Genomic DNA, 57,207 nt, shown 5'->3' with positions numbered 1-57,207 from the left:
GACATAACTGCCTATCGAGATTTCCCGGGTCACGACGTGTTCTCTCAGTCGCTCGTCAATGCCCTTGTAATGCCCGCAGAGGATGATAATGTTTTTCTTTAGGGATAAACCGTTGACGGTTTTTTGCGTCAGTAATTCGCCGTCAGGTGTCATGTAGATGATTTCATCATACGTTCTTTCCTGTTGAAGCGCAGAAATGCAGCCTAAAATAGGCTCAATCATCATCACCATGCCTGCCCCTCCACCAAACTGGTAGTCGTCAATCTGCTTGTGCTTATTGGTGGCATAATCCCGGATATGGTGCAGGTGTATATTGAGCAACCCTTTGTCTTTTGCGCGTTGCAGGATGGAATGCTCAAAGAAGCTTTGCATCAGATTGGGTACGGCGGATAAGAGGTCGATTCGCATGGCTATAACAATGCCAAAGTTAGGTAAATTCTAATAATTGAACAGAATTCGCTGTTCAATATCTCCGAGGTCCGGATTAAGCAGACTTTTCAGATAATATTGAATGGTGGCTGATGTGACCCTGTTCTGATCATCGAATTCGTATGTAAATTCAGCACATTTCAAGTTTACGGGATTGCCCATGTATTCACTAGCATAGACAACACGGGCCAGTTGATTGTTTAACTTCGGAAGCGGTAATGCGGAGACAAACCCAAATAAATTGCTGGTATTGGACGGATAAGAATAGGGTATGGCATAACCGGACAGGCTCATTAAGCCTGTAGTATTACGCTGCTCGTCTTCAAATATGACTTTGTACTTTAAAATCGCATCTAAAGATGGCATATCATGATTGTTTCCCTGATGAATGATCATGGAATCCTGATTCGCACTGACTACCTGAAATTGAAGTGAATTGGAATTAATTGAACCAAAAGCATCCAAAAGCCTGAAGCCGGAAAGGATACTGTCCATACCTGAAAACGATTGGTAGAAAAATCCATTGTTTGACCAGTCACCTGCACTTGCAGTTTCATTCGTGAAAAGATTATAGTAATCATGCAATTCGATAATACGGCCTGAATTATCCAGTTTAATTACAGGTGCACGGGAGGTATCCAAATCAGAACTGGAATTAACAATCAGACATTTTAAACTACTGTAAAAAGAAAAATCTATTGGTTGAGTTACACGGGCACCATTTGGATTAATGTAGGTAATGCTGTCATAATAAACAGGATCAGTATCAGAATGAAATTGAAGAGTCATAACAGTAACAAAATCGTGAACAGTGGTATCCATTCTTTGGATAATCATCGATACCGGAGTTGTATTCACAGTTATATTTTCTTTCATGCATCCTGTAATGCTGCTTAGTATGACTATTGTGCTGACAATACCAATGGATTGTATTTTCATAAAACGCTTTTTCCGAATTTAATTGATTTTTTCCAATTTTGTAGATTATAAAATGAAATAGTGCAAATCATTTTTTTTAAGGATAAATCAATTGGTTTTGTAAGAAGTAACAGTAAAATACTAAAAAACATCCAGAAATCCGTCCGGTAATTTCATTTCCACGATTTTTTTCTTTTCATCTATTTTCAGGATAAAATCATCGTTTAGGGGGATTAGGATTTCTTTTTTATCCCGGAAAATCTGTGCCATAAACTGGAACGGCAATTCAACGATTTTTTCTATGGTTCCGATGGTTCCGGCAGTCCGGTCTGTCAGCTCATATCCTGCCAGATGGGCATATTCTTCCTCATCCAGTATCTCCGTCAGGTCGTCATCTTTGGCAAAGATGTCTTTTCCCTGCAAGGGATGTGCTTTTTCTTTGGAATCGATTTCTTCGAGCAGGATAATCGCCTGACTTTCGGAATTGATGTCTTTGGAGGTGATGAAATAGGGGAGATTGTTGATGAATATTATGCTCAGCTCTTCAAAATCATCCATGTAAAACTCGTCAATATAAATCTTCAGGTTTCCTTTGTAACCATGTGTTTTCAGTACTTTTCCAATTCTAATCAGTTCCATCTTCAAATAATTGACTTCAACCTCTTTCTGTACCTTCTCCGGATGGAGATTCGGACAATGCAAATCTATAGAGAATTGACGATAATAAATGGTAAATACGCAGCGTTTATCACCGACCGTGTTCCCCTCTTAAGAGTGGATATGGGGTTTGTAAAAAAAATCCCGACATAAAAGTCGGGATTATAATTGTATTGTCAAAAAATATTATTCTGCGTTTTCAGAAGTTTCGGCCGATGCTGTGTTATCTGCAGTAACATCTGCAGCATCCTCCACAACTTCAGTTGCAGCATCTGCTGTAATTTCAGCTGCAGTTGTTTCATCTGCAGTAGTTTCTTCAGCCGGCGCTTCTTCTTCCACCACTTCTTTCACTTTTGCAGGTGTTTTTACCACCGCTTCAATCTTAGCTTTTTTAGTGGCTTCCGCTTTGTTTTTGTGCTCGGAAACCTTGTTTTCCTTTTGCTCCAGCCATGCGTTGAATTTTGCTTCCACATCTTCCCCTTTCACCACGCCCATTTGTACACCACGCAGTAAATGTTTTTTGTACATCGCCCCTTTGTAGGAAAGGATTGCTTTAACGGTAGAGGATGGTTCCGCACCGGTTTGAAGCCATTTTACCGCTTTGTCAACATCTAAGATGATGGTTGCGGGGATGGAGGTTGGATTGTACGTACCGATTTGATCGATGTACTTTCCGTCTCTTCTTGCACGGCTGTCTGCCGCTACAATCTTGTAGAAAGGCGCGCCTTTGCCGCCATGTCTTTGTAATCTTAATCTTGTTGCCATATAAAAATATGTTTTAATTTTTTAATGCCTGAAAAGCCAGAAATGGCACTCAGGGTTTGAAAATGAAGTGCAAAGATAGCCATTTATTTGAAAAAACGGAAATCAGGAGCAATGGAAATGATATTTTGGTAATATGCCTGCAATGCCGGAGTAAAAAAAATATTCAAAAGATTAGTGAGGAATGATTTGTATGAAAAAAATACCTGTCAGAGTCCTTACTCTTTGATCCTGGTTCCTGAATCCTTAATTTCTGTTCATTTCCCCGCTCACGTCCACTTCTTTGGGTAAAAATTTACTCGTATCTCCTCCGCCAATGATGATTTCGCGGACGATGGTGGAAGAGATGGCAGATAATTCGGGGGAGGAAAGTATTAAAAAAGTATCCAGTTCGGGCTCCATCATCTTGTTCAGCTGGGCGATGGTTTTTTCATATTCAAAGTCGGCGGAAGACCGAATCCCCCGGATGATGTATTTTGCCCCCCTTTGCCGGCAATAGTTCACTGTCAGTCCGGTATAGGATTCCACTTTCACTTTAGGTTCATTTTTGAACACTTCCTTTATCCACGCAATCCGTTGTTCCAGCGAAAACAGGTATTTCTTTTGCGTATTGATACCGATGGCGATGATGATTTCATCAAACAATGGGATGGCACGGTTCACAATATCCACATGGCCGATGGTGATGGGGTCAAAAGAACCGGGGAAAATCGCTGTCTTGTTCATGTCATAAATGTAAAATGGATAATTGAGATTAGAAAATAAATGGTCAAATAATTGAAAACTGCCTACAAGGTGCAGCATTCAGTTGGGTTAAAGTAATCTTTCCGGAAGTTTACTTCTGTGCCATAATCATTTTCCATCCAGGCATTGACATAGTGGATACAGGCTTTAATGATTTCAACCCTGCCGCTTTTTGCCAGGAGGATATTTCAGATTCAGACCAGTTCCCGGAAGAGCTGGTAAGCGAAAAGTAGAGGCCTGTGGTGGAAGCCATGATACCTCCATCGCCCGGTTTTTCTGCGCGGATGAGTTCCCCGATGGAATAGATGCCACCGGGTTTCAGCGCTTTTGCAATTTTCTGCGCCAGCGCCTTGTTTTGTTCCGGAGTGAAATGATGCACGACATTGTTGATCATCACCAGGTCAAATTGCTCCGTACCCAAATCATCCGTAAGGGCATTGCCTGACTGGTAGCTTACGCTGCCTGAGGTGTCGTAGCGTTTTGCGATAGAGCTGGCACTTTCTATCGCACCGGGCAGTTCCAGAATGGTGGAAGTCAAGCCGGGATGTTTTTTACAGAGTTCAATAGAATATAAGCCATGGGAGCCGCCGATGTCCAGCATACGGGTGCTGCCTTTTGCAATCGGTATTTTTCCGGCAAGTTCTTTGGCCGCATTGACGGAAAGATCGCGCATGCCGTCCTGATACAATTCCCATTCCTCCGGCTTAATGTTGCTGTGCAGGTCTAATGGTTTGCCAGTACGGACAAAATCTTCCAGTTGCCCCACCCAGTTCCATTCCAGCAATTGAAAACGAAGCTTGCCAATGATATTGGATTCATTCTCTTTGAGCAGCCATTTATGGTAGCTGGGTTTCAGGGAATAGTTTCCATCAGCATAGTTCAGGTATCCGATTCCTACCAGGCAGTTAAGGAGTTGAGCCGTGCTGTGCGGGTGGGTATTACAACTTTTAGCAACCTCATCGGCTGATTTTGCGTTTTTTCCGATGGCTTCGTAAATTCCCAGTTCTGCCGCTGCCATGATGGCCCTGGCAGCGGTAAACGCTATCTGCGTATCGACCAGTGGCAGGGGGGCAAGATTGAGTTTTAATGCCAGCCACTCCAAAGGGTTTTCCGCTTTTAATTTAATTTTCATAAGAATAGTTTTACGTTTTTGATTACTTAAAAATACAAAAATAAACGCTTTGGCATCCAATTTTCAGATTAAATTAGAATGGAGACGGATACGAATTTTGTGATTGGTAAGCACTCCAGGGGTATTTCTTAATGGTCATGATAATAATGGATATCAAAAAATCATTAAATCCAAATTCCTTATAACGAATAACTTAGAACCTTACCTTAAAATCCGTACCTTTGCGCAAATCTCTTTTTTTTGTATGATTACAGTTAATAATTTATCCCTGCAATATGGCAAACGTGTATTGTTCGATGAAGTCAATATAAAATTCACGCATGGTAACTGCTATGGTGTCATTGGTGCCAATGGCTCAGGGAAATCTACTTTCCTGAAAATCCTTTCCGGTGAAATAGAATCCACTACCGGAAATATTGAGATATCTCCCGGCGAACGGATGTCGGTATTGAAACAGAACCACTTTGAATTTGACGAAGTGACCGTACTCGATACGGTGATGATGGGTAACAAGCGATTGTATGAAGTGATGAAGGAAAAGGATGCACTGTATGCCAAAGCGGATTTCACGGACGAAGACGGGCATCGTGTAGGTGACCTGGAAGCGGAGTTCGCTGAAATGGACGGCTGGAATGCGGAAAGCGACGCGGCGGAATTGCTGAGCAACCTGGGGGTGAAGGAAAGCGAGCATTACAAACTGATGAAGGAATTGCCTTCTTCCGATAAGATTAAGGTGTTGCTGGCACAGGCCTTATTCGGCAACCCTGATATCCTGATTCTCGATGAGCCTACCAACGACCTCGATGTGAATACCATTTCCTGGCTGGAGGATTTTCTGGCGGATTTTAAAAACACGGTGATTGTCGTATCCCACGACCGTCACTTTTTAGACATGGTGTGTACGCATGTCGTGGATATCGATTTCAGTAAAATCAATTTATATACCGGTAACTATACGTTCTGGTATGAAACTTCCCAATTGTTGCTGAAACAACGTGCGGACAAAAACAAGAAAAACGAAGCCAAGAAAGCGGAGTTGCTGGATTTCATTGCACGATTCAGTGCCAATGCTTCCAAATCCAAGCAGGCGACATCGCGTAAGAAAGCGTTGGAGAAACTGGATATTGAACAGATCAAGGCTTCGAGCAGGAAGTATCCGGGCATCTTCTTCAAGCAAAGCAGGGAGGCCGGTGATATGATACTGGATGTTCATAATCTGGCATTTGATCTGGCGGACGGCACCCGTTTGTTCCGGGATGTGACGTTAACGGTAAATAAAGGCGATAAGATCGCTTTCATTTCCAAAGACGGTTTGATTATTTCCAATTTCTTCAAAGTGCTTGCCGGTGAACAGGCCGCCAAAAAAGGAGAGATCAAATGGGGCGTAACGATAACCAGATCTTACGTACCGAATGACAATGCTTCTTATTTCCAGAATCCGGATTTAAATCTGGTGGATTGGCTGAGGCAATACTCGGCAGAAAAAGATGAAACGTTCATACGTGGATTTTTAGGCAGGATGCTGTTCAGCGGAGAAGAGTCGCTGAAAAAATGTACCGTATTGTCCGGAGGCGAGAAGGTGCGTTGCATGATGAGTAAAACGATGCTGGAAGAGGCCAATTTCTTAATTTTAGATGAGCCTACCAATCACCTTGACCTGGAATCCATTACCGCACTGAATAATGGGCTGATTGATTATCAGGGAACAATGGTGTTCACGTCTCATGACCATACCTTTACCCATACCATCGCCAACAGAATCATAGAGCTGACGCCGAACGGGATGCTGGATAAATTGATGTCCTACGATGATTACCTTGCCGATTCCAAGGTCCAGGCTCAGCGTGCGGAATTATATGGCGGCGTATTGGCATAACATCGGATAAGAAGTTATTGACAACGCATCTGTGTTTGCAGATTATTTGCTATCTTAGGAAATGATTTTACCTAAACATCCTTCTCTGTTACAAAACGACACTCATATCCCATTTGGAGTATACGATGACCTCATCGGCAATACGGATACATCTTTTTGGGATAAACAGGGGTTGCTGGCTAAGAAGCGCAGAACAGAGCGTAAGGCATGGGTTTTTTTTGGTGTGTTCAGCCCTGAACTGATATGCGGCTTTGCCATAGCAGATGCAGGCATGGTGGCGACAGCCTTTTCCTATTTCTATTCTCTCATGGACGGTGTTTTTGTGGAAGACAAGACAACATTGCCGCTTGGGTTTCCGGCGGATTTCAATCCAAATTTAGACAGCGAATGGAAGTTGGGAAATTATTCCATTAAGACGGAAAATGGCAAGATGTCCATGCAGTACATCGGGAAATATAAGATGTATATTGATGCGCAAAATACAGCAGAGGGTGCCAGTATCGTAGCGCCTTCCAGGGATAATCGCCCTTTTAACTTTACCTACAAAAATCAGTGTGTGCCTGTAAAAGTGCAGATCAACAACGGCGGCAGCAATACCTATGCAACCAGTGGTAAATACGGATCCATTGATTTTACAAAAGGGTATCCGCCGCGGGAAACCATCTGGAACTGGCTTTCCTTTATAGGCATCACGGAGACTGAAAAAACAATTGCCGTCAATCTCGTGGACAGGTTCAATGAAAATATGGAAAACATTCTCTGGGTGGATGGAAAGAAAACGCTGCTGTCTTCGGCAACATTTAGTTTTCAGAAACCATTTGATAAAACAGACTGGCTGATTGAAACAAAGGATGGAATCCTGAGTTGTCATTTATCCCCAAAGGGAGCGAGGAGTGAAAACCTGAATGCTCTTTTCTTGAAGAGCCGGTTTATACAGCCTTTCGGTACGATTGACGGCACGGTTGTAATTGACGGAAAACAGGAGAAGTTTACGGCTTTCGGCGTGGCGGAGGACCATCATGCCGTCTGGTAGTTATTTTATTTCCAGTGCGGCGCTGTTAATATAGACGTCCTGTTCATTATACAGTTCTACCAGATAATTCCCCCTTTCATTCAGATATATTGGAAGATATGTCCAGTACCAGCTGAACTCGGTATAGTATGGATTTGATTTTATCCATGTCCTTTTCGCACCTTCTATCTTATAGATTTTTGCCAGAATATGATCGGATTTCAATGCCAGCTGATTGCCTTGTCCGATATACACCACCACTTTAGTCCCATTCGGGTTATAGGTGAAGCTGTTTTTTCTCCCTATGATATTTCCTTTCACCACACTGTCGCAAAAAGTCAACTGTGTATTCAGATAGTACCAGGTGTCTGTAAAATGAGAATCGTACACACTATTTTCAAATTCAAGGAGCGTGTTATACGATTGCAGTAATAAATCTTTTTTGAGGTCAAAGACTAAAAAACGATAGTTTCCGGGATGTCTAAACGTATATTTGTTGGCAGCCCATTCTTTGGAAGGTCCGGGCAAAAGATAATACCGGTCGTATTCATAGAAGTTGGTGTCCCTGCGGTCAAAAGTTTTAAAAATAAGAACGGAAAGGGTATCATTTACCGGTGTGTCAGATTCATAAAAGAGGTGCATATAGCTTCCGTCCTGGGTAATGTTCCAGGATGGGAAAACACCTGAGTATTCTCCGCTTTCTGAATACGAACTGCACAACAGCAGCTTGTTTTCTGCCGAAGCTGACAATAGGATCAATAAAGCATAAGAACAGAATAACTGGCGCATCCGTGCAAAGTGTTTAAATGGTTAGATGCAATAAAGGTACGTTATTTATCAAGGCCATTATCTGGTTATTTCAACATAACCGCTGTTGATAAACACGTCATCCTGGGTATATAAGTCAATCACATATTTTCCTGTTTTGGTAAAATTGACCGGCATTTTTACCCAATTCCAGGTTTTGCTGGCTATGTCAAACGTTTTGGAGTAGATTTTTTCCTTATAGTCTGTGCCGCCATAAACGTCCATTATGATCTGGGTGACATTCAGGTCTTCATCCTGTGACAGTTTAACGACTATATCCCTTTTTCCGTTTATCAGTTTGAAAGTACCGGCTTCTCCTTTTACAACAGCTTTAGCATCTACGCTATCCCCAAAAATCATTGTGGAGTTTTCGTAATAATAAGTATCGTTGGCATCGGTGCTTTTCTCTTTTACTTTCTCATCCTTCATAAAAGCGATGTTGGTCAGCGAAGATGCCAGTTCCTTATTGTCTCCGGTACTCACTACAGAGATTTTATAGTCGCCGGATTCTGTGAATTTATAATCATAAACAGCAAATTTCTTCCTGTCTGTCTTTGGGTCATAAGTGAAATCCTGCGTGTCGAAAGCGGCATAACTGCCGGCAGCGGTTTTTTTATCTACATACAATAATAGTTTATTTGTAATTGGCTTATCCTGCGTGTAAAGGATATAGACATAGGAACCATTCTTGGATATGTCCCAGTTCTTGTTGACGCCGGTGGGGACACCGTTATCATCATACGAATCACATAAAATAACTCTGTTGGTTTGAGCCGCAGAATGGATGGTGAACGAACCCATCGTCAGTAAAAGCAGGATTAGATTTCTCATAGAAAACGTATTTTGACTTGTAAAACAAATTTAGTACCAAAAAAATTAAAATACATACCCAATCTGTGGTATTATTGCCGAATCAGCATACTAAATGTATCTTTGCCCCATGTCAGAAGAGCATTTTTACAGCAAATTACCTTTCATAAAAGCCTTTGTGTTTGATGTGGACGGCGTATTTACCAATAATGAGCTTGTTGCAACGGAAGCCGGAGATTTGTTAAGAACGTTTAATGCCAAGGATGGCTTTGCACTGAAACATGCCATTCAGCAGGGATACGAGGTTTGTATAATAACCGGAGGTACTTCCGCTGCGGTACACAAACGGTTTGATACAGTTGGCGTAAAGCATAATTATTACAAGGTTGCGGATAAGGTAAAGGTCTTGCGGGAGTTTTTAGCGCAGACTGAAATAGCGGCTGAAAACGTACTGTATATAGCGGATGATATCCCGGATCACGCCTCCATGCAGATGTGTGGATTGAAATGTTGTCCGAGTGATGCCGTTCCGGAAATACAATCTGTCGCGGATTATATCTGTCTCCGAAAAGGAGGGGATGGCTGTGTGCGGGAGGTGATTGAAATGGTGCTGAAGGTACAGGGTAAATGGTTTGAAGAACTGAAATGAATCACAATACTTAAAGTTTTGAAATGAATTATCTGAAATTAATTAGGCCGCTTAATCTGATGATGATTGTATTGACGATGTACCTGTTTCGCATTTGCATTGTGGCAGCAACTCCCTATAAATTCTTTTATATAGAACCGGTCCTGTCCGGAACGGAATTCCTGCTGCTGGTACTCACGACAATATTCATTGCCGCAGGAGGATATGTGGTCAATGATATCTTTGACAGCGATATTGATGCCGTAAACCGTTCTCACAAGGTGATTGTTGGTGAGTCAGTATCCGAAGATGCCGCCTATAAATTCTATACGATTTTATGCGGACTTGGAATCGCCTGTACGCTGGTGCTTGCCCTACTGACAAAAAATTACCGCTTGTCTTCCATACCTGTTGTCATCATGGTGCTGTTGAATTTCTATGCGCACACGTTCAAAAAACAACTGATTGTCGGCAATCTCATCATTGCATTATGTACTTCCTTTACCGTCTTTATCATTGCATTGTTTGAGAGTACCGATAATCCGGATATGACAGCCAACGAACGATATGTTCACAGCGGTATTGCCATTGCCGCAACCGTTTATGGATTATTCGCCTTTTTAACCACTTTCCTGCGGGAAATCGTTAAAGATATTGAAGACCAGGCGGGTGATGAGCAGTACGGCTGTAAATCCATTCCAATTGTCTTTGGCCACACCGGTGCAAAAATAAGTGCCTTTGTGATCAGTATCTTGCTGCTGGTCCTGTTGGCTAGTTTTGTTTGGTTTTTTCCTGGTTTGGAAAAGAAAAATATTGCTTATTTTGTCTTATTCCTGCTGATTATTCCAGTATTCCTTATAAATTTTCTTATTTTCAGGGCAAAATATGTCAGAAACTACCATTTAATTAGCAATTTGATAAAGGTTTTCATGGTTATTGGTATCAGTACGATGTTGTATTTTTACTCCGGAATTGGTCCGTACGTTTTTGTACAATATGCCAATTTCTTAAAGAAGCTGGTTTGATTCAATGTATGCTCCTGTTAAAATCATTTTAGGTTCAAAATCACCCCGAAGACTGGAAATTCTTTCGGATGCCGGTTTTGAGGTGGAGGTGGTGAAACCCAAGATTGAAGAACGGTTTCCGTTTGATATGAACTACTACAAAGTGGCCGAGTATCTTTCCAAATTGAAGATTTTTGACATTTATTCCTATTTAGGACAGGATGATGATTTTATCCTGTGTGCCGATACAGTGGTGATACTGGATAATAAACTTATCGGAAAACCCAAAAGCCTGGATCAGGCATTTAAGTTTTTAAAATCGTTGAATGGGAGATCCCACGATGTGGTGACAGGGATAAGTATCCGGAAAAACAAAATGCAGATTTCATTCTCCGAACTGGCCAAGGTACACTTTAAAAACCTGAGTGATGAGGAAATCAAGGCATATGTAAACGAGTTTCAGCCCCTGGATAAAGCCGGTGCGTACAATGTACAGGAATTTATAGGGGTGGAAAAAGTAGAAGGTGAATTCTTCAATGTAATGGGCCTGCCGCTGAAACGGGTCCAGCACGAAATTAAAAACTGGAAGTGACCATCAGGTTGCATCCGCGTATGTCTGAGTTGTCCAATCTTCCCAATATTTCATAATGATCATCAACGAGCATGTTTACAACATCTTGTGTTGCTATAAAAGCACAGGAATGGATATTGGCAAGGTCAATTACGTTCAGCCCGCCTCTGCCCGGTTCGATGCAGACAGACAACGGGTTGTAGATATCCCGTTTCAGGATTTTCATCCAGGGAGGAGTTTGAAAGATACCCTCCCCTTTGGAGTAAGCCTGCGACAATAATTCCGTCATGCCGTATTCTGAATGGACCTGTTTCAGGTTAAATGCCTTTTTCAGAAGGTTATGCACTTCAGCTCTCGTTATTTCCTCCCTTTTTCCTTTCATGCCTCCGGTTTCCATAACTGTTACACCGGGTAAATCCATGGGGTATTGTTCAGCAAAATCCAGGAGAGCAAAGGTGACACCGATCAGTAAGATCTTTGGAGGTGAGATTTGAGAGGAGAGATTTGAGATTTTTTTTGCTAATTCTTCCAGGTTATAAAGGTAAAATCCGGAATCTTCCTTTTCCGATTTTTGAATAAGGTCATTTATCATGTAGATGAGTGAGGAGCTGTTGCGTTCCAGATAGGAGGGCAGCAAAGCCAGTATTGTCCAGTCTTTAATGTTTCCGTAAAATTGCACGAACCCTTTTTGAAAACTTTCTTCATAAAGATTTAGATCAGCCACCAGGTGTTTGCCGGTAAGTTGGCCGGTGGTACCACTGCTTTCAAATATTTTCTGAGGTTGTCCGTTATCTGAAATGATCCGGTGTGTTTTAAAGAATTCTATGGGTAAAAATGGTATCTGAAGAACGGATGTTACATTTTTGGGGTTTATTTTTAAGTAATCGGTGAATTGTCTGTAAACGGAATTGTGTGTATATTGGAATTCAAAAACTTCCAGTGCCGTCTGTTCAAAATCAAATCCTTCACCGGAAAAGATTTTTTGTTGTATTTTTGAAATCAATTGCTGCACGGGACAAAGTTAAAAGAAAACAAATGAACAACAGAATTCTTATCCTAATCGTTATTGCTGTTTCCTGTTTTGGTATGGTTTCCTGTTTTAAAACACCTGAATATCCGATTGAACCGACACTGGAATTTGACACCATTAATGTAGCAAATCCTTACCAGGCACTGACAGCCGGATCTATGTTCCTGAAATTTACGGATGGAGACGGCGATTTGGGTTTACTCACTACGGACGACGTGGTGAATGTAAATTCTATTTTCATCAAAACGGTGAAATACAACAAGGAAGACACTTCCAATATCCCCTATATTCCCAAAAGAGGAACCTCTGATGCTATTTCCGGTACCATCGAAATTAAACTGGGTGGTACCCTGAGCGGACTTATAGATGAAGCTGATTTGCTGCTCTTGCAAAAACCATTGGATACCCTCATTTTTGATATTTATATACGCGACAGAGCCGGTCATAACAGCAATGTCATCACTACGCCTCCATTGGTGATCAAAACCAATTAGATGGGTTTGTTTGTTGATTTTCAACCTAATCATAAGGTTTGCTTAATGCTTAATTAATCTGACCGATGGATGGTCAAGCGCTATTTGCTCTAATTTTACTATTCTATGGAAGCTATTGATGTGGTTGTAGTGGGGGCAGGCTTTTCAGGCTTGTCGGCTGCCTATTATTTGCAACGCAAGGGGTTGAACGTGAAAGTGTTGGAGGTTTCCTCACAAGTAGGTGGCAGAGCCAGGTCTGATAAGTTTGAAGGATATACATTGGACAGAGGGCTGCATTTTTACCACCATTCCACAACAGAGCTCTCGAAAATTATTAACATAAATGAACTGGCATTAAAAAATTCGTATCCCGGCTATTTATTGAGGTATCAGGGTACATTTAATCTCTTTACCAATCCCATTTACCAGACCATTGATACGGTTTCTACGGCATTGGCGAAAAATGCTTCCTTTTCTGATAAGATGCGTTTGTTCGGATTGTATGTAAAGCTGAAAACCACCTCTTACAACCAGCTAGTCAAAGAAAAGGAATCCTCCACATTTGAATATTTATCCAAAAACGGCTTCAGTAAAAGATTGATTGATTCATTTTTTCGCCCTATGATTGCCGCCAATATTTTTGATTACAATTTACAATCCTCTTCCCGTTTCTCTAAGATTTACCTGAAATCCCTGTTTCAGGATCATGTGGCGCTTCCGAAGGAGGGTATCGGTAAAATTGCCGAGTCCATTGCACGGAAATTGGAACCCGGCTCCATTTGCTTTAAAACGAAAGTGAAAAGGGTGCTGGATAATGGCGTAGAGTTTATCAACGGAGATTTTCTGGAAGCCAGATTTGTGGTAGTGGCCACCAATGCCATCGATGCCAATCTGATTATGGGTGATAAGGTGATGCCTGCCGAATGCTCGCATGTATCGACCCTTTATTTCTCTACGGAAAAACCACCTGTAAGCAAGCCGGTAGTGATGCTGAACGGTGACGAAGGCGGTTTGGTAAACCATGTGTTTTTGCCAACCTTACTGCATCCGGAATATGCACCTAAAGGAAAGCATCTGGTGGCCGTCAATATAATTAAAGAACACGATCTGGATGATGATGAATTGGTGGTCAGGTCGCTGACGGAATTGTCAGAATGGTTTGGACTGAAAGTGATGGACTGGCATCATCTGAAAACCTACCATATCAAATACGCAATGCCGTTCAAACCGATATTGGATGAGGTGCGATTCTCTAAAAAAATCAGCAGCACTGTTTATGCCTGCGGCGATGGGTTGTCGGTAGGAAGCATGGAATCAGCGTTGCGCAGCGGAAGGGAAACGGCTGATTTAATAGCACAGGAATTTATCAAAGGCAGATACCAAACTCCCGATATGGCAGCATCGAATTAAGGTGTTAGGACTGTTCTGAAATATTTCTTTGATAACTTTCCCCCCTGCTTGCATTCATTTCCGCGAAGCGCCGGATACATTCATGCAGAAAAGTTTCATCCACCAGCCTTTCCATATCCTCCATCGTTCTCAGCCGTTCATCCTCATGAAACTTATAGGTCTGTTCAAGCATATTCGCTTCTAATTTCAACACATACCGGTTATTCATCTGCATGACCGTGATTTTCAAAATGGGATGAGGGATAGTGCCTGCAATTCGCATGGTTGGTGATTAGGTATTGTTTACTGGTTACTTAAACGCTCTTACTTTGTTCGTCTACATACATTGCTTTGGCGTTGTTGCTGAATGGGTAAAAATAGCTAAATCTTGATTCATTCAACATGAAAAAAAGAGCCGCTCTACATTTAGTGGCGGCTCTTTTTAAAAATGGTTGGGGAAAAGGTGCTTACGCAGCCTTTTCTACTCTTGCTTTTGCTTTAGAAGTAGCTTTTTTTACTTCAGCTTTAACTTCTTCCACTTGTTGTTCGATTTTTTCAGAAGCGTGGTTGAATAAACCTTTTACCCTGTCAGCATTCCTGTTGAGGGTTGTTTTAAGGTCTGCTACTAAAATTTCAGCTTCTTCTTTAACATCAGACTGGATTTTTTCCACGGTGAAAGGTCCTTTCAGTTTGGACTGAATTCTTTCAGATGTTGTTTTAAGGTGATTTTTTTGTAACTCCACTTCTTCTTTTGCTTCACTCACCGCATTTTTAACAGTGTTTTCCACGTTGTAACGTAATTCCGTTACGTTTGCTTTTGTTTCTGCAGTAAAACTGTCTACTGCGTCTTTGAATTTTTGTGCGAATTCCATTTTTTAAAAAGATTTAATTGTGAATAATTTGATACTGCAAAGATATACCCGATCATTGATGTTTGTCAACTTATTCCAATTACGAAAGTTTGATATAAAAATGTACTTGGTGTAAATGTCAGGTTAATCCAATGTGAATATTAAACTTCCCGAAACAAACGGATACGGTATATTACCGGAACGTAAAATTAGCCCTCATTTTAAGGGAGGCGTGTTAAATCCAAGTATGTAAATATTTTAGAACTTTCAATAAAAAATGAAAGTGTGATATAAAAAAGAAGACTGAACATCGTCAGTCTTCTTCCGCTTTAAAGGTAATTGAAGTGTGGGAACAGATTATTTTAAAGCGTAGTTCTGATTTTCCGTATTGTCTTTGGAAAATATCACGTGATTGAAATTTTGTCCGAGAACCAGGTCATTGTCCAGAAAGAAATAGCTGATGGTCAGGTTGTAATCGATGTCACTGTAATCGATTTTTATTTTATCGCCGGTGGTTTTCCATTTACCCTTGAGTACTTTAACAATGACTCCCTTTTCGTTTACAAATTCATGCCGGAATTTGTTATCACCTTCAAATATGAAATATTCCGACTGGTAGTCTTTACTGGCATCATTGGCCATTACTTTCCGGAATTCATTCTGATTGCTTTGTCTGCTGAATTTCCAGCTACCGACAACGGGATTCTGTGCGTCATTCTTTCGTGCGGCTAATGCTGTAACTCCCATCGTTGCGAAACACATTAGAAATAATAGCTTTTTCATAGTTTATGGTTTTAGTGGCTTGGTACACCAAAGTTGCATATTTCTTGATTTAGGTCAAGAAATAATGAGTAAACGGGATGTTTTACTGCGTAAACGGTAAGAAGGAAGCTAAAATGTACGAATCAACTCACTGAATGACTCTGGTGCGTTGCAGACTGCTGTCTCTCCGGTGCCTGGAAATGGCTAATTCAATCAGCTTTTCAATTAAATCGGCATATTTCAGCCCGGATGCTTCCCAAAGCTTAGGGTACATGGAGATAGAGGTAAAACCTGGCAGCGTGTTGGGTTCATTGACAATGACTTCATCTTTTTCAGTCAGGAAAACATCGATTCTGCTCAACCCTTCCAGTCCCAGCGCATGATAAGCCTTACGCGCGGTTTCCTGGATTTTTTGCAGTTGGGCATCCGAAATATCGGGTGCTGGGATATATATTCTGGCATTGTCATTCACATATTTGTTTTCAAAATCGTAAAAGCCTTTTTCCATGACGATTTCACCTACAGTACTGGCTTCAATAAGTTCATTACCCAGTACGGCACATTCCAGCTCTCTGCCTGTAACAGCTTGCTCTACCAGTACTTTGGTGTCAAATTTAAATGCTTCATCCAGCGCTTTGTAAAACCCGGCTTCATTGGTTGCCCTGCTCACGCCCACGGAAGAACCCATATTGCAGGGTTTGATAAACACTAGTCCGCCTAATTCCCTGGTTGTCTCGGAATAAGAAATGGCTCCTTTCCGGTTTTTATAAAAAGTAATGCCTTTTGCATGTCCGATACCGGCATCCCGTAATATACGTTTTGTAAAATCTTTGTCCATCGCCACGGCGGAGCCCAGTACGCCCGGTCCTACAAAAGGAATATCTAACTGGGTGAAAACGCCCTGCAGGGTTCCGTCTTCTCCGTTGGGACCGTGGGTAATAGGAAAAATGACATCTACATCTTCCAAGAATGCCTGATTATCCAGACGCATCATATGGTTCTTGGCGCTGCCAAAGATAACCCCCAGCTGTATTCCTTCTTTTCCTACAACGGCATGTTCATCCAGTAAATTGGTTTCACTTTCCAGATACCATTGTCCGTTTTGGGAAATACCGATCAGTACAACATCAAACGTATCCTTATTGATGGCATTGTAGATATTTCTTGCCGAGATGATGGATACCTCATGTTCCGGAGATTTTCCTCCGAAAACCAATCCGATACGCTGTTTTGTCATGGGCTGCTGTTTTTTTTGTAAATATAATGGCGAAGCAGGAATACAACGACAAAGATTATAAACTATTGTGAGAAAGAACCATAGGGAATTATTTGCTTAATTTCCCTATTTTTGAGCATGGAGAATAATCGGCTCCGTTTGACGTTTGAAGATAGATGAATGCTTTTTGAATGGGCAAAATTTCATTAACCATACTATATGTTTTCGGAGCCACCATAGGGCTGCTCATAGTCACCTTTTTAGGACTGAACGTGTACACCATGCACGGAGATTATGTCTCTGTACCAAACATAAAAGGCAAATCGCTGTATGAAGCCAAAAAGGAACTGAGCAATTATGATCTTGATTTTCTGGTGACAGACTCCACATATGATGCTTCCAAACCGCCATTGTCAGTACTGGATCAGCAACCCGGAAAAGGCGCAAAAGTGAAGGAGAACAGAAAAGTCTACATCACCTTAAACGCATCTCAGCCCCCTAGTGTCAAGATTCCGGATGTGATAGACAATTCTAGACGACAGGCGGAACTAATATTAAACAGTTGGGGATTGGTACCCGGAAATTTGGTGTATATTCCCGACATGGCGAAAGATGCCGTATTGAATATCCAGTTAAATGGCAAGATAGTGAAACCCGGTTTGGTGGTTCCCAAGGGTACGGTGGTCGATCTGGTGCTGGGGGACGGGTTTGGAAACCAGATAGTGGAGGTACCGCCGTTGACTGACCTGACCGTGCTGGAAGCACGAGCCGTGCTGGATGCGGTACATTTGAATGTCGGTATGTTGCTGGCAGACGGAAGCATAACCGATACCATGAGTGCCTATGTCTACGACCAGGAACCCAAATACGGTCAGCCCGGCAAACTGGGACCCGGAAATACCGTTCAGTTATTCATTCGTCAGCAAAAAGCAGAAGAACCTCAACCGTAAAAGAACATAGCCAATGATGAAATCAATTTGCAGCAGTATAATCATTTTTCTGACAGGGTTGAATGCCATGGCACAAAAGGAGGCTTTAACTCCACTCAGGTTACATCCGGGGATGAATGCCAAAACAAATGCTGATTTCTTACAACAAAAGGCAAACAAGAGGGTAAGTGCTCTGTCACTGCCTTTTTTTGATGACTTTTACCAAAAGGATATTTTTCCGGACCCGGCCTTGTGGGAGGATAATTTTGTTTTCATCAATACCACTTATCCTAAAGAAACAGTTACCGTCGGGGTGGCAACATTCGACGGAACCGATGCTTCCGGAAAACCATACAGTTTGCTGTTAGATGCTTCCGGTGCAGCGGATAAGCTGACATCTAATCCCATAGATTTATCCGGCCTGACAACAAACGATAATGTTTTTCTGAGTTTTTATTACCTGAGTGGTGATTTTGGTGAAACGCCTACCGCCCCCAATGATTTAATCACGGTACATTTTTTAGATACTTCCGGCAACTGGAACATCATGTGGCAGGCTACTGCAGATACCATACTCAGTATGCGTCAGGTATTTGTAAAAGTGGATACACCCTTTCTATCGGATAAATTCCAGTTCAGATTCCAGTCATTTGGCAGCCTCAACGGTGCGAATGACACGTGGCATATTGATTACGTGAAACTGGACAAAAACAGGGATACTTCTGCTGAAGTCAATATAAAGGAAATGGCCTATGAGTTTCTGCCGCCAAGCCTGCTGAAGGATTATTATGCAATGCCCTACAACCAGTTTGACACGACAGATCTGGCAGACAGTATTCAGGTGGTTGTCAGAAATAATTTTATCAATGCCACCACGGATATCGTGGATTTTTATGAAGCGAATGTGGTAAATACTGCTGCCAATATCGCCTCCTTCAGCGGGCCATCCAGAGACTTCGGGCCAATCACCACCAATCCGATTCTATACCCCAAGTTCAATATCCCCACAGATTTGACGGATGATACGGTTGTCGTTAAAGTGGATTATCACTTTGATGTGTCGGCGGAAGCCGGGGAACCTGCAAAAGTGCAGGCCAACAACGCCGTTTCGCATGAACAGGTTTTCAGCAATTTTTTTGCCTACGATGACGGCACTCCGGAGCGTGGTTTTTGGGTTACCGGACTGGATAATTATAAAATGGCGGTGAAGTATGGCATGCGTAAACCGGACACACTGCAGGCCGTTAAGTTGCAGTTCTTTCCCGTTCGGCCCGATAACAGCCTGGCAAAGTTCAGTATTTGCGTCTGGAAAAATTTTTCCAGAAACGCCGTTTATAACGCGGATGATTTGATTTATCAGCAAAATAACCTGAAGATAGCAGACCTAGTAGCGGAGAATGGCGCGGATACCTTAAACGGCTTTTACTATGCTCCGATAAAACCAACTTTTTTATTGAATGGCGCTGCATTTCCGCTTGTCCTGAGCGATACCTTTGCCATTGGTCTGATAGTAGAAAACAAAGAGACGCTGATTGTAGGATTCGACAGAAACAACAATCATTCCAACCGCAATTTTTATGTGGACGGCGTAACGAAATGGCGGGAGTCGGATCTGGCGGGGACGATGATTGTCAACCCGGTGGTGGGAAAACCACTGCCCAGCTATCTGACCAGCATTCGTCATTGGAAGGTCAATGCATATGAAGTCAAAATTTACCCAAACCCGGCTGCGAGTCAGCTGTATATAGAAGGCATTAAAGAAAAAAGCCACCTGGAAATATTCGGGCTTAATGGTGTTCTGCTTCTGCAAACAAACCTTTCTGCTTCGGGATATATTGACATTCATGAACTTCCCGCAGCGGCTTATGTTATTCAGTTAACCAACCTTACTACCCATCAGACAGGTTCAAACAAATTTATCAAGAGTGAATAGCCGTGAATTAGATAAGGTGGTATTGTTCGACGGGGTATGTAATTTCTGTGCATCCAGTGTACAGTTTATTATAAAACACGATAAAACAAACTCACTTCAGTTTGCAAGCCTTCAGTCTGCAATCGGAAAAGAATTGCTGGAATATTATAAGATGCCCGAAACACTGGAAGGTGTGGTATTTGTTGAAAACAACAAGGCTTATTTCAAATCCGCAGCTGCCTTTCGGATAGCCCGTTATTTCGGTGGTATCTGGCGACTGCTTCTCCTTTTTTCAGTACTTCCGAAGGTTGTAACGGATTTTTTTTACGATATCATCGCACGTAACCGCTATAATTGGTTTGGCAAGAAAGACAGTTGCATGATACCATCTCCCGAAATCAGGAGCCGTTTCCTGGATGTCTAGAATTTTAGGGTGTAAGAGTAACCACTTTTTCCTGTTTTCTTTTTATCAGCAGCTTTAACAGGAACAGCATACCGGATTTGAACTGCTTTCTTTTCTGTCTCTTTCGGCAGTTGAAAATGCATCTTGATTTTATGGGTGGAAATAATTCTGACTCCGTGGTTCTTCTGCGGCGCGAATTTCAACAATTTCAGGATTCTGACAGCCTCTTCATCACATCCTGCACCAATCCCTTTTAGTACTTTTACATGTGATACCTGCCCGTCAAATCCCACCTGATACTCTAAAAACACATCACCTTCAACCCTGTTTTTCCGGGCATTTTCCGGGTAGGTCAAATGCGATTTAATAAATTCCTGAAAGGCTTTCCTGCCGCCCGGATACTCATGCTTTTTGATAAAATCTTTCTTCTTTTTCTGAATCATCTTCTAAAAATATAAAATATGCCTTGTTTGTTACTTGTTTTATAAATTTTATCTTTGCGCACAGAATACAGTAAACTAAATTTTTTTATGGGACGCGCGTTTGAATATCGTAAAGCAGCAAAATTTGCCCGTTGGGACCGGATGGCGAAAGCCTTTACCAGAGCCGGAAGAGAAATAGCGATGGCCGTGAAAGAGGGAGGGACCAGCCCGGATACCAATGCGAATTTGCGCAGAGCCATACAGAATGCGAAAGCGGCACAGATGCCGAAAGACAGGATAGAAGCGGCTATCAAACGGGCTTCTTCCAAGGACGATAAGGGTTTTGCCATAGTGGTATATGAAGGAATGGGGCCGCATGCTACCGCACTGGTCATTGAAACCGCCACCGACAACCCTACCCGTACCGTGGCGAACCTGCGCACCATCCTGAATAAAAACGGCGGTTCTATGGGAACCCAGGGCATGCACGATTTCATTTTTGAACGGAAAGGGGTTTTTAAAATAAAAGCGGATGGTATAGATATGGATGAACTCGAGTTGGAATTGATTGACGCCGGTCTGGACAGTCTCGAAAAAGACGAAGAGAATCATTTGCTCATCTATACCAAATTTGCAGACTTCGGTTCGATGCAAAAAGCGCTGGAAGACCGGAATATCGAAGTAATCAGTGCGGAGCTGCACCGCATTCCGTCCATTCATAAAGAGTTGAACGAAACGGAAACGGATGATGTGCTCGAGCTGATAGACAAACTCGAGCAGGATGACGATGTTCAGAACGTCTTCCACAACCTGGCATAATTATTCCTAATAAGCGGGATGCTTAATAGTATTTAACTATATCCTCCTTTACAATTCTGATTGCTTTCTTCAATTTTAGTTCAACCAAACCAACTAAAAATGAAAAAGTATTTCTTAATCAGGAGCCTGTTATACGGCTCCGTCCTCTTCCTTTCTTTTACACAGTGCAGTCAAAAAAGGGAAAGCAAACAAATGGATTCCTCTGCCGGAGGATTCTCAGCACCGGTTTTGGAAAGTTCTTCCGGCTCCTCTCCGGATGCTGCAACATCGTCCCCATCCGGGTCTGCCCCATCAGCCGTAAAGATGGAGCGCAAGCTGACAAAAGAAGGCACACTTATCTGGGAAACGTCTGACATCCGAAAAACACATGCCGGAATCGTCGAACAGGCAAAGAAACTCAACGGTTATCTGTCCAGCGACAACCAGGTGCGGGATGAATATCAAGTCAGGACGACGATGGAACTGCGCATCCCTTCCGATAAATTTGACACCTTCATCACCGATATAGAAAAGGAGGTGAACAGATTTGATGAAAAGAATGTCAAGGTAATGGATGTGACGGAGGAGTATATTGACGTGACGGCAAGGATAAAGACGAAGAAAGAACTGGAACAGCATTATTATGACTTATTAAAGCAGACGAAGAATGTGTCAGAGGTGCTGCAGGTGGAGGAAGAGCTCAATAATGTTCGGACAGATATTGAAAGCGCGGAGGGCAGATTGAAATACCTGAATGACCGGGTCGGCATGAGTGTATTGAATCTTAGCATTTATGAAACGACTTCTGCGCCCGTCGGGTTTTTCGGGGAGATTGGAAAAGGTTTCGTGGCAGGATGGAAAGGATTGCTGTATTTCATATTAGGTATCATCCGCGCATGGCCGTTGGTTTTACTGGTGTTTTTCGTACTGTTTTGGTTTATACGAAGAAGGATTCGCAGGTAAGAATTCATTTGTATAATATTTTTTTCAAAAATAGTATTAACTTCATCAGGTCACAATAATCAGTACTTGTATGAAGGCAGAAACAAAAAAAATATATGAAGCGCATGTTGCGTTTGAATTGGAACAATTCAGTAAAAAGAATATCAAGGCGAACATCCGGGAAGATGCCGGTGCGGTGTATCAATGGCTGGAAAAGGTCAAATTGAAAGATATTGCAGATGCAGAAACGGTAAAGGGGTTTTTAGAACGCAATGTCAAGCATTATGAGCTGTCTGAAGAACAGAAGGAATATGCGCTGGACCTGGCGAAACACCTGCATAAGGAAGCGAAGCAATCCAAACATACGGTTTCGGATTATCTCAGTGAAAAAAGATACAATGAAATTGCGGATAAGCTCATCGCCCAGAAAGAATGGAGAGAAGAGCTGATAGAAAATATGGTGAAGAATCCGGTGTACGGTGAAATTATTGCCGATACATTGTACGATGGTATCAAGGCGTTCGCATCGCAAAGCGGGCCCAGCAACGAAACCGTCGGCGGTTCCCTGTTCAATTTGGGTAAAGGCATCTTAGGTGCCGCATTGTCGGGTGTCTCCGACACGATTGATAAGAATATCAAGAAGTTTATCGCTGACAATTTATCCAAGACACTGAAACAAAGTGAGCAGCACCTGAAAGACCGGTTTAGCGATGCCAAACTGCGCGCTTCTTCCAAATCCATCTGGCATAAGATTGAAGATGTGAAAATAAGCGGCGTTGCCAAAAAGATTAAATTTGAAGACATAGAAGGCAGCCTTGAGATAGGAGAACAGGTGGTAAAGGATTTATTGAAAAATGCAGCCGTCAAGGAAATCAGCGAGATCGTCATTGACCACTTCTTTGAATACTGCAATAATAAAACCGTTGCGGATCTGTTAAACGAAAATGGCATCACTCAGCAGAAAGTGATAAAGGAAACCGAAGAGTTCGCGGTTCCTGTATTGGAAAAAGCGCTGAAAGACGGATTTTTACAGGAGCGCATAGAAGCGAGACTGAAGAAATTTTACAGCACGCTGTAATTAGCAGGTCATTTTCGGAGTAAGATATAAATATGTTAAAGCGGGTAGACAGAGTAGTATTAGGAAGTTTCATCGTTCCACTGATCATCACCTTTGGACTGACCACCTTTATCTTTATGATGCAGTTTCTATGGAAATACATCGACGATATTGTCGGAAAAGGCCTGGAGACATCGTTGCTGCTGAAACTGGTCGGGCTCTTCTCCCTGACGATAGTACCCATGGCGTTGCCATTAGCCATTCTGCTGGCCTCAACCATGGTCATCGGGACACTCGGTGAAAACAGTGAGCTTACGGCCTATAAGGCAGGCGGGTTGTCGTTAATCAGAACGATGGGCAGCCTGATTGTGTTTACCGTTTTTCTGGCAGCTGCCGCCTTTTATTTTTCCAATACCTTGCTGCCGCAGGTGCATCTGAGGTTCTATTCCCTGCTCTATGATATCCGGAAACAGAAACCGGCGCTGGATATAAAAGAAGGCGTTTTTTACCGCGGAATTTCCGGGTTTGCCCTGAAAATCCAGCACAAGGACCCTGACAACAAGACACTGTACGGAATCATAGTATATGACCATTCACAGGGCAGGGGCAACGACAACGTCGTGCTGGCAGATAAAGGAGACATTGCCCTGAACAATACGGGAGATCATCTGATATTAACCTTATACAACGGAAAACAATACCAGGATGTGCGAAAGAGGGCCGGAGGATCTCCGGACGACGTACCGGAACAGACCGTGATGGAATTTAAGCAATGGAGAAAAGTCTTTGACTTAAGGGAATTTAAAATGACAAGAACTGACCAGTCCCTGTTTAAAACAAACTTCATCATGTTCAGTGCTTCGCAGTTGCTGCAGGAGGCGGATTCCTTAAAGAGAGATATGCTGAAGCGTGTCGAAGATATCAGTAAGAACAATTCCGTTTATTTATCATCCCTGAAACCTTCGATAGATACCCTCAAGCCGATAGATACCGTTCATTATTCAAAAGTCAATATCCGGAATGTCTTTAAGAGAAACATCACCCGTAGTTGTTTGTCTGTCACCACCGGTAATGTGCAGGGGCTGATCAACAATACCAATGCATCGGAGAGCCAACTTGCTTTCAAGCAGCTGAATTATGTCAATTACTATTGTGAGATGTATAGGAAATTCAGCCTCTCCTTCGCCTGCCTGGTCCTGTTGTTTTGTCGGCGGTGCCATGGGTGCCATCGTGCGCAAAGGCGGATTCGGCATGCCTATCCTGATTGCGGTGTTGTATTTTGTGGTCTTCCATGTCTTCAATGTGATTGGTGAAAAACTGGCGAAAGAGCTGATTCTTCCCCCGTTTGTGGGTATGTGGCTGTCGTCGATTGTATTGCTTCCGGTGGCTTTGTTTCTCACCTATAAGGCCAATAACGATTCCGTGCTGTTCAGGAGCGAGTGGTATAACATTACATGGAACAGGCTGAATCAACGACTGAAAAAAATCGTCAAGATTACCAATTGATATACGTTGTTTTTATACTGACTGCTTTTCTGCTGATATACACGTATCTCCTCTATCCTTATTTTTTGAAAAGAAAGGCAGGCGGTAAATCGCTTCGATTGGAAACATTTACCAGAGAGGACGATTTGCCGGAAGTCCATATCCTTATTCCCGTTCAGAATGAAGAAAAGGTCATTGGGGATAAACTGAACAGCATCCTGCTGTCTGCATATCCCAAAGAGAAGATATACATCCATATAGGATTGGATAACTGCACGGATTCAACGAAAAATGTCATAGAATCGGGGTTTTCTGAGGCTGTCCATCTTGTGGAGTTTTCCGAACGTCAGGGTAAACCTTCGGTATTGAATCAGATGGTTGCCGGTCAGAATTTTAAGGATAATGCCTTGCTGCTCCTGACGGATGCCAATGTACTCTTTTCCGAAAATACCATCTTTGAGCTGGTGAAGTATTTTAAGGACGAACAGGTAGGGTTGGTGGATGCCAACATTCAGCCCAAACGTGTAACGAATGAAAATGAGAACCTGTACTGGGAATATGAGAACAGGATTAAGGAAGATGAAACCCTCGTTTACCACTGTATTACCGGGCCTTCCGGTGGTTGTTACGCCATCCGGAAAAGTCTGTTCACATCGGTGCCTGCCAATTTTTTGGTGGATGATTTCTATATCGGATTTTCCATTGCGGTGCGTCAATATCATACCTTGTTCAATAAGGAGGCGGTGTGCTACGAAGACATCATCACCGGCTGGAAGCAGGAGTTTACCCGCAAAATACGAATCGCTACCGGAAATTTTCAGAACCTGTGGCGCTTTAAGAAACAGGCTTTGAATCCGTTCGGTATGCCGGGTTTTGTTTTTTTATCGCACAAGGTACTGCGCTGGAAAACCCCTTTTCTGCTGCTCATCCTGTATTATATCTTATTGCTGGAGTGGACACTTCCGGTATTGCTGCTGACCATAACCCTGCCGCTGCTGGACCTGCTTTTAGGGGTGTTGGGCGCACAGCTGAAACCACTGCGCCGGTTTCATTATTTCCTGCTGATGAATGCGGCGGTATTCATAGGTTTTGTCCGGTTTTGCATCGGCGTAAAAAGCAATATCTGGCAGCCTACCGTCAGGAATTGATTTTCGACCCTCGAGGTCGGCAGTTCCCTAAACTATCTGTTGTTTCCACCCTCGAGGTCACATCGAACGATGGGAGGTGTCTGTTGATTGGCGAAGGATGAATGAAATATGTCGGAATTACGGATGTGCGGTGCATTCAGAAGTTGCCATCTTGGTTGGACAGTACCGGGTTTTCTTTCCCGACCCTCGAGGTCGGCAGTTTTGAAAATTTGTCAGAGGACTTTGGAAAAAAAGGACTCGTTAAAGGAGAAGAAGCGGATGGTGATTTTTGCGGAGCAAAAAATATCGGATTGCAAGCAGACGTATGAGCGAGCTTTATAGTTTAAAATTTGTAAAATGGAACTTAACACGAAGTAAGGTGAACTAAGTGGTTGGCGGCCGTTTTGTTGCTCGCTGTTTACTGACTTAATGATTTATTTTTTCAATGCAACCGGAGACTTCTGTTTATTCTCATTTTACCTAAACAGACCATGGAGAAACCACTCAACGTATGCTGTTAAATAACGACTTTGATTGAATGAATAAAGGGGGTTTATAAAAATGACTCTAAGGTGGGATTCTTATCCGCCGCTATTCACCCGCCAGTTGCTGAGCCCACCCTTAAATTTTAAGGAGAATAAGCCGCCTAAAGGCGGCCATACTTTTAGTATAATCATTTTTAACGGTGCATGTGGTAATAGTCTCCACCGCTTCCCATCACCAGTTGTCCGTCTGAGAACTGATAAGGAACCCTAAAGTTTTGGCCATTCCTGACCATTACGATGACCCTGCCTTCTGTATGCCATGTACCGCGTCCCAATTCTCCGGCAGGCGCACTCAATGAGGAACCTCCGTCAGTGAATACGTAAGTTCCGTCTTCGTTAAAATCATGGTATTTCACGGAAGTAAACGAAGCATAGCTTGCAGAACCGGTGGTAGTGGTATGCTGTTCGTACACCCATCGTCCCGCCACTTGCGGATCCAAAGATTGCCGGGAAGAAGATGATGAAGCTGAGGCGTAAGATGATTCTGCGCCGGCATATTCATTGTCGCCGCTGCCGCCGGATAATTTCGACAACACGATAAGGGCACCGATGACGAGAAGGGCCTTCCTGTTCTTTGTGATGAAGTTTTCTGTTGTTTTTGTTTGCGTTTCCATTGCTTATATTTTTATGGTGATGAATCTTTGATATTGTAAAGATGTTTGAAACAGGTGTCTATATCTTCAGCAGAAACCACCCTTGTGTAAACTCATGGAAAACCACCGCTTCCTGTTGTTGCCTGTTTACATAATGCACTATGCTTTGGATTTCATGTCCATACGTTTTTTTCGTAATATATATGGAAAGGTTTTGGATTTCCGGCAGGTTTAAAGAATCATAATTTTTGAAAATGCCGATATCGGTTTGGCGCCTGCTGCAAATGTGCTGTTTGCGGTTCGTTGTTCTACCTCATCCGCTTTTCATTTCCTGTTGTATTTATTATGTTTCCATTTATTCGTCCTTAATTCACTGTCAGCAATAAGTTCATGAAGTCTTTTCATTCTTGTTGTTTCTTGTTTTGCACTCATTACCCAATTGGAAGAAAGTTTCCTGTAAGTTTGTGCAAGAGATTGAAAATAGTCCCAGGCTGCTTTATTCGCTTTAAATAATTTTTCAAGTTCAGGCGAAAACTTTACCTCTTCGTTTTCAAAAGCATATAGCTTTGATCTGCTTTCGGTTCGGTGCCTGAAACTCTCCAGCCCTGGTTTTGTCATAAGCCCTTGCTCTGTCAATGTTTCAACCTTTTTTATGTTTACCGCACTCCAGATGCTTGATTTTTTTCTTGGTGTAAAACGTATTTGATAACTGCAATTGTCAATGGAATGTTTGACACCGTCAATCCAGCCGAAACAAATTGCCTGATCAACCGACTGGGACCAGGTCATAGATTGTTTGCCTGAATTTACTTTGTAAAAACCAACCAGTAATTCAGTTTCGTTCTCATGGTTTTTTTCTAACCACTCCCTAAATAACAATGGTGTTCGGAAGAATATTGGTGTCATTTTTGTCTGTGTATCTATCCTTTAGTTTGCGTTCAGCAATGACCGGTAACGTTTTGCGGGTTTATGAAGTTGGCGTTTTCGAAGCACAAAACTGTCTGCCAGCACTACACTTGAAATGAAGAACAAATGTTTGATTAACCACAAAACTGTCTTTGGAACACGAAACACCGCCTTTTGGGTAGGTGCTGTTAGCTGATGTTTTTTTCATTCTGTATCGATTTGAAAGGTCTTTCCGTTCAACTGTCCTTGTAATAAATTTTCCGTTTGCACGTCTATTTTTAAAACACCGTAGTCAAATTCTTTATGATGATTTGGACACAAAACTATTATGTTTCCAAGAATACTTTGTCCGCCTTGATTAACTGGTTTTATATGGGCAACTTCAACATAATTCGTTCCGTCTGCTGTCATTACTAACGAGTCGCAATCTGGAAACTGACATTTATATTTATTTACTTTTTTGAATAGGTCAACAATTTGTTTGTCCTTACGCAAAGTCTGCTCAACTTCTGCCATTCTTTTCTCTGGACTAACATTTTGCATTTTTTCGTTAAGTAGTTTTAGTGCAAGCTTTAAGTCGTCCGCAATGTTTGGAACATTTGTATTTGTCGGAATGTCGAGTTTGGTTTGGTCTGCCAATGAAATTAAGGTCGAACAGAAAATGTGTTTGTCAATATTTTGAAAACCAATACCAAAATTCCCGCAAAAATTTCTAAAGTCCGTAAAGTTGTCAAGCTCATTTAGTAAAATAGGTTTCTGAAAGTCAAAACCAGTCCCGTTTACGTTGTAATATTTATTTTGGTCTTTTGTAAAGTCATCAATTCTAAAGTATGACCACAAATAATATTTTTTGATTTTTTCTGTCTTACCAACGATTAAAAAACAAAACTGTCCAACTGCTTTTTCTACAAGTTTTTTCGAAGTGTAAAACTGTGCTTCATATTTAACGCTGTTGTCAAACGTCAACAAGTCAATGCTGGTTTTGAAGTCAGTTTTAGGTGTCGGATAATTACCTAATCTGTCTGCGTTATGGTACTGTATGTAGTGTTGGTGTGTCGTCATAAAATATCAGCTAACTTATAAATATAAGCAATTGTTGCATTTATTCAAATAGTTAGAAATAAATCTTATTAATTGATAATCAAGTAAATAATGCAAATGTGTACTTGTTTTGCGCATTGCGTATTTTGGGTACACTTTAGGTTCAGGGGTACCCGTTTTGCGTATGTGTTTAACCTCTCTGAGCATCATACATAATGGGTGTTTAACAATACGTTGAAGCATCACAACGTTTTTCATACGCCTTTGCCCATAATGAAAATCTTTTTTTAGGACGCAAAACAGAATTGTTTATACCAGCTTCACCTTATTTCCCTCAAATTCCACCACCGCGCCTTTGGTTAGTTTGTTGCGTTTGCGCAGTTCCGTTTGGCCGTTTACTTTCACCAGCCCTTCTTCAATGGCAGCATTCGCCAGCGCTCCGCTTTCGCACCAGTTCAGCACTTTCAGCAACTGGTTCAGCAAAATGAGTTCGTCTTTAATTTCAAAGGTGTCCATCTGTTATGGGTATGCGGCAAAAGTAGCATATTTTTGGCGAACCGGCCAGGTTTACAGTTTAATGAATTGCCCGGTGGCCGTCCGTCCTTCGTTTTGCAGCATTAGGATATAGGTTCCGGCACTCAATGCTGAAATGTCCAGCGTGTGGTTCTGTGTATCGCCTTCGGAAATGGTTTGTCCGTATAGGTTGGTAATGATGTAATGAGTGGTGCTTGTTTCCATCATGCCCCTGAAGGTGATAAAATTATTGGCGGGGTTCGGAAAGAGTCTCAGGTCAGGTGCAATTTTGTTTTCTATAACAGTGGAAGCCATGCAGCCATCACTCAGTCTGTTGATATAACTCCAGATGAGGGTATCGTAGGTGGAGACGGCATCCGCCTCATAAGCCGAACCGCCCACGCGCACAATCACCATCTTTTGGCTCGGCACCACATAAATCTTCTGGTCGTTTTTGCCCAGTGCACAAATCAGGTCATCGGGTGCATTACGGATCAGTTTCACCGGAAACACGATTTGGGAATACGGCACCATGGCGGAGGCTTTGCCGTTCAGCCACCACAAATAACCATAGGATAGATTGAAATTTTGGGAGGTGTTGGTCATCGCCCGGTAATAGGCGGTGTCCCTTAATACCGTATCATTGTGCCAGATACCTTTGTTCAGCGCCAATAATCCGAAACGTGCCATGTCGCGTGGTTTACTGTAATACACGCTCTGAAACCATAGTCCGTTCATACCAATCTTGCTGCCGATAAAGGTATTGGTGGCAGCCGTATAATTTTGTCCGGTAACGGTGCTTACCACATCTTCCAGTTTCCGGTAGGCACCCGTATGGTAAGACCATCTGGTGCCGGCATCGGCCTTGTATTGCAGGCAGGCCGGCAACTGGCTTAGGTTGTCGCAGGGTGATGCGGGCTGGTCGTCCATTCCGCCGGTCATGGTCAGCAGGCTTTTGATGGTAATCAGTTTTTCTTTCTGGCGTGTTTCGCTGGTCCATCCCACCCCCAGGTATCTGGAAACGGAGTCGTTGATGTTCAACAATCCTTTTTGCTGTGCGATACCTACCATCATCGCCGTTAAACTTTTTCCCGCGGAAGCCCAGTAATGAATGGAGTCCTGCGTGAAGAGGCCGAAATATTTTTCCAAAACGATTTTGCCGTCTTTCAGGATGATGAAAGCATCGGTACCGGTACTTTCAAGGTAGTTGTAGAGGGAATCAATTTTTGGCTGGCACCAGCCCAGACGGTTCGGCGACAATGTGTCCCATGTCGTTCCGGACAAAGGTGGAAAATACGTCGGTTGTGCATGGATACTGCATGCAAATGTGACGAGTATGATGGTAAACCACTTTTTCAGGAACATGGTATTCGTTAGATGGTAATTTAATCAAAAAGTTTAACGTATAGACTGTATTCTGTATCTTTAATGCTGACATGAAGGTAAACGGGACGGACATCATTAAATTGTACGGGTGGATAGGAGAAGTGTATATACCATAGTGAATTGATTAATTTAACGGCTGTGTTGATTTTCAGGTTTATTTGGCATAATTTTGGCTGCAATCAGCTCACCTTTAGCAGGTTTATCTTTAACATCAAACAAAAAATTCCCCTCCATGAAAAAAATTATTATTTCTTGTGCTGTTCTGCTCTGTGGATTTATATATGCTAAAGCCTGTGACTATCATAATTACAGGTCAAATATGCATACCTGGCATACCAAAGCCATTCAGCCAGTTATAAATAAATTAGGGAATGGAAAATTGGCGCCTGACAAGGTTTTCGCTTCCATTACACAAACGGTCAGCGAACAGGGTGCGCATCTGAATGAGGTCTATGGCGCATTGGGAATGGATACTGTGAAACATATAGATATATTGGCTCTGTATGCCGCCAGAATGGGAAAACCATTCAGGCAGGATGAAACGGTTCTGAAGTATCTTGCCGAATTGAATAGGATAAGGGCCGGCAAAAAGTTCACTGCGGAATCTGCGGAAGATTTTCATAAGCTGCGTATACAGGCAGCTGAATCGATTAAAGATACCCTGGTGGGAAAAGAACTGGAAGCCATGATTTTGCTTTTTGAAGAAAGCGGCACCTACTGGGATATTGCGCTGAATGAGTATCCATTGGCGCCAAAGTCAAAGAACGCCGTCCGTAGAGATGATTTTGATGCCACTAATTTCAGCAACTATTACAGGGTATTAAGGGATTTGGGATTGAACCACGATTTCGCGCATACCATTGCCGTAATTGAAACGGCTTACGATGCCATCTTCTGCAAAAAATGCGGTGTGTGGTAACACACTAACAGGGTTTCTAATTATTAAATACTGCCTTTAAGCTCTCCTTACGAATTTGTTTGCCGTCCTTGCGGACGCAGCGCCTGCCTGCCGGAAGACAGAAAACAGTCTTTCTATAATTTCCCGGGCAGCTACTCGGCATAAGCTGATCAAAAAAAGCGTTCCATCGGAACGCTTTTTTTAATAATGGTGAATAGCTGTTATTTTGAATTGATGTACTTATCCAGTTGTGAACTGTAAGAATCAAAATCAAAATCATTGTAGAGCGTGTAATAGTCTTCCTTATCAATGGTTTTGTCGTACAAATGTTTGGCTAAGTCCAGCTTGTATTTTTCAAAGGAAAACAACTGCAGCAACTGATGTACCTGACTGGTTTTAACACTTCTGTTTTTTAACGCCGTTTTAGCAATGTTGTACATCTTGTCATCAAACGAAACATTTTTCATGGTTTGCATCAGGCTTTGCATACCGGCTTCGTCCATCAGTTTCATGTTGTAGTAATTGCCGTTATTGCCGGAATACGGATTGGGATAATTAGGATAATATTGCCCGTAGCCATTTCCGTTGTAGCCATTGTGATACGGACAGCTGTGGTTGCAGCCTTTCGGATCTTTTGGTTTTGGGTAATGCGGCTTTGGGGGATAAGGCTGGTTTTGCCCGTTGCCATATGGCGGATGGTTGGGATAACCCGTCAGGCCATCCTGATACCATGCATTTTGTATCAGCGGCATTTTGTCGATGATGCTGAGGACGAAATTCGGATTCATTTCGGCTGCGGTCCGGTAGCCATCCGCTAAGCTGACGGGTTGATTGTAAAGGATGCGTCCGTACAAGCCGTCTTGCTGAACTTTCAGTAAATAATTTCCAGGGGCCAGGTTGTTGAACCGGAAAATGTTGGAGGCTGAGGTCTGTGTCTGGTTGTTCAGGCTGACCGTGTAATTTCCATTGGAATTTAATTTCAGGTAAAAATCCGCAGCAGCGAACATCGAACTGCTGATGACAATGGAAAGGGCGAGTGTAAATGCTTTTTTCATAAAGATGCTTTTAGTGTGATCAATGTCGTTTATGGAATTCGCCCAATCCTTCGTAATAAATTACATTGACATCAGGGTCATTCCATAAAGGAAATAGTTTGTTGAAAAGCGTATGACAATCGCTGTGCCAAGTTTTTTCCACAGCACCCGGCATGAATAAAAAGTACACCTAGTACTATAGTTAAATCACTGCCTTCTGCCTGCTAAATACTGCTTACAGGTTGCTTAGACAGATGTGATCCACCAGGTGTTTCCGTACATATCTTTCACGCCGCAGGTTCTGCCATAATCCTGGTTGCTGAGTTCCATGACGCCGGAGGCGCCCAGTGTCAATGCCTTTTGATAAGATATATCCGCGTCTTCCACATAGATGAACAGACTGGAATGCATGGGCGGCCATTCCTCATTGGAGGTTCCGCACATGATGGTGGCGTTGCCTATCTTAATTTCTGCATGCGCCACATGGGTGTCATCGTGCATATGCCGGTGTACGATTTCTGCATCGAATAATTCGCGTACGAAATCCAGAAACCCTAACACATCTTTCAGCAACAGATAGGGTATCACGGTCTGGTATTGTGTTGGAATGGCCATATAGTTAGATGTTTAATCAGACAATCAGTTTTACCGCTACATTTGGTATTGCGTTGAGCTGTGTGAAAAGCTCTTTTCTGATACTTACACCCGTCTTCCCGGAATGAAAGGTAAGCGGTTGGTCATTGTCGTCGAACAGGTAAATGGAAAATGCCTTTTTGCCTTTGTGTTTGCTGACGACTTTAAAGATTCGTTCTATTTTTTCCTCATCCAGGTCTTTGTAGTGCATGTACAGGCGGATTCCCCGGGCAAATTTATCGAGCACATCCTGCAGGAATTCCATCTGGTGGATTCGGAGTTCATAGGTATTCTCGTCCCGGAAACTTTTCTTATACGTGCCTTTAACCAGTATCCGGTTGCCCGGATCGAGGAAGGCGATGAATTTGTTGTAATCTTCGCCGAATAAGGCGATTTCCAGAGTGCAGCTGATGTCTTCCAGTACTACGGAAGCCCAGGGGCGGCCGTTTTTGGTGGTGCGTTTGTTGACGGAGGATACCATGCACACGATGCTGACATCCTTATCTTTGTAATATTCAATACTCTCGAAGTCCGTATTGGAAAAGTGTTTTATTTCCAGGTCAAAATCATCCAGCGGATGCCCGGAAATATAAATGCCAATCACTTCCTTTTCGCGCTGCAACTTTTCAAATGGCTGCCACGGATTGGCATGTGGTATTTCCGGTTCTGGTATTTGCGCATCGATGGTATCGCCGAACAGTGAAAAGGCGGTGGACGAATTTTGTTCTTTCACATTATTGCCGAATTTTATGGCAAGCTCTATGAAAGAGGAATTGTCCTTGTACACATGAAAATATTGCGCACGGTGAACATTCTGGAAGCTGTCAAAAGCACCTGCCTGTGCCAGTGCCTCAATATTCTTTTTATTGACGGTACGGGAGTTTACGCGTCTCGTTAAATCAAAAATATTTTTAAATGCGCCTTCCTTTTCCCGTTCGATGATGATATCCGTAACGGCGGCTTCACCCACACCCTTGATAGCGGAGAGGGCAAAACGTATTTCACCGGCTTTATTGACGGAAAACTTCACATCGCTCTCGTTGATATCCGGCCCCAGTGTAGGGACGCCCATTCTTCGGCATTCACTCAGGAAGAAATTGATCTGTTTGATGTCGCTCATGTTGTGCGATAATACGGACGCCATATATTCCGCAGGATAGTGCGCTTTCAGGTACGCGGTCTGGAAAGCGACGAATGCATAACAGGTGGAATGCGATTTGTTGAAAGCGTATTCCGCAAATTTTTCCCAGTCCACCCATATTTTCAGGCATATCTCTTCATTGAGATTATTGGCTTTGCATCCTTCGACATAAAGCGGTTTCAGCGAATCTAATTTGGCTCTGTCTTTCTTGCCCATCGCTTTACGCAACTCGTCCGCTTTGCCCTTGGAAAAGCCGGCCAGTTTCTGCGACAACAACATCACCTGCTCCTGATAGACGGTAATGCCGTAGGTTTCCTGCAGGTATTCTTCCATCTGCGGCAAATCATACTGAATTTTTTCCCTGCCGTGTTTTCGGTTAATAAATTTCGGAATATAGCTCATCGGGCCCGGGCGGTAGAGTGCATTCATAGCAATCAGATCGTCAAATTTATCCGGCCTGAGATCCCTTAGGTGTTTTTGCATCCCCGGGCTTTCAAACTGGAACGTGCCGATGGTATCGCCGTGCTGATAGAGTTCAAATGTTTTTTTATCGTCTAAAGGGATTTCATCCAGGCTGATTTTAATGCCGTGATTCTTTTCAATCAAACGCAGGGCATCTCTCAGGATGGTCAGGGTTTTCAACCCCAGAAAATCCATCTTCAGCATGCCGGCCTGTTCAATGATGTTGCCGTCAAACTGGGTGACCAGTAAATCAGCGTCCTTGGCGGTACAGACCGGTACATAATTTACGATGTCGTCCGGCGCGATGATGACGGCGGATGCATGGATGCCTCTGTTGCGGATGGAACCTTCCAGGTTTTCCGCCAGTTTCAGTGTCTTAAAGCGCATATCGCTTTCTTCCAGAGTACGGTAGCTGCGCAGTTCTTCCACTTCCTTATAGGCATCTGCCAGCGTGATTTTCGGGCGCTCCGGCACCAGCTTGGACATTTTATCCGTTTCGGATAAAGGCACTTTCAACACACGTCCCACATCTTTGATGGAGCTTTTTGCCGCCATGGTGCCGTAGGTGATAATTTGCGCCACCTGGTTTTTGCCGTATTTATCGATGACATAATTAATCACGCGCTCCCTGCCTTCATCGTCGAAATCAATATCTATATCCGGCATGGAAATCCGGTCGGGATTGAGGAAACGCTCAAAGAGCAGGTTGTATTTGATGGGGTCAACATTTGTAATGCCGATGGCAAATGCCACTGCGGAACCGGCTGCGGAACCTCTGCCCGGCCCGATGGAAACACCCATCTTTCTGCCTTCATTGATGAAATCCTGCACGATTAAGAAGTAACCCGGGAATCCCATCTTTTCAATGGTTTTCAACTCGAAGTCCAGACGGTCGATAATGTCGATGGGTAAAATTTCACCCCATCGTCTGCGTGCTCCTTCAAATGTAAGAAATTTCAGGTATTCATTTTGGTCCTTGAAACCAACCGGCAGCTGAAAGGCGGGGAGGAGCACATCTCTTTGCAAGTTCAGGGATTGAACTTTTTCCACGATTTCCAGTGTATTTTCAATCGCCTGCGGAACATCCTTAAAGAGTTCCTTCATTTCAAACTGCGTCTTAAAGAAAAATTTATTGTTCGGGAACTTAAAGCGGTCCGGGTCAGTGAAATCCTTGCCGGTTTGGAGGCACAGCAAAATATCATGCGCTTCGCTGTCTTTCTGGTCTACATAGTGCGAGTCGTTGGTCGCAATGGCTTTCACCTTGTGTTTTGCGGCGAATTTGAGTAACTCCTGGTTGATGCCTTCCTGGCTCCAGCCGGTGCCATCCAGATTGTCAATTTCGTGGCGTTGTAATTCGATGTAATAATCCGCTCCGAAAATATCGAGCCATTCCAGAAACACTTTTTCCGCAGCTTCCACCCCTTTTGAAATCATCGTTTGCGGCACTTCCGCTCCGATACAACAGGTGGTGGCAATAATACCTTCTTTATATTGTTTGATCAGTTCCCTGTCCACGCGTGGGAAATCCATATAGATACCGTCGATGAACCCCTGCGACACGATCTTCATCAGGTTTTTATAGCCGGTTTCGTTTTTTGCCAACAACAGCTGGTGGAATCGTTTATCTCTGTGTTCGCGGGTGAATTTTTTATTAAAACGGTCTTCCACCACATATACCTCGCAGCCTAGAATAGGCTTCACACCGTGTTTTTTGCAGGCGGCAAAATGCTTGAAGACACCGAACATGTTGCCGTGGTCGGTGATGGCAACGGCGGGCATATTGTCCGCTTTTGCCTTTTTAATCATGGAATCAATATCGGCTGCGCCGTCCAGCAGTGAGTACTGCGTATGACAATGAAGGGGGGCAAAATCGCACATAAAATGGGTAGAAAATGTGAAACTTAAAAATACAACAGAAAGGCCTTGAAAGCCCCGAACCGGCAGTTTTTATTTTTCAACAGTCTAACAGGCTGAAAATGAAATAAAAAAACCGCACTTAAAAAAGTGCGGCGGATGAACTAAATATCATCTTCTATGAAAATGATGACTCTGAGTCTAAATCTAATCAACCCGGTCTTGAATTGGCAAAGCTGCTGAGTAAGCGGTCATTTAGTTGAGTAAAAGGCAAAAAAAAGCCCGGGCATTGCACCCAAGCTACACGCAACTAAGAATTATTAAAATCACTATGATTGTTAGAAGAAGAGGTTAATCATAGTTTTATGGTTTGTTTATGGTAATTTTTTCTTCTTCAATGTTACGTGGTATCTTTGATTTAAATCAAGTAAATGAGTAAGCGGTCGTTTTGAGTGAGAATTCGGGATAAATATTGATTAAATGGATTTTGTACTCAAATTTTCAGAAGTTATTGAAAGTTATAAAGTAATGATTATATTTGAGATATGAATGTAAAAGAAGCAAAACGGCAGTTTGTGCAGGCGTGGGGTGCCCTCGGCTCGCAATGGGGAATCAATAAGACGATGGCGCAGATACATGCGCTGATGATGGTCTCCGGAGAAGAACTCAGCACGGAGGATATCATGGAAGAGCTGGCCATTTCGAGAGGAAATGTGAATATGAATATCCGCGAACTGATTGACTGGGGATTGGTGAGCAAGGTGTTTAAACATGGGGAACGCCGGGACTACTTTGTGGGAGAGAAAGATGTATGGAAGATTGCGAAGCAGGTCGCTAAAATCCGAAAAACGCGTGAACTGGACCCGATACTGAAGCTACTGGAAGAAATCAAACAGATAGACAATCTTCCCAAGACGGAGGAAATGAAACATTTCCAAAAGATGGTGAAAGATGTGCACCGCCTGGCGTTGAATGTAGACAGGCTGATAGAAGGCATTTTCAAAGCGGAGGAAAACTGGTTCTGGGATAAGATTCTAAAATTGTTTGCGAAATAAAATTCTAATAAGAATTAACCTTGCCTGCAAATGCTGTGCAGACAAGGTCGTTTCCATGGTTAAGTGGTTTTCCTAGTTTTATGGTTTCAGTTGTTTATGGTTTTTGTTTGTTTGATGCTGTAAAGGTATATCCTGTATCTCGATGATATGGAATACGGTGAGTAAATGGAAAAATCAGTGAGTGAATGGAGTTTAATTCTAAACAGGCGCTTGTATTTTAGGTCAGGCAGTCAATGCGTAGGGTATCCGTCATTGCCCTTGTCGGTCAGTAATCATCCGTAAATAGTCAGATTTTAAACAGAAAATCGTTTCAGTCGGAAAGCAGGGTAGCCTGTATGTTATCCAGTATTTTCACTACAGCCGGGCAGATGCCGGCGTTGGTAACCGTTAAATCCAGGATATGGTGCATTTTCTTTCGGTTGGTATGCGGATATTCCCGGCAGGCATTCGGACGAACATCATAGATGGTGCAGTAATTATCCTTTCCCAGAAACGGGCAGGGGGTTTGGTTGAAAACCAGGTCGCCTTCTGCATCGCGGACAACATATTCCACCATCATCCTTTTTACAGGAATATTCAACGCTTTACTGATGCGATTGATGTCTTCATTCAGCAATAACGGCGGTGTGGTTTTGCAGCAGTTGGCACATTGCAGGCAGTCTGTTTCTGCAAATACCTCTTCATGTTGTGTGTGAAATAATTCGTCGACATCAAACGGTTTTAATTTCTTTAACTCCGTAATTAATTTCTGATGCGCTTTCTTGTTTTTCAGGGCATTGGATGCTAACTGTTTTATGTCCTGTTCCAGATTCATTGTTTTATACTTCCACCGGAAATTAAATTATCCATTATTTCAATTTTACCTTATAGCCTTCTTTTTCCAGCAACTCCTTAATTTTTTGTTTAAAGTCACCTTGCAGGACGATTTCTCCGTCTTTAGCGGAGCCGCCCACACCGCATCTGGTTTTCAGCAGTTTGGCCAGTATTTCCAGGTCTTCGGCTTTGCCGATATAGTTTTGAATCAAGGTGACGGTTTTTCCCTTGCGCTGTTTAGAGTCTAAGGATACATAGAGCAATTGCTTTTCCTTAGGAAGTGTTTCTGCTTCCTCACCACCCTGAATGCTGTAGTTGAAATCCGGATTGGTGGAGTACACCGTTCCCAAACGCTCTTTCCAGTTTTTTGTCATATATAGCTTTTTGTTACGATTCCTTACTTTTTATTCCTATATCTTAAAATCCTTATCCACCATAAAATTCAGTGCATGTTTCTTACAGGTAACTTCTATATAATTCGTTTGGCCTTTATAGTCGCCGTCCATTTGTATGCTCTCAATTTTATCCGCTCTGATTTTCAATACCTTATTCACCCGGTAGGATTCAATCATGGGCTGTGTGGAGATATCGCCGAAAAAACATTCATAAATTAACTGCGGTACCTGTTTTCTGTCAAAATCCTTGACTAGGGTGATTTCAAATTTACCATCGTTCAATATGCTGTTATGTGAAAATTCCACATTGTATCCGAGTTGCCCGGTGGAAGTGATGAGTACCGTAAAGGCAGTGGTTTCAATGATAGGTTCGTTGTCGATTTCAATCGTAAAACGGGGCAGCTTGTAGGTAAAGGCGGTGCTCAGAACGCCGGTTAGGTATGCACCCACTCCGCGAAACGGAATCTTATTAAACTGTTCCACCACCTTGGCATCATAGCCGATACCGGCCGTCATAAAAAAAGGCTGTCCGTTCAAAATCAGTGCGTCGATTTTAAACGGCTTTCCCGTATTGAGCAGTTGTATGGATTGGGCAACATCAATCGGAATATTCAATTTACGGGCATTGGCATTTCCGGAGCCGGTAGGAATACTCGCCATGATAACGGGTTTATTCACCAATACCTGCCCCACCTCATTTTGTGTTCCGTCGCCTCCGGCGACGGCGATAATATCAATATTCTCTATCAGTGATTGCTGTGCAATCTTGATGGCGTGTCCGGCATACCGGGTAGTATAGATATCATAATCAAACTTTTGTAAATCCAGGTTTTTTTTCACCAGTCGCTCTGAAAAACGGCCGCCTAAAGTAGTGCCTGATTCGGGGTTAACGATAAATCGTATTTTCTTTTTCATGATTTCTTTTGTTGTAAAGAGATTTCCGTTCTGATTTTACGGACATAAGTTAGGGTGCACCGGCCTTTTCGTATTCTGAAACAATCGAACGGATGTTTTCAATAATGTTATTCTCGACAATGGCAGAGGCTTTGTCGAATTTATTTGTTTTCTTACCGGTCATCCATTTTATGACTCGTCCGTTTTAAAAAAAATAACTCACTTCTTTTTTTTCGGATTTCTGAATGTCAAATTTGGTATCGGTGATGGGAACATTGTATGTATAATATTCTTTGAGTACAAAATAAGGTTCACCATTTTCCAGATAGTCGCGGATGATGGTTTTTCCGGTTTCAGAAGGGTAAGTCTCTGTAATTAGCCGTATAGTATTGGGCTCTGACGTATAGATTTCAATTTCTTTTTTTTCAGCATCCGCAGGGCCTGCAGTTTTGAGGCTGGCTTTTTTGAAATCGCCCAGGTGGGTATTCACATATTCGGTCATCGTTCTGATGCGCAGTATGTCGTTTTCTCCCTGAGAAAAGGATACGTTAAACATCAGCGTGAATAATACCAGGATACAGGATTTCATACATTAATTTATTTCTGCTTTTAAACTCAGGTCAAGACTTTTTACGGAATGCGTCAATGCACCCACAGAAATAAAATCGACTCCTGTTTCCGCAAACGAACGGATGGTATCCAGCGTAATACCTCCGCTGGCTTCTGTTTCAAATTTTCCATTGATAATCTGGATGGCCTCTTTTACCAGTTCAGGCGTAAAATTATCCAGCATAATCCGGTCAATACCGCCGCATTGCATCACTTCTCTGACATTATCCAGATTTCTTGTTTCCACTTCAATTCTTAGATTCAACGCATGGGCTTTCAGGTATTCGTGTACTTTCTGAACAGCCTTTGTGATACCGCCGCAAAAATCGATATGATTGTCTTTCAGCATAATCATGTCATACAAGCCGAACCTGTGATTGAATCCGCCGCCCACAGTGACTGCATATTTTTCCAAAAAACGAAGATTGGGCGTTGTTTTTCGAGTATCAATCACTTTGGCAGAAGTGTCTTCAACCGCTTTTACATATTCACTCGTTCTGGTTGCAATCCCGCTCATGCGCTGCATACAGTTCAGTACCAGCCGCTCCGCAGTCAGAATGGAAATCGCACTTCCATAAACGTGAAAAGCGACGTCACCGTATCGGACCGCATTGCCTTCCGAGATATGGATATCCATCGTCAGGTTCGTGTCAACTGCCCCAAAAACAGCTTTTGCCACATCAATACCGCATAAGATGCCATTATCCTTTACCAGTAACCGTGCTTTGCCCTGCGTGTCCTTATCAATGGAGGCTAAAGAAGAATGGTCTCCCTCGCGAACATCTTCGTGGAGTGCGTTTTCAATAAATTGACGGAGTTCTTGCTCATTTATCATAGTCAAAAGTAATAAAATTTTCCAACCACTAATTACTGATGACATCTGTCAGCACTATTCCTTTTCAAAACGGATTTCCTGAATATAATTGACACCGCCGGATTTTTTGATGTAGATGTAGGTTCTGTAAGTGCCTGAATTAGTTTTTAAACTCCCAATGGTATATTGAGCGCCGTCCGGAGAGGTGCCTTTATGCAATACATTGAAATCACGGGTTGAAAATTTTCCTAGAAAAGATTTCAGTATCATCTCCGCCTGAATATTGCTGTAGTTATCGGCATTCTCTTCAATGGTGATATCTACCCTTTTATCAAAGTTTTTAGCAATCGAAGCGGCGTTTCCTGTTTTTATGGCTGCCGGAATGGAAGAGGTGATGTCTTGCGCCAATACGATTGAACTAAAAAGTAAACAAAATATAAATATTGATATTGGCTTGAAAACCTTCATAAAATTGTATTTTCGTAATTCGTAGCGCACATTTTGTGCCAAAGAATGTCTAAAAATAGAAAAATTTTATAAAAATTAACACGTGGAGTCTAAACAACCAAAAGCAATGTTAATAATTATGGATGGTTGGGGCATTAACCGTAACCCTGCCTCCAGTGCCATTGAAGCGGCCAATACACCTTTTACAGATAGTTTATACCTGAAATATCCAAATACCGGATTGCTTACACATGGTGCCTATGTAGGGCTGCCGGATGACCAGATGGGCAATTCCGAAGTCGGACACATGAATTTAGGCGCCGGCAGAGTGGTTTATCAGGATCTGATGTTGATTAACAGAAAGGTGCAAACGGGAGAATTGGCGGAGAATGAAGTCTTAAAGGATGCTTTCAAGTATGCCAGATCCAACAATAAACAGGTGCATTTTATGGGACTGGTGTCGGATGGAGGAATACACTCTCACAGCAGTCATTTGAAGTCATTGATAAAAGCAACAAAAGAAAACGGCGTACAAAAAAGTTATGTGCATGCTTTTACTGACGGCAGGGATACCGACCCCAGGAGCGGACTTAAATTTCTGACAGACCTGGATGATTTTTGCAGAAATACACCGACAAAAATAGCTTCGATCTGCGGCCGGTACTACGCCATGGACAGAGATAAGCGTTGGGAGCGTATAAAACTGGCGTATGATTTACTGCTGAACGGAACAGGAGAAAAATTTCAGGATGCTGTTTCAGCTATAAATGCCTCTTACCAAAATGAAGTAACGGACGAGTTTATAAAACCGGCAGTCATCGTCCATGAGAGCGGTGAACCTTTAGCCACCATTCAGTCAGATGATGTGGTGATTTGTTTTAATTTCAGAACAGACAGATGCCGGGAAATTACCACTGTGCTCACGCAGCAGGATATGCCGGATAACGGTATGTATACGATGCCTTTGTATTATGTAACAATGACCATCTACGATGAGAAGTTTAAAAATGTAAAAGCTATTTTCGGGAAAGATAATATACCGGATTCACTGGGGGAAGTCATATCAAAGAATGGACTCACTCAATTGCGGATTGCTGAAACGGAAAAATATCCGCATGTGACATTTTTCTTTTCAGGTGGAAGAGAGGACCTGTTTGCCGGCGAAGAACGCATCATGATTCCATCTCCCAAAGTGGCCACGTATGACCTGCAGCCGGAAATGAGCGCGCAAGAGGTAACGGATGCCGTCATAGAATACATGGATAAACAGGAGCCGCATTTTATATGTCTGAATTTTGCCAACACCGATATGGTAGGACATACCGGTGTGTTTGGTGCGGCAATCAGGGCTGCAGAAACGGTAGATGCCTGTGTGGGGCAGGTGGTGACGAAAGCATTGGAAAAGGATTATTCCATCTTCCTGACGGCGGATCATGGAAATTCTGATTATATCGTCAATGAAGACGGAACACCCAATACGGCGCATACCAAAAATATAGTCCCTTTATTTTTGATAAGTAATCATTACAAGAATCCTATGCAACCCGGGAAACTGGCCGATATTGCACCAACGATTTTAAAGGTAATGAAACTCCCCGTACCGGAAAAAATGGACGGAACGGTATTAATAGGAATATGAGCATCAGTAAAAATAGTATCGGTATGTTTTGCAGGTCTTTTATCTGCAAGGTGGATGACAAACAATTGTTATTTATGCTCTGTATTCTTCTTATATATTCCTGCAATCATACAGAACAAGATGCTTCCGCCCTAGCCGTAAATTATTTTGACATAACAACCCTGGTGAAAACGGATGTAAAGAATAATACATTAAACAACTGCCGAGAAGAAAAATCAGTGTACCTGAATGCCAATAAAGAAACCAGACTGCTGGATTCCATTGACTGGAAGAAAGAGCTGGAACCTTTGATGGATTGTGATATCAATAAACCGGCATGGAAGGGCAGGTTTTTTGCCGATACGGTTAAAACAACCGTTTCCGGTATTACTTCCGTCCAATACAGGGCGCTTTCGGAAAAGGTAAATGTGAAATCCATGATCATCGAGATGAGGCAAAATGAGATACAGCGCATTTATATCACCAAGAAAATCAACTCATTTATTTTTTCATCTGTGCAGATTATAGAATATTTTCCGGGAAAGGGGTTTTCCATACGCGGAGAACAAAAAGCAATCCTCATGAGGTCATTCGATCTGAATGTGGATGTTAAATATATTTGTACCAAATAAAATCTAATACCAATCGTAATTTACTTTTTGAAATGATACAGCCAAGAACGTTTAAAGGAGCCAGGGATTTTTTACCCGAGCAGATGCTGCACAGGGAACGCATCTTGCAGGTGATGCGGGACACGTTTAAAAAATACGGGTTTGCCCCTCTTGAAACTCCTGCTATTGAATATCTGGATGTGCTGACCGGTAAGTATGGCGAAGATGCCGACAGGTTGATCTACCGGCTGAATTATAAAAACGGCAGCAAAGACGAAGCTGCGCTCCATTATGATTTAACGGTGCCTTTTTCGCGTGTGGTGGCCATGAATCCAGGATTGACATTGCCATTCAAGCGCTACCAGATACAGCCGGTATGGCGTGCCGACCGGCCGCAGCCGCACCAGGGAAGGTTTCGGGAATTTTACCAGTGTGATGTCGATTGTGTAGGCAGTACTTCTGTCGTGATAGATGCGGAGATGGTGGCCATTACATATGAAGTACTCAGCCAGCTGGGATTCACTGATTTTCTGATAAAAATAAATAACCGTAAGATTTTGAACGGCCTGGTTCGTTATATTGGCTTAGATGAAAGTTTTACACAGGAAATCTGTCGTTCCATCGATAAGCTGGATAAGGTGGAATGGCGTGAAGTGGAGAAGGAGTTGTCGGAAAAAAATATCAGTGCAGATTCCATTATGAAACTGGAAGATCTGATGGAGAAGGAACTTACGTTGGATCATTTAAAATACGAATTAAAAGACATTGATATTTGCCAGGAAGGAATTGTGGAATTAAATCAGCTGTTTTCAATATTGGACACGTTAGGTATTCCATCCGGGTTTTTCAAATTTGACATTTCACTGGCCCGTGGTTTGGACTATTATACCGGGCCCATTTTTGAAACCAAGCTGCCAGCGCATCCACATATCGGTTCTTTAACAGGGGGGGGGAGGTACGATACGCTCATTGGGATGTTTACAGGGAATGAAATGCCTTCCGTGGGTACAACTTTGGGACTGGACAGGATTTTTACGGCGATGCAGCAGCTTAATTTACTGGAAGACGTACGAACATCCACCAAGGTTCTGGTCGGCAATTTTGGTGAAGCGACATTGGAAGCATCTTTAAAACTGGTAGCTGCACTCCGGAAAAACGATATCAATACCGAGTTTTATCCGGAAAATGCAAAAATGAAGAAGCAGTTTGCCTATTGTGATAAGAAAAATATTCCATTTGTCTGCATCATCGGCGAAACAGAACTGCAGGAGGGTAAAATTGCGCTGAAAAACATGAAATCCGGTGAGCAGACGGTTATTACATTGGCGGAATTGCTTGATTTTCTGAAATAATAGGTTTCTGTTAAACAAATTTACGCTGTTGCTGTTGATAGTTTTATCATGAGCATGATACAGCATAAAGATTCAAGATCGTTTAAGGTACTGTTATACATTGCAGGGGTCTATCACCTGCTTTTGGGGCTTTCCGTTGTCTTTTTTCCGGCATTTTTCTTTCGTTTATCCAATATGGCATTTCCCAATTACATGGAGCTCTGGCAGGTGATTGGTTTTTATACGTCTATCTTAGGGGCGGGTTATCTTCTGGCTTCATCGAGTCCTGTTCGTCACTGGAGAATAGTCTTACTTGGTTTTATCAACAAGCTGATCATAATCCTGTTTTTTCTAAACAGTGTCTTGCATCACACTGAAAACTCAATTATTTTCAAGATGATTGTACTGAATCATATCATCTGGCTGTTTCCGTTTTCATGGATTCTGTATAACGCATACAAGCTGCAGTATTTACTCGATAATGAACTTATACGCATGAATCATCTCTCTACGGATGAATTGCTCGAAATGTTTATTACAAACAACAATCATACGGTGGTTGAGCTGGCAGATAAACAACCGGTGATGTTGATTTTTTTAAGGCATTTTGGTTGTACTTTTTGTAAAGAGACTTTATATAACATCAGGAGATATAAAGATAAGATAGAACAGGAGGGCACTAAAATAATTGTGGTGAATATGCTGGACGAAAAAACCGGCTTGCAGGAACTGGCAAAACATAATCTATCCGATGTTGAATACATTTCAGACCCGGAGTCATTGTTATATAAGGCATTTAAGCTCAAAAGAGGGACTGTCTCACAGTTGTTTGGGTTTAAAGTATGGGTGAGAGGACTCTATCTGTGGTTAACGAAAGGTGCTTTTGTAACATCACCTGACGGAGCCGATGTGTACCAGATGCCTGGTATTTTCTTAATCTATAAAGGTGCTGTCGTCAAACAGTTTATCCACCGGTCGGCAGCGGATAATCCACCCTATCTTGAGTTGGCTTCCTGCAAACCCTGCATATCTGCCCCGGCCGGAAACTAATCTTATCTTTTGTTAAGGTTTGAAATCCCTGCAATATTTCTTCCATACATTTGTTTTAAATGGTGTATTTTTAGTTATTAAATATAAAACATGAAAAATGTATTCTCTTTTCTCCTGCTCCTGTCACTGTCAGTAACAACAACTCTCTTTGCCGGAAATGTGCAGATAACGGTCAGGTTGAAAAATGGCGACGTGGTTACCGGTAAAGCGGCATTGTCCAAAATTTCGATTGTAAATCCTTACGGTACATTGAACATCCCCGTAGAAAAAATAACCAATATGAAACTGGGAATCCCGTCCGATAAAACAAAAGACGGTGCGGTGTTGCCTGATTTGAATAAACTCCAATCCGTTAAAACGGAGGAAGAGGCAAAGCCAATTTATGAAAGGCTCCTTGCTTATGGAACGCCTGTATTATCCTCTGTTTTGACTTTTACCCAAAATCCTTTTTATAAGATATCCGATTTGGATAACTACACGATAGAACAGTTGACAGATGAACTGTATAAAAAAGCCAATTTGCCTTCCGGGCAATCCATCAATGATGCCGTTTCTTTTGATGGTGTCAATACCATTGAAGGCTCTATCGCATTTTCGGAGGTTACGATTCAGTCCGAATACGGGACCCTGACATTCAAACGGGAAAAGATTGAAAGCATGGATATTTCTACCATTGATGAGAATGCAATCGTAGGTGACGGGAACTATAAATTAAAGGCGAATTATTACATATCCGGAAATGAAAATAACAAAGGCTGGCTGAATACAGGGGTAAGCGTAATAAACGGCGATAAATTCAGTATTTCCGCAAATGGAAAGATAATTTTGAAAAGCTTATCCGGAGGCACATATGGCCCTGACGGCTATTTGAGCGGTGTCAAAGATGCTGCCTATTCTGACGGAATGGAAATTAAATATGGTTCATTGGTGTATAAGATTGGTGAGAATGGTGTGACACAACCTGTAGGTTCCAAACTGGAAGGCACCGCCGCAGAAAATGGCAATATCTATATTTCCATCTATGAAACGGTGTACGACAAGACCAATACCGGTGCATATAACGTGAGAGTATTGAAAAAATAAATAACAGACGGCAGCTTGTTAAATGCTGCAAAAAATGTGTGAGCGTTTCTAATCAAAATATCCAAATGTATAATACAATCCGGTACCTACAAAATTATTTTTAAATCTAAAGTCATGTGTATATTGCACATGCACGCCGATACTGTGGTGATGTGTATAAAAGCGTAGTCCTGTTAAAGAGATTATTCCATAATCACTCTCTCTGGATGATCCCGATGTACTCAGAATATAATTAAATCCTGCTCCAAAGTATCCACCGATAGTACTGTTATGTTTTTATTTCTTAAATGCACCATGACCAAAATACATTAAAAGTGTTGCCGGCAATTGCAGCTGAAAAAAGTTACCTTCCGTCGGATGAAATCTTGCGCCAATCGCAAGAGGGGAAGCAACAGAGAATGATATGTTGTCCTTTATGCGAAAATTAATTCTGGGCATATAGTGTATATGCGGTCCATAGCTTGTTGGCTGTCCGGTGTTATTGTTACGGATTTTAGACCAGAAGCCTAAGCCAAGATCATGCATAAAATCAGCTGAAAATGAATATTGCCATATCATAAGGGAAATACTCAATACTAATCTTTTCATTTTTTCTTTTTTACATAAACAATTAGGATAAATTATGGTTCAATCCCATTGTTTTTTCAATATTCTGATGGATAGTGCATGCATGTGAATCCTAAACATTAATCTATTGCCGGTGTTTTATATTGGATAATTTTTTAACTTCATACATTATTCAAATGTTAGGTTACCGCTTCACCAAATATATTCCCCTTTTAGATTCGCAGTCTGCTGATTTTGATAAGCTGTTTAATGTACTCCGCCAATTGCTGACGTATACTTCCGGGGATGTGAGAGAGGGGCTGGAATGGCTGACCGATTTGGATAAGCAATACAACCTTACCAATAACGATTACGGGTTAGGAGACTTTATACGTGATTTAGTGGATAAGGGTTATCTTGAACAGGAAAATCCACGAAGTGATGCATTGAAGATAACTTCCAAAATGGAAAAGACGATACGTCAAAAATCACTGGAAGATACTTTTGGAAAAATTAAAAAGTCAAAACGCGGTAACCACAAATCTACTTATGGCGGCAACGGCGATGAACCGACAGGCGACGTTCGTCCGTATCAGTTTGGCGATAAACCGGAGCAGATACTCATGACAGAATCCTTACGCAATGCACAGATCAATCACGCATCAGAGGATTTTCTGTTGCGGGAAAGCGACCTGGAAGTGATGGAGCAGGAATACCAGGCACAAACTTCCACGGTGCTGATGATTGATATTTCCCATTCCATGATATTGTACGGGGAGGACAGGATTACTCCGGCTAAGAAAGTGGCCATGGCACTGAGTGAGCTCATCATGACACGCTATCCGAAAGATACGCTGGATGTAATAGTGTTTGGTAATGATGCCTGGCAGATACAAGTGAAAGATTTACCTTATTTGCAGGTGGGGCCATACCACACCAATACCGTAGCCGGTTTGGAGCTCGCCATGGATATCTTACGCAGACGAAAAAATTCAAACAAACATATTTTTATGATTACGGATGGAAAGCCCACCTGTCTGAAGGAGGGGTTAACCTATTATAAAAACAGTTTTGGACTGGACAGGAAAATTATCAATAAATGTTACAACTATGCCGCACAGTGCAGGCGGCTGAATATTCCCATTACCACCTTTATGATTGCAAAAGACGCCTATCTGCAGCAGTACGTGCATGAATTCACGGAAATCAATAAAGGAAAAGCGTTCTACACTTCCCTGGATGGGTTGGGGGATTTTATTTTTGAAGATTACGAACGCAACAAAAAGCGAAGAGTAAGATAGTTCTGATTTTTTTTGTAAATTGTCATAACAAAAACCAAAATTATGGCAACTTTCAAAAGCCCTTTACTCAACAGATTGCAGCGTCAATCCAAAGTTTATCTTTCCGGAATGGATAATGAGGAATGGGAAGAAAAACAATATTATTCCAGAAGAGATTTTCTAAGCAAGTCTGCAAGAGCAAGCGCCGGAATCGCTATTGCAGCTTCATTAACAGGCATCACCGCCTGTCAGTCAAACAACGGCAAAAATAACGGTGCCAGCACTTCCGGTTCAGCCTTTAAACCTAAAGTGGCCATTGTCGGTGCCGGGATAGCCGGTTTAAATGCCGCTCATTATCTCAAAAAATCAGGTGCCGTCCAGTATGAAATATTTGATATGCTTAAACGCTGCGGTGGGCGTATGCATACCATTGCCGAGTTTTTACCCGGCATTACACTGGATATAGGCGGAGAGTTTGTGGATACAGGGCATAAAGAAATGCTGCATTTGATTGAAGAGTTTAAGCTGGAGATGAATGATTATGCTGCAGACCCGTTACACAAAGGTGAAAACAGGGAATGGTATATCATAAACGATAAAAGATATACCATGAAGCAGGTGTTTAATGAGTTTAAGAATTTTCTTCCTCAAATAGAAAAAGATGCCATATCCTGCGGGGATAATTATGATACACCCGATGCGGTTCGTTTGGACAGGCTGACTTTAGATGAGTATTTGGCAAGGCTGGGCGTGTCGGGTTGGCTGAAAGAATTGTTGCGCGCCTCCTATCTGTCAGAATTTGGACTGGATTTGCAGGATAATTCAGCATTGAATTTCATTGACATACTCGGTGTAAATGAAAATAATGAAGTGGAACTGTACGGAGACAGTGATGAACGTTATTCCATCAAGGGCGGGGTTGTTTCGCTCATCAACGAACTGGCCGCTGCTGTGGGTAATATTCATCTCGAACATCAGTTAGTGGAAATCAATAAAGCCAATTCAGGCTATTCGCTCATCTTTGCAAATGGTAAATCCGCCTATGCGGATTATGTTATCCTGACCACACCTTTTTCTGTGTTGAGGGATGTAACGATAAATGTGGAAATGAGCAAAACAAAGAGACGGGCCATTAAGGAACTGGGTTACGGGCAAAATGCTAAATTATTCTTAGGGTTTGAAGAACGCATCTGGCGAACCAAACATAAGACGATAGGTTATCTGTTTAATGATAAGATTCACAACGGCTGGGATAGTTCATTCGGGCAGAATGAAAATGAAGGACCGGGTATTTATACGGTGTTCTTAGGGGGGGAAGATGCCGTTTATATGGCGGAAAATAAAAAGGATACAGAGCAGTTTGTGAATAGGTACCTTCCGATTCTCGATAAGATATATCCGGGTATGAAAAATAAATTCAACGATAATGCCGATATCGCGTGGTGGCCGAAGTCAAAAATCATTAAAGGGTCGTATTCTGCCTTTTTCCCGGGGCAATGGACGGATATCATGCCGTACATCAGTGAGCCTGTCGGAAATATCCTATTTGCCGGGGAGCACTGCAGCGACGAGTTTCAGGGATTCATGAACGGAGGTGCGCAAACAGGGAAAGACGTCGCTTTATCTTTATTAAAGAAAATTAAGGCAATATAATTGTAATTTTGTTGCATGATATCACTGCAGCCCGAATTAATTAACCTTCTTCAATTGGCTTATTCTGCTGAACGTGCCGCTTCATTTGCCTATAAGGGGCATGCAGGTGCTGTGAATGTGCTAGAGGATAAAACCAGGATAAAAGAGATTGAAAACGATGAATGGCAGCACCGGGCGGAGGTACTCAGGATCATGCAGGAATATGAGGTTCGGGTTTCTGCGTATTATGAAATAAAATACTACCTCATTGGAAAGATTATCTGCTACAGCTGTTATGTCATTGGCTGGTTTATGCCCATGTATTTTGCAGGCAGGCTGGAAAGCGGCAATGTTAGCGAGTATTTTAACATGAAAGAATTATTCAATCAGTTGAACATTACCCGGCATGATGCCATTCTAATAGAAATGGGTATGAAAGAAAAGGAACACGAAGTGTTTTTCCTGTCAAAAATAAGATCGCATAAATGGCTGCCACTCTTCGAGAAAGTGTTTTCCTGGGGGAATAATAAAAGTTTAAATTCCATCCAATAAGTGTAACAAATCATCCAAATCGGTGTTTCAATCATATGCATACAATCATAACTTTAGGTCAGCTGAAAAAATCAGGCTATCAGACCAAATCTATTAAACAGGAATTGAGGGATAATCTTATTCAAAAACTGCAAAAGAAAGAAAAAGCATTTGAAGGGATTATCGGCTACGATACTTCCGTGATTCCGGATGTGGAGCGGGCGATTCTTTCCAAACATAATATCCTGTTGCTGGGTTTACGCGGACAGGCCAAGACGCGCATCGCACGGCAAATGGTCAATTTGCTCGATGAATATATTCCCGTTATTGCAGGCAGTGAAATACTGGATGATCCCTTGCAGCCCTTATCCCGTTATGCAAAAGACCTGATTGAAATCAACGGCGATGAAACACCGGTGGAATGGGTGCACCGCTCCCAACAGTTCGCCGAGAAGCTGACGACACCTTACGGAACGGTGGCAGACCTGATTGGTGATGTGGACCCGATAAAAGCCGCCACGCAAAAACTACACTATGCAGATGAAAGGGTGCTGCACTTTGGTATTATTCCACGGTGCAACAGAAGTATTTTCATTATCAACGAATTGCCGGATTTGCAGGCAAGGATTCAGGTGGCTTTGTTTAATTTGCTCGAAGAAGGAGATTTGCAGATACGCGGTTTTAAACTCCGCTTTCCCCTCGATATTCAGTTTGTATTTACCGCCAACCCAGAAGATTATACCAATCGCGGCAGTATCGTTACGCCGCTGAAAGACAGAATTGAATCCCAGATTTTAACGCATTATCCCAAAACCATTGAAGATTCCAAAGCTATTACAGCACAGGAAGCTCAGTTAAGCGATGAGCAGCAGCAGAGAGTTATTATCCCCGAGTTGATAAAAGACCTGATCGAGCATATCGCTTTTGCCGCCCGGGACAGTGAGTTTGTGGATGAAAAGAGCGGGGTGTCATCACGCCTGACCATTGCTGCGATGGAAAACCTCGTGAGTACGGCCGAACGTCGTGCCCTGCTGAATAATGAAAAACAGACGGTGGCCCGTATTTCGGATTTCGCAGGGGTTTTTCCGGCCATAACCGGGAAGATCGAGATGGTTTATGAAGGGGAACAGGAAGGTCCGATGCGGGTGGCACAGAATATTGTAGATAAGGCTATCCGCAATTTATTTGTACAGTATTTCCCCAATCCCACAAAACCCAGGAAAAAGAAATCGCAACAGAAGGAGACTACGATATACCAAACCGTACAAAGTTATTTTGAAGCGGGTAATGTCATCGATTTGCTGACTGAAGCTTCGGATGAAGTATATGCCGGCCAGTTGGATGAAGTGACCGGTTTGCGCGATTTGGTTTTAGGAAAAGTAATGGGGGTGACCAAACAGGACTTGAATATCTGGATGGAATTTATTTTACACGGCATGGCAGCCTATTCACTGTTGAGTAAATTCCAACTGGAGCAGGGAAATCAGTTTTCCGATATTACTTCCGCCATGTTTAACTTCAGTAAGGATGAAGAGATGGATGAAGATATGAAAGACTTGTTTAATTAACAGCCCCTCTTGTTCCAACTGATTTCAGTCTTTTCTGAACTATCTGCAGCTTCTCAGGAACTGCTCAAAAAACCAGAGTGAGTGCTGAAAACTTTTCTGACTTACACGCTCATCGATACCATGAAATCCTATCGGATCTTCCATCGGACTGAATTTAAGGATGTTGTCTGATACTTTATAAAAATACCTGGAATCGGTGGCGCCTACCAGCAGAAACGGAGCACTCAAGACATGCTCATAGCTTCGTTTTATAAGGCTGTCTACTTTTTTGAAGGCAACACTGTTTGCAGAGGCGGAAGGCGTACCTTCGGCAATATTGTTGTTTTTCACTTGAATCTCTACCCTGTCGTCATGTACGATTTTCTTTACCTGTTGAATAATAGCAGAAGCTGAATCGCCGGGAAGTAAACGGAAATTCACCGTTGCCTCAGCTACCGTTGGGATGACATTTTCCTTCATGCCGCTGTGGATAATGGTGGGAACTGCGGTTGTCCGGATCATGGCATTACCGCTGCCGCTTTTTGCATAATTCGATAGAATCATTTTTTTGAATAATGTTGGATTGGCCATGGCCATATTGCTGGGGAAACCCATTTCAGGGCCGACAAATTCCATAAAAATCTTTGGTGGATTCCACAAAACGCGCTTTAAAGGGATGTGAACGCAGCTCAACAATTGCTTTACAGAGTATATCCAAAGCCGTTTCATTATCCGGCATTGATGAGTGACCGCCATTTTTCGTGACCGTTAAATCAAGTGTAACATATCCTTTCTCAGCGGTAGCGATCAAAGCCACGGGTTTCTTTAATCCCGGTACTTTCTCTCTGGTCACAAATCCGCCTTCGTCCAGAATAATATCCGCTTTCACTTTTCTGGATTCCAGTAATTCGGCAATCTTTACCGCGCCTTTTTTACCGCTGATCTCTTCGTCGTGTCCGAAAATAAAATAAACGGTTCGTTCCGGCCGGTAGTTTTCTCGCAGTAACTTTTCTGCACTTTCCAAAATGGAAATGAGATTGATTTTGTCGTCTGTAGTGCCGCGTCCCCAAATGTATCCATCTTTGACAATGCCTGCAAACGGATCTACTGTCCACATCTCTTTTGTAGCTTCTTCAATGGGTACGACATCCTGATGAGCCATCAGAATATATGGATTCATTTGAGGGTTTTTGCCTTCCCATTTATACAGATAACTGTACCCGCCGATAATTTCACGGATTAATTTCTGATGCACCAGCGGGTAGGTTTTTTCCAGGAATTGCCTGAACTGGATGAACGGCTCCGCTTTCCAGTCTGCGGTGTCTCCAAAAGAGATGGTCTGAAACCGGATGGCCTGCTGAAAATGGCTCAAAGAACTATCCGTCAGGGCAGGCGCAGGATTTGCAGCCAGTTTGATTTGCTTGTCAGGAGCCGTAACGGTGTTGAACGTTATGATTCCAATCAGCAGGAGGAATCCGGCAAGGATGAGTAACATTATTTTTTGGAACATGGCGTTTCGGTTTTAGTGCCCGTTTAACAAGGCATGTTTGATTTTTATATCTTTCGGGGTTTTCCCCAGATACATCCCAAAGATGGTCTGTGCGAATAATTTTCCATTTTTATTATGGTAAATTTCCTTTTCGTTTTTGTAGAGTTTCAGTTCATGCTGAGTGGTGTAATGGATATCTATAATGTCTTTATACTGCACGCCGGAGGTTTCTATCACTTTTCTCAGATCCTCAATTAAATCTTTTTGTTTGTCATACAGGGCGCCTAATCCGTTTTTCATACCGCTTTGAATATTTTCACTTACTGCTTTTGAGGTGGCTAACGGCGTAATGATCTGCATGCGCAGGCTTCTGTCAATATCACTTTCAATACCCGCTTTTTCATCCCTAATCGGCTTTTCGGCATACATGGAAATGATATAGGTCTGTATAAAAAACTTGGAACGGATAGCGGCTCCGTTAAAGAAAAGTTCCTTATTGCCTAAGTGTATGCTTTTAGGTAATTCGATTCCAGCCAGTTTCATATCCTATAGCGTTATGATGAATGAATAATTAGTTCTTACCATGCTGACCTTCCATGCCTTTTGTAAAGCAATCCCTGCACCGCGGCTCATAGCTTTCTTTTTCCCCTAACAGCACTCTCGTATCACTCTCTACTAATCGATAGGAATGATTTGCCAAAGCACCGCAACGTACACAGATAGCATGAACTTTGGTGATGTATTCCGCTTTTGCGAGCAACGCAGGAACAGGCCCGAACGGTCTGCCCTGGAAATCCATATCCAATCCGGCAATAATGACACGCACCCCGTTTTTTGCCAGCTGTTCACAAACCTCCGGCAATCCTTCATCAAAAAATTGCGCTTCATCAATGCCTACCACTTCCACATCATTGGACAACAGTAAAATGTTTAGAGAACTGCTTACAGGTGTGCTCATGATCGTATTTGAATCGTGTGATACCACCTGTGTTTCATGGTATCTCGTATCAATCATCGGTTTGAAGATCTCTACTTTTAGGTTGGCGATTTTCGCCCTTTTCAATCTCCGGATCAGCTCTTCCGTCTTCCCGGAAAACATAGAACCGCATACCACCTCTATCCAGCCCGATTTAGACTTATTAACATTTGGTTCTAAAAACATTTGACAATTTTAAAATTTAGCTTATAATTTCACCTCAAATTACTAAAACAGATGGAAATAAGAAAAGCTTTGCAAAAAATAGAGAACTATTTAACGGTAGTTTCTAATTTAAACAAGACTATTTTGTCGGAAGGTACCATGTCAAGAGATGAATTGCTCCTGATGAAAAAATACCTGTATACCAGTATCGACAGAATCGAAGATATCGAACGCTCTTTAGTAATAAGCCAGAAAGAAGAAAATTCCTTTACTCCATCGGAAACAATAGAGGAAACATTTATCCCTAAAAAAGAAAAGGAAATCGTTCAGGTACAACAACAGTCTAATGTAGAGGAACTGGAAGCATCTCTCTCGAATGTGGAAGATATGACAAACTCAGAACTCCAGGAGGACATTGTAGCGGAAGCAATGGATCAGCTGGAATCACCTGCGTTAGATGAAAACAGACTGGAAATACCTCTGATGGAAAATGAAACGGAGGAACATATAACTGCAGAAGCAGCAACGATGGAGATTACACCACTGGTGGAAAGTATTATCAGGGAAGATTACGCTGTTAATGAAACGGAAGAGCATATCGTTGAAAAAACTGAAGTACTTCCTTTTGTGGAGAGCATTATTACGGAAGATTATTCCATCAATAAACTGGTTCAGGAGTCGGAAGGGGAGAAAGTGACCTTTGTTCAAAGTATCATTACGGAGGACTATGCATTGAATGAACGCACGGAAAACAACTTGGTGAACGAAACGCATGCCGTAGATAACATCATCACGGAAGATTATGCGGTTAATAAAGTGGAAGAGCCTGTCGTGATGTCTTTGGTAGAGGAGGTACGCGAAAATGCAGTATCTGATACAACTTTTGTCGGAAAATTAACGACAGAAGTCGAAAGTGTGCTGTCTAAATTTCAGGAGCAGAAACCACTTACTTTAGCCGAAGAATTGGCTGATAAGAAGAAAGAAGAACCTTTGTTGTTCGAAAAGTTTGAACAACAGAGCCAGCCTAAACTTTTTGAATTCTTTGAAGAAGAAAAGGAAGAACTGCAGGAAACTTTTTCATCAGCGCTTTCATCATTCCTTCCGGAAAATAACGGTAATTCTTTTGGTAACGAGTCTGTGCTGGTGGTAGAGCGAGAAGTGGAAACGGT

At 42.4% G+C, this 57,207-nt stretch carries 61 protein-coding genes (2 of these 61 only partly in view); 28 read left to right on the top strand and 33 right to left on the bottom strand.

Annotated features, from left to right (window positions below; all coding sequences use genetic code 11):
* The 6 genes from trmD to IPM95_05010 all read right to left on the bottom strand — a co-directional run.
* Positions 1-408: the 5' portion of a tRNA (guanosine(37)-N1)-methyltransferase TrmD gene (gene trmD / locus IPM95_05035; GenBank protein MBK9328681.1), read on the bottom strand. Its footprint begins 273 nt before the window's first position; only the first 408 of its 681 coding nucleotides appear in the window; the start codon lies at positions 406-408; the stop codon falls past the left edge of the window.
* Positions 409-438: 30 nt separating this feature from the next.
* Positions 439-1,368 carry a hypothetical protein gene (locus IPM95_05030; protein MBK9328680.1) on the bottom strand — a complete coding sequence of 310 codons (930 nt, stop codon included), beginning with the start codon at positions 1,366-1,368 and terminating at the stop codon, positions 439-441.
* 120 nt (positions 1,369-1,488) lie between these two features.
* Complete coding sequence (rimM, locus tag IPM95_05025; protein ID MBK9328679.1) at positions 1,489-1,986, bottom strand: 16S rRNA processing protein RimM; 498 nt, start codon at positions 1,984-1,986, stop codon at positions 1,489-1,491.
* A 204-nt stretch (positions 1,987-2,190) separates the two neighbouring features.
* Positions 2,191-2,769 (bottom strand): 30S ribosomal protein S16, encoded by a 579-nt coding sequence (rpsP, locus tag IPM95_05020; GenBank protein MBK9328678.1) that lies wholly within the window; start codon positions 2,767-2,769, stop codon positions 2,191-2,193.
* Between the two features lie 243 nt (positions 2,770-3,012).
* A complete protein-coding gene (coaD, locus tag IPM95_05015; GenBank protein MBK9328677.1) occupies positions 3,013-3,492 on the bottom strand; it encodes a pantetheine-phosphate adenylyltransferase in 480 nt (159 codons plus the stop codon).
* Positions 3,493-3,601: 109 nt separating this feature from the next.
* On the bottom strand, positions 3,602-4,642 hold the full coding sequence (locus tag IPM95_05010; GenBank protein MBK9328676.1) for a class I SAM-dependent methyltransferase: 1,041 nt from the start codon (positions 4,640-4,642) through the stop codon (positions 3,602-3,604).
* 244 nt (positions 4,643-4,886) lie between these two features.
* Between IPM95_05010 and IPM95_05005 the strand changes: the two genes are divergently transcribed.
* Positions 4,887-6,518, top strand: coding sequence for an ATP-binding cassette domain-containing protein (locus IPM95_05005; GenBank protein ID MBK9328675.1), 1,632 nt, complete (start codon positions 4,887-4,889; stop codon positions 6,516-6,518).
* A gap of 61 nt (positions 6,519-6,579) precedes the next feature.
* Positions 6,580-7,551 (top strand): DUF2804 domain-containing protein, encoded by a 972-nt coding sequence (locus IPM95_05000; protein ID MBK9328674.1) that lies wholly within the window; start codon positions 6,580-6,582, stop codon positions 7,549-7,551.
* Here the strand turns inward: IPM95_05000 and IPM95_04995 are convergent, their stop codons facing one another.
* Together IPM95_04995 and IPM95_04990 are read right to left on the bottom strand one after the other, a co-directional pair.
* On the bottom strand, positions 7,552-8,319 hold the full coding sequence (locus tag IPM95_04995) for a hypothetical protein (protein MBK9328673.1): 768 nt from the start codon (positions 8,317-8,319) through the stop codon (positions 7,552-7,554). It abuts the gene before it with no gap.
* A 57-nt stretch (positions 8,320-8,376) separates the two neighbouring features.
* The gene (locus IPM95_04990) at positions 8,377-9,168 is read right to left on the bottom strand and encodes a hypothetical protein (protein ID MBK9328672.1); all 792 of its coding nucleotides are present in this window, start codon (positions 9,166-9,168) and stop codon (positions 8,377-8,379) included.
* A 109-nt stretch (positions 9,169-9,277) separates the two neighbouring features.
* Here IPM95_04990 and IPM95_04985 point away from each other — a divergent pair, with 109 nt between their 5' ends.
* The 3 genes from IPM95_04985 to maf are packed head-to-tail and all read left to right on the top strand — an operon-like array spanning position 9,278 to position 11,371.
* Entirely contained in the window at positions 9,278-9,796 is a 519-nt protein-coding gene (locus IPM95_04985; protein MBK9328671.1) for a 3-deoxy-D-manno-octulosonate 8-phosphate phosphatase, read from the top strand.
* Between the two features lie 23 nt (positions 9,797-9,819).
* Positions 9,820-10,800 (top strand): geranylgeranylglycerol-phosphate geranylgeranyltransferase, encoded by a 981-nt coding sequence (locus IPM95_04980; GenBank protein ID MBK9328670.1) that lies wholly within the window; start codon positions 9,820-9,822, stop codon positions 10,798-10,800.
* Positions 10,801-10,804: 4 nt separating this feature from the next.
* Positions 10,805-11,371: a septum formation protein Maf gene (gene maf / locus IPM95_04975; GenBank protein ID MBK9328669.1), complete on the top strand. Its 567-nt coding sequence runs from the start codon at positions 10,805-10,807 to the stop codon at positions 11,369-11,371.
* On the opposite strand, the gene IPM95_04970 is transcribed toward maf, so the two are convergent.
* Positions 11,355-12,341 carry an acyl transferase gene (locus IPM95_04970; protein ID MBK9328668.1) on the bottom strand — a complete coding sequence of 329 codons (987 nt, stop codon included), beginning with the start codon at positions 12,339-12,341 and terminating at the stop codon, positions 11,355-11,357. The two genes, maf and IPM95_04970, sit on opposite strands and share 17 nt — an antisense overlap.
* Positions 12,342-12,385: 44 nt before the next feature.
* Between IPM95_04970 and IPM95_04965 the strand changes: the two genes are divergently transcribed.
* Both IPM95_04965 and IPM95_04960 read left to right on the top strand, forming a co-directional pair.
* On the top strand, positions 12,386-12,874 hold the full coding sequence (locus IPM95_04965) for a hypothetical protein (protein MBK9328667.1): 489 nt from the start codon (positions 12,386-12,388) through the stop codon (positions 12,872-12,874).
* Between the two features lie 105 nt (positions 12,875-12,979).
* Positions 12,980-14,263, top strand: a complete 1,284-nt coding sequence (locus tag IPM95_04960) for an FAD-dependent oxidoreductase (protein MBK9328666.1) — start codon at positions 12,980-12,982, stop codon at positions 14,261-14,263.
* Between the two features lie 4 nt (positions 14,264-14,267).
* Here the strand turns inward: IPM95_04960 and IPM95_04955 are convergent, their stop codons facing one another.
* From IPM95_04955 to IPM95_04940, 4 genes are all read right to left on the bottom strand, one after another.
* Complete coding sequence (locus tag IPM95_04955; GenBank protein ID MBK9328665.1) at positions 14,268-14,525, bottom strand: hypothetical protein; 258 nt, start codon at positions 14,523-14,525, stop codon at positions 14,268-14,270.
* Between the two features lie 184 nt (positions 14,526-14,709).
* Positions 14,710-15,114, bottom strand: coding sequence for a hypothetical protein (locus tag IPM95_04950; GenBank protein MBK9328664.1), 405 nt, complete (start codon positions 15,112-15,114; stop codon positions 14,710-14,712).
* A 336-nt stretch (positions 15,115-15,450) separates the two neighbouring features.
* Complete coding sequence (locus tag IPM95_04945) at positions 15,451-15,876, bottom strand: hypothetical protein (protein MBK9328663.1); 426 nt, start codon at positions 15,874-15,876, stop codon at positions 15,451-15,453.
* 127 nt (positions 15,877-16,003) lie between these two features.
* Positions 16,004-17,092, bottom strand: coding sequence for a D-alanine--D-alanine ligase (locus IPM95_04940; protein MBK9328662.1), 1,089 nt, complete (start codon positions 17,090-17,092; stop codon positions 16,004-16,006).
* 170 nt (positions 17,093-17,262) lie between these two features.
* Between IPM95_04940 and IPM95_04935 the strand changes: the two genes are divergently transcribed.
* From IPM95_04935 to IPM95_04925, 3 genes are read left to right on the top strand one after another with little or no spacing between them, the layout of a single operon-like run.
* Positions 17,263-18,021: a PASTA domain-containing protein gene (locus tag IPM95_04935; protein MBK9328661.1), complete on the top strand. Its 759-nt coding sequence runs from the start codon at positions 17,263-17,265 to the stop codon at positions 18,019-18,021.
* Between the two features lie 13 nt (positions 18,022-18,034).
* Entirely contained in the window at positions 18,035-19,933 is a 1,899-nt protein-coding gene (locus IPM95_04930; protein MBK9328660.1) for a T9SS type A sorting domain-containing protein, read from the top strand.
* Entirely contained in the window at positions 19,926-20,336 is a 411-nt protein-coding gene (locus tag IPM95_04925) for a thiol-disulfide oxidoreductase DCC family protein (protein MBK9328659.1), read from the top strand. The genes IPM95_04930 and IPM95_04925 overlap by 8 nt, the downstream gene beginning before the upstream one ends.
* Here IPM95_04925 and IPM95_04920 read toward each other — a convergent pair.
* On the bottom strand, positions 20,333-20,758 hold the full coding sequence (locus IPM95_04920; GenBank protein ID MBK9328658.1) for an energy transducer TonB: 426 nt from the start codon (positions 20,756-20,758) through the stop codon (positions 20,333-20,335). The two genes, IPM95_04925 and IPM95_04920, sit on opposite strands and share 4 nt — an antisense overlap.
* Positions 20,759-20,845: 87 nt before the next feature.
* Between IPM95_04920 and IPM95_04915 the strand changes: the two genes are divergently transcribed.
* The 6 genes from IPM95_04915 to IPM95_04890 all read left to right on the top strand — a co-directional run bounded on the left by IPM95_04915 (position 20,846) and on the right by IPM95_04890 (position 26,167).
* Positions 20,846-21,556: a YebC/PmpR family DNA-binding transcriptional regulator gene (locus IPM95_04915; protein MBK9328657.1), complete on the top strand. Its 711-nt coding sequence runs from the start codon at positions 20,846-20,848 to the stop codon at positions 21,554-21,556.
* Between the two features lie 99 nt (positions 21,557-21,655).
* Positions 21,656-22,498 carry a DUF4349 domain-containing protein gene (locus tag IPM95_04910; GenBank protein ID MBK9328656.1) on the top strand — a complete coding sequence of 281 codons (843 nt, stop codon included), beginning with the start codon at positions 21,656-21,658 and terminating at the stop codon, positions 22,496-22,498.
* A 70-nt stretch (positions 22,499-22,568) separates the two neighbouring features.
* Positions 22,569-23,555, top strand: coding sequence for a hypothetical protein (locus tag IPM95_04905; GenBank protein MBK9328655.1), 987 nt, complete (start codon positions 22,569-22,571; stop codon positions 23,553-23,555).
* A gap of 32 nt (positions 23,556-23,587) precedes the next feature.
* Entirely contained in the window at positions 23,588-24,847 is a 1,260-nt protein-coding gene (locus tag IPM95_04900; protein MBK9328654.1) for an LptF/LptG family permease, read from the top strand.
* The gene (locus IPM95_04895; GenBank protein MBK9328653.1) at positions 24,753-25,040 is read left to right on the top strand and encodes an LptF/LptG family permease; all 288 of its coding nucleotides are present in this window, start codon (positions 24,753-24,755) and stop codon (positions 25,038-25,040) included. The genes IPM95_04900 and IPM95_04895 overlap by 95 nt, the downstream gene beginning before the upstream one ends.
* A 65-nt stretch (positions 25,041-25,105) precedes the next feature.
* The gene (locus tag IPM95_04890) at positions 25,106-26,167 is read left to right on the top strand and encodes a glycosyltransferase (GenBank protein MBK9328652.1); all 1,062 of its coding nucleotides are present in this window, start codon (positions 25,106-25,108) and stop codon (positions 26,165-26,167) included.
* 658 nt (positions 26,168-26,825) lie between these two features.
* Here the strand turns inward: IPM95_04890 and IPM95_04885 are convergent.
* The 5 genes from IPM95_04885 to IPM95_04865 form a co-directional block, all read right to left on the bottom strand.
* Positions 26,826-27,305: a hypothetical protein gene (locus IPM95_04885; GenBank protein MBK9328651.1), complete on the bottom strand. Its 480-nt coding sequence runs from the start codon at positions 27,303-27,305 to the stop codon at positions 26,826-26,828.
* A gap of 303 nt (positions 27,306-27,608) precedes the next feature.
* The gene (locus IPM95_04880; protein ID MBK9328650.1) at positions 27,609-28,190 is read right to left on the bottom strand and encodes a YdeI/OmpD-associated family protein; all 582 of its coding nucleotides are present in this window, start codon (positions 28,188-28,190) and stop codon (positions 27,609-27,611) included.
* A gap of 204 nt (positions 28,191-28,394) precedes the next feature.
* A complete protein-coding gene (locus IPM95_04875) occupies positions 28,395-29,252 on the bottom strand; it encodes an HNH endonuclease (GenBank protein ID MBK9328649.1) in 858 nt (285 codons plus the stop codon).
* 288 nt (positions 29,253-29,540) lie between these two features.
* Entirely contained in the window at positions 29,541-29,747 is a 207-nt protein-coding gene (locus tag IPM95_04870; GenBank protein ID MBK9328648.1) for an RNA-binding S4 domain-containing protein, read from the bottom strand.
* 51 nt (positions 29,748-29,798) lie between these two features.
* Entirely contained in the window at positions 29,799-31,109 is a 1,311-nt protein-coding gene (locus tag IPM95_04865; protein MBK9328647.1) for a serine hydrolase, read from the bottom strand.
* A 253-nt stretch (positions 31,110-31,362) separates the two neighbouring features.
* Here IPM95_04865 and IPM95_04860 point away from each other — a divergent pair, with 253 nt between their 5' ends.
* A complete protein-coding gene (locus IPM95_04860; GenBank protein MBK9328646.1) occupies positions 31,363-32,049 on the top strand; it encodes a hypothetical protein in 687 nt (228 codons plus the stop codon).
* Between the two features lie 200 nt (positions 32,050-32,249).
* Here the strand turns inward: IPM95_04860 and IPM95_04855 are convergent, their stop codons facing one another.
* From IPM95_04855 to dnaE, 3 genes are all read right to left on the bottom strand, one after another.
* On the bottom strand, positions 32,250-33,083 hold the full coding sequence (locus IPM95_04855; protein ID MBK9328645.1) for a DUF4476 domain-containing protein: 834 nt from the start codon (positions 33,081-33,083) through the stop codon (positions 32,250-32,252).
* A gap of 225 nt (positions 33,084-33,308) precedes the next feature.
* Positions 33,309-33,677 carry a VOC family protein gene (locus tag IPM95_04850; protein ID MBK9328644.1) on the bottom strand — a complete coding sequence of 123 codons (369 nt, stop codon included), beginning with the start codon at positions 33,675-33,677 and terminating at the stop codon, positions 33,309-33,311.
* A gap of 16 nt (positions 33,678-33,693) precedes the next feature.
* Positions 33,694-37,176: a DNA polymerase III subunit alpha gene (gene dnaE / locus IPM95_04845; GenBank protein ID MBK9328643.1), complete on the bottom strand. Its 3,483-nt coding sequence runs from the start codon at positions 37,174-37,176 to the stop codon at positions 33,694-33,696.
* Between the two features lie 521 nt (positions 37,177-37,697).
* On the opposite strand from dnaE, the gene IPM95_04840 reads away from it, so the two are divergent.
* Positions 37,698-38,207, top strand: coding sequence for a transcriptional regulator (locus tag IPM95_04840; protein ID MBK9328642.1), 510 nt, complete (start codon positions 37,698-37,700; stop codon positions 38,205-38,207).
* A 310-nt stretch (positions 38,208-38,517) separates the two neighbouring features.
* Here IPM95_04840 and IPM95_04835 read toward each other — a convergent pair whose 3' ends face one another.
* The 6 genes from IPM95_04835 to IPM95_04810 all read right to left on the bottom strand — a co-directional run bounded on the left by IPM95_04835 (position 38,518) and on the right by IPM95_04810 (position 42,140).
* The gene (locus IPM95_04835; protein MBK9328641.1) at positions 38,518-39,021 is read right to left on the bottom strand and encodes a YkgJ family cysteine cluster protein; all 504 of its coding nucleotides are present in this window, start codon (positions 39,019-39,021) and stop codon (positions 38,518-38,520) included.
* Between the two features lie 34 nt (positions 39,022-39,055).
* Entirely contained in the window at positions 39,056-39,394 is a 339-nt protein-coding gene (locus tag IPM95_04830; protein MBK9328640.1) for a translation initiation factor, read from the bottom strand.
* Positions 39,395-39,430: 36 nt separating this feature from the next.
* Positions 39,431-40,330 carry a diacylglycerol kinase family lipid kinase gene (locus tag IPM95_04825; protein ID MBK9328639.1) on the bottom strand — a complete coding sequence of 300 codons (900 nt, stop codon included), beginning with the start codon at positions 40,328-40,330 and terminating at the stop codon, positions 39,431-39,433.
* 184 nt (positions 40,331-40,514) lie between these two features.
* The gene (locus IPM95_04820) at positions 40,515-40,898 is read right to left on the bottom strand and encodes a hypothetical protein (GenBank protein ID MBK9328638.1); all 384 of its coding nucleotides are present in this window, start codon (positions 40,896-40,898) and stop codon (positions 40,515-40,517) included.
* A 3-nt stretch (positions 40,899-40,901) separates the two neighbouring features.
* Positions 40,902-41,753: a carboxylating nicotinate-nucleotide diphosphorylase gene (nadC, locus tag IPM95_04815; GenBank protein MBK9328637.1), complete on the bottom strand. Its 852-nt coding sequence runs from the start codon at positions 41,751-41,753 to the stop codon at positions 40,902-40,904.
* A 54-nt stretch (positions 41,754-41,807) separates the two neighbouring features.
* Complete coding sequence (locus IPM95_04810) at positions 41,808-42,140, bottom strand: DUF4783 domain-containing protein (protein MBK9328636.1); 333 nt, start codon at positions 42,138-42,140, stop codon at positions 41,808-41,810.
* A 166-nt stretch (positions 42,141-42,306) separates the two neighbouring features.
* Here IPM95_04810 and IPM95_04805 point away from each other — a divergent pair, with 166 nt between their 5' ends.
* The 5 genes from IPM95_04805 (at position 42,307) to IPM95_04785 (ending at position 47,872) form a co-directional block, all read left to right on the top strand.
* Positions 42,307-43,818, top strand: coding sequence for a 2,3-bisphosphoglycerate-independent phosphoglycerate mutase (locus IPM95_04805; protein ID MBK9328635.1), 1,512 nt, complete (start codon positions 42,307-42,309; stop codon positions 43,816-43,818).
* Positions 43,815-44,429, top strand: coding sequence for a hypothetical protein (locus tag IPM95_04800; protein MBK9328634.1), 615 nt, complete (start codon positions 43,815-43,817; stop codon positions 44,427-44,429). The genes IPM95_04805 and IPM95_04800 overlap by 4 nt, the downstream gene beginning before the upstream one ends.
* Positions 44,430-44,461: 32 nt before the next feature.
* Entirely contained in the window at positions 44,462-45,760 is a 1,299-nt protein-coding gene (hisS, locus tag IPM95_04795; protein MBK9328633.1) for a histidine--tRNA ligase, read from the top strand.
* Between the two features lie 48 nt (positions 45,761-45,808).
* Entirely contained in the window at positions 45,809-46,789 is a 981-nt protein-coding gene (locus IPM95_04790) for a redoxin domain-containing protein (GenBank protein ID MBK9328632.1), read from the top strand.
* A 90-nt stretch (positions 46,790-46,879) separates the two neighbouring features.
* Positions 46,880-47,872: a hypothetical protein gene (locus IPM95_04785; GenBank protein MBK9328631.1), complete on the top strand. Its 993-nt coding sequence runs from the start codon at positions 46,880-46,882 to the stop codon at positions 47,870-47,872.
* 276 nt (positions 47,873-48,148) lie between these two features.
* On the opposite strand, the gene IPM95_04780 is transcribed toward IPM95_04785, so the two are convergent.
* On the bottom strand, positions 48,149-48,460 hold the full coding sequence (locus tag IPM95_04780) for a hypothetical protein (protein MBK9328630.1): 312 nt from the start codon (positions 48,458-48,460) through the stop codon (positions 48,149-48,151).
* A 155-nt stretch (positions 48,461-48,615) separates the two neighbouring features.
* Here IPM95_04780 and IPM95_04775 point away from each other — a divergent pair, with 155 nt between their 5' ends.
* Genes IPM95_04775 through IPM95_04760 form a run of 4 tightly spaced genes read left to right on the top strand, consistent with a single transcriptional unit; the run spans position 48,616 to position 53,429 of the window.
* Positions 48,616-49,719, top strand: a complete 1,104-nt coding sequence (locus IPM95_04775) for a hypothetical protein (GenBank protein MBK9328629.1) — start codon at positions 48,616-48,618, stop codon at positions 49,717-49,719.
* Between the two features lie 42 nt (positions 49,720-49,761).
* On the top strand, positions 49,762-51,351 hold the full coding sequence (locus IPM95_04770; GenBank protein MBK9328628.1) for an FAD-dependent oxidoreductase: 1,590 nt from the start codon (positions 49,762-49,764) through the stop codon (positions 51,349-51,351).
* 15 nt (positions 51,352-51,366) lie between these two features.
* Positions 51,367-51,882, top strand: a complete 516-nt coding sequence (locus IPM95_04765) for a hypothetical protein (protein ID MBK9328627.1) — start codon at positions 51,367-51,369, stop codon at positions 51,880-51,882.
* 35 nt (positions 51,883-51,917) lie between these two features.
* Positions 51,918-53,429, top strand: coding sequence for a magnesium chelatase (locus IPM95_04760; GenBank protein ID MBK9328626.1), 1,512 nt, complete (start codon positions 51,918-51,920; stop codon positions 53,427-53,429).
* A gap of 39 nt (positions 53,430-53,468) precedes the next feature.
* On the opposite strand, the gene IPM95_04755 is transcribed toward IPM95_04760, so the two are convergent.
* The 4 genes from IPM95_04755 to IPM95_04740 are packed head-to-tail and all read right to left on the bottom strand — an operon-like array spanning position 53,469 to position 56,059.
* A complete protein-coding gene (locus IPM95_04755) occupies positions 53,469-54,044 on the bottom strand; it encodes a peptidase dimerization domain-containing protein (protein MBK9328625.1) in 576 nt (191 codons plus the stop codon).
* A complete protein-coding gene (locus IPM95_04750) occupies positions 54,025-54,918 on the bottom strand; it encodes a M20/M25/M40 family metallo-hydrolase (GenBank protein MBK9328624.1) in 894 nt (297 codons plus the stop codon). Before IPM95_04750 ends, IPM95_04755 begins: the two co-directional genes overlap by 20 nt.
* A gap of 12 nt (positions 54,919-54,930) precedes the next feature.
* A complete protein-coding gene (locus IPM95_04745) occupies positions 54,931-55,440 on the bottom strand; it encodes a chalcone isomerase family protein (GenBank protein MBK9328623.1) in 510 nt (169 codons plus the stop codon).
* A 28-nt stretch (positions 55,441-55,468) separates the two neighbouring features.
* The gene (locus IPM95_04740) at positions 55,469-56,059 is read right to left on the bottom strand and encodes a thymidine kinase (protein ID MBK9328622.1); all 591 of its coding nucleotides are present in this window, start codon (positions 56,057-56,059) and stop codon (positions 55,469-55,471) included.
* Positions 56,060-56,110: 51 nt separating this feature from the next.
* Between IPM95_04740 and IPM95_04735 the strand changes: the two genes are divergently transcribed.
* Positions 56,111-57,207: the 5' portion of a hypothetical protein gene (locus IPM95_04735; protein ID MBK9328621.1), read on the top strand. 313 nt of this gene lie beyond the right edge of the window; 1,097 of the gene's 1,410 nt are visible here — the first part of the coding sequence; it begins with the start codon at positions 56,111-56,113; its stop codon lies beyond the right edge, outside the window.

Source organism: Sphingobacteriales bacterium, from assembly GCA_016719635.1.
Classification (GTDB): domain Bacteria; phylum Bacteroidota; class Bacteroidia; order Chitinophagales; family JADIYW01; genus JADJSS01.
The sequence above is the reverse complement of the archived record's forward strand: the minus strand, read 5'-3'. Positions and strand labels throughout refer to the sequence as shown.

Bases quoted from the DNA above. Each gene is read 5' to 3' on its own strand.
- IPM95_05030 (MBK9328680.1), bottom strand. From the start codon at position 1,368: ATGAAAATACAATCCATTGGTATTGTCAGCACAATAGTCATACTAAGC.
- rimM (MBK9328679.1), bottom strand. From the start codon at position 1,986: ATGGAACTGATTAGAATTGGAAAAGTACTGAAAACACATGGTTACAAA.
- rpsP (MBK9328678.1), bottom strand. From the start codon at position 2,769: ATGGCAACAAGATTAAGATTACAAAGACATGGCGGCAAAGGCGCGCCT.
- coaD (MBK9328677.1), bottom strand. From the start codon at position 3,492: ATGAACAAGACAGCGATTTTCCCCGGTTCTTTTGACCCCATCACCATC.
- IPM95_05010 (MBK9328676.1), bottom strand. From the start codon at position 4,642: ATGAAAATTAAATTAAAAGCGGAAAACCCTTTGGAGTGGCTGGCATTA.
- IPM95_05005 (MBK9328675.1), top strand. From the start codon at position 4,887: ATGATTACAGTTAATAATTTATCCCTGCAATATGGCAAACGTGTATTG.
- IPM95_05000 (MBK9328674.1), top strand. From the start codon at position 6,580: ATGATTTTACCTAAACATCCTTCTCTGTTACAAAACGACACTCATATC.
- IPM95_04995 (MBK9328673.1), bottom strand. From the start codon at position 8,319: ATGCGCCAGTTATTCTGTTCTTATGCTTTATTGATCCTATTGTCAGCT.
- IPM95_04990 (MBK9328672.1), bottom strand. From the start codon at position 9,168: ATGAGAAATCTAATCCTGCTTTTACTGACGATGGGTTCGTTCACCATC.
- IPM95_04985 (MBK9328671.1), top strand. From the start codon at position 9,278: ATGTCAGAAGAGCATTTTTACAGCAAATTACCTTTCATAAAAGCCTTT.
- IPM95_04980 (MBK9328670.1), top strand. From the start codon at position 9,820: ATGAATTATCTGAAATTAATTAGGCCGCTTAATCTGATGATGATTGTA.
- maf (MBK9328669.1), top strand. From the start codon at position 10,805: ATGTATGCTCCTGTTAAAATCATTTTAGGTTCAAAATCACCCCGAAGA.
- IPM95_04965 (MBK9328667.1), top strand. From the start codon at position 12,386: ATGAACAACAGAATTCTTATCCTAATCGTTATTGCTGTTTCCTGTTTT.
- IPM95_04960 (MBK9328666.1), top strand. From the start codon at position 12,980: ATGGAAGCTATTGATGTGGTTGTAGTGGGGGCAGGCTTTTCAGGCTTG.
- IPM95_04955 (MBK9328665.1), bottom strand. From the start codon at position 14,525: ATGCGAATTGCAGGCACTATCCCTCATCCCATTTTGAAAATCACGGTC.
- IPM95_04950 (MBK9328664.1), bottom strand. From the start codon at position 15,114: ATGGAATTCGCACAAAAATTCAAAGACGCAGTAGACAGTTTTACTGCA.
- IPM95_04945 (MBK9328663.1), bottom strand. From the start codon at position 15,876: ATGAAAAAGCTATTATTTCTAATGTGTTTCGCAACGATGGGAGTTACA.
- IPM95_04940 (MBK9328662.1), bottom strand. From the start codon at position 17,092: ATGACAAAACAGCGTATCGGATTGGTTTTCGGAGGAAAATCTCCGGAA.
- IPM95_04935 (MBK9328661.1), top strand. From the start codon at position 17,263: ATGGGCAAAATTTCATTAACCATACTATATGTTTTCGGAGCCACCATA.
- IPM95_04930 (MBK9328660.1), top strand. From the start codon at position 18,035: ATGATGAAATCAATTTGCAGCAGTATAATCATTTTTCTGACAGGGTTG.
- IPM95_04920 (MBK9328658.1), bottom strand. From the start codon at position 20,758: ATGATTCAGAAAAAGAAGAAAGATTTTATCAAAAAGCATGAGTATCCG.
- IPM95_04915 (MBK9328657.1), top strand. From the start codon at position 20,846: ATGGGACGCGCGTTTGAATATCGTAAAGCAGCAAAATTTGCCCGTTGG.
- IPM95_04910 (MBK9328656.1), top strand. From the start codon at position 21,656: ATGAAAAAGTATTTCTTAATCAGGAGCCTGTTATACGGCTCCGTCCTC.
- IPM95_04905 (MBK9328655.1), top strand. From the start codon at position 22,569: ATGAAGGCAGAAACAAAAAAAATATATGAAGCGCATGTTGCGTTTGAA.
- IPM95_04900 (MBK9328654.1), top strand. From the start codon at position 23,588: ATGTTAAAGCGGGTAGACAGAGTAGTATTAGGAAGTTTCATCGTTCCA.
- IPM95_04895 (MBK9328653.1), top strand. From the start codon at position 24,753: ATGGGTGCCATCGTGCGCAAAGGCGGATTCGGCATGCCTATCCTGATT.
- IPM95_04885 (MBK9328651.1), bottom strand. From the start codon at position 27,305: ATGGAAACGCAAACAAAAACAACAGAAAACTTCATCACAAAGAACAGG.
- IPM95_04880 (MBK9328650.1), bottom strand. From the start codon at position 28,190: ATGACACCAATATTCTTCCGAACACCATTGTTATTTAGGGAGTGGTTA.
- IPM95_04875 (MBK9328649.1), bottom strand. From the start codon at position 29,252: ATGACGACACACCAACACTACATACAGTACCATAACGCAGACAGATTA.
- IPM95_04870 (MBK9328648.1), bottom strand. From the start codon at position 29,747: ATGGACACCTTTGAAATTAAAGACGAACTCATTTTGCTGAACCAGTTG.
- IPM95_04865 (MBK9328647.1), bottom strand. From the start codon at position 31,109: ATGTTCCTGAAAAAGTGGTTTACCATCATACTCGTCACATTTGCATGC.
- IPM95_04860 (MBK9328646.1), top strand. From the start codon at position 31,363: ATGAAAAAAATTATTATTTCTTGTGCTGTTCTGCTCTGTGGATTTATA.
- IPM95_04855 (MBK9328645.1), bottom strand. From the start codon at position 33,083: ATGAAAAAAGCATTTACACTCGCCCTTTCCATTGTCATCAGCAGTTCG.
- IPM95_04850 (MBK9328644.1), bottom strand. From the start codon at position 33,677: ATGGCCATTCCAACACAATACCAGACCGTGATACCCTATCTGTTGCTG.
- dnaE (MBK9328643.1), bottom strand. From the start codon at position 37,176: ATGTGCGATTTTGCCCCCCTTCATTGTCATACGCAGTACTCACTGCTG.
- IPM95_04840 (MBK9328642.1), top strand. From the start codon at position 37,698: ATGAATGTAAAAGAAGCAAAACGGCAGTTTGTGCAGGCGTGGGGTGCC.
- IPM95_04835 (MBK9328641.1), bottom strand. From the start codon at position 39,021: ATGAATCTGGAACAGGACATAAAACAGTTAGCATCCAATGCCCTGAAA.
- IPM95_04830 (MBK9328640.1), bottom strand. From the start codon at position 39,394: ATGACAAAAAACTGGAAAGAGCGTTTGGGAACGGTGTACTCCACCAAT.
- IPM95_04825 (MBK9328639.1), bottom strand. From the start codon at position 40,330: ATGAAAAAGAAAATACGATTTATCGTTAACCCCGAATCAGGCACTACT.
- IPM95_04820 (MBK9328638.1), bottom strand. From the start codon at position 40,898: ATGAAATCCTGTATCCTGGTATTATTCACGCTGATGTTTAACGTATCC.
- nadC (MBK9328637.1), bottom strand. From the start codon at position 41,753: ATGATAAATGAGCAAGAACTCCGTCAATTTATTGAAAACGCACTCCAC.
- IPM95_04805 (MBK9328635.1), top strand. From the start codon at position 42,307: ATGTTAATAATTATGGATGGTTGGGGCATTAACCGTAACCCTGCCTCC.
- IPM95_04800 (MBK9328634.1), top strand. From the start codon at position 43,815: ATGAGCATCAGTAAAAATAGTATCGGTATGTTTTGCAGGTCTTTTATC.
- hisS (MBK9328633.1), top strand. From the start codon at position 44,462: ATGATACAGCCAAGAACGTTTAAAGGAGCCAGGGATTTTTTACCCGAG.
- IPM95_04790 (MBK9328632.1), top strand. From the start codon at position 45,809: ATGAGCATGATACAGCATAAAGATTCAAGATCGTTTAAGGTACTGTTA.
- IPM95_04785 (MBK9328631.1), top strand. From the start codon at position 46,880: ATGAAAAATGTATTCTCTTTTCTCCTGCTCCTGTCACTGTCAGTAACA.
- IPM95_04780 (MBK9328630.1), bottom strand. From the start codon at position 48,460: ATGAAAAGATTAGTATTGAGTATTTCCCTTATGATATGGCAATATTCA.
- IPM95_04775 (MBK9328629.1), top strand. From the start codon at position 48,616: ATGTTAGGTTACCGCTTCACCAAATATATTCCCCTTTTAGATTCGCAG.
- IPM95_04770 (MBK9328628.1), top strand. From the start codon at position 49,762: ATGGCAACTTTCAAAAGCCCTTTACTCAACAGATTGCAGCGTCAATCC.
- IPM95_04765 (MBK9328627.1), top strand. From the start codon at position 51,367: ATGATATCACTGCAGCCCGAATTAATTAACCTTCTTCAATTGGCTTAT.
- IPM95_04760 (MBK9328626.1), top strand. From the start codon at position 51,918: ATGCATACAATCATAACTTTAGGTCAGCTGAAAAAATCAGGCTATCAG.
- IPM95_04755 (MBK9328625.1), bottom strand. From the start codon at position 54,044: ATGGAATTTGTCGGCCCTGAAATGGGTTTCCCCAGCAATATGGCCATG.
- IPM95_04750 (MBK9328624.1), bottom strand. From the start codon at position 54,918: ATGTTCCAAAAAATAATGTTACTCATCCTTGCCGGATTCCTCCTGCTG.
- IPM95_04745 (MBK9328623.1), bottom strand. From the start codon at position 55,440: ATGAAACTGGCTGGAATCGAATTACCTAAAAGCATACACTTAGGCAAT.
- IPM95_04740 (MBK9328622.1), bottom strand. From the start codon at position 56,059: ATGTTTTTAGAACCAAATGTTAATAAGTCTAAATCGGGCTGGATAGAG.